This window comes from Paraburkholderia bryophila, assembly GCF_013409255.1.
Classification (GTDB): Bacteria; Pseudomonadota; Gammaproteobacteria; order Burkholderiales; family Burkholderiaceae; genus Paraburkholderia.
The window spans coordinates 461,374-519,044 of sequence record NZ_JACCAS010000001.1; the positions used below are offsets into that span (position 1 = coordinate 461,374).

Annotated in this window: 46 protein-coding genes and 5 pseudogenes (1 of these 51 running past the window's edge); 35 read left to right on the forward strand and 16 right to left on the reverse strand. The window is 62.2% G+C overall.

The features are described 5' to 3' along the window. The 5 genes and pseudogenes from GGD40_RS02010 to GGD40_RS02030 form a co-directional block, all read left to right on the forward strand. Positions 1–650 carry the final stretch of an LLM class flavin-dependent oxidoreductase gene (locus tag GGD40_RS02010; protein WP_179742654.1) on the forward strand. The gene continues 673 nt to the left of window position 1, outside the view, so 650 of the gene's 1,323 nt are visible here — the last part of the coding sequence; its start codon lies beyond the left edge, outside the window; it ends in the stop codon at positions 648–650. Between the two features lie 34 nt (positions 651–684). Continuing rightward, positions 685–2,547 (forward strand): amino acid ABC transporter permease/ATP-binding protein, encoded by a 1,863-nt coding sequence (locus GGD40_RS37195; protein WP_179742655.1) that lies wholly within the window; start codon positions 685–687, stop codon positions 2,545–2,547. 100 nt (positions 2,548–2,647) lie between these two features. Beyond that, on the forward strand, positions 2,648–3,544 hold the full coding sequence (locus tag GGD40_RS02020) for an ABC transporter substrate-binding protein (protein ID WP_179744841.1): 897 nt from the start codon (positions 2,648–2,650) through the stop codon (positions 3,542–3,544). A gap of 92 nt (positions 3,545–3,636) precedes the next feature. Then, a pseudogene (locus GGD40_RS02025) lies at positions 3,637–3,951 on the forward strand (LLM class flavin-dependent oxidoreductase); the annotation flags it as partial. Between the two features lie 113 nt (positions 3,952–4,064). Next, positions 4,065–4,592: a GNAT family N-acetyltransferase gene (locus GGD40_RS02030; RefSeq protein WP_179704452.1), complete on the forward strand. Its 528-nt coding sequence runs from the start codon at positions 4,065–4,067 to the stop codon at positions 4,590–4,592. 99 nt (positions 4,593–4,691) lie between these two features. Here the strand turns inward: GGD40_RS02030 and GGD40_RS02035 are convergent, their stop codons facing one another. The 4 genes from GGD40_RS02035 to GGD40_RS02050 all read right to left on the reverse strand — a co-directional run bounded on the left by GGD40_RS02035 (position 4,692) and on the right by GGD40_RS02050 (position 8,949). Continuing rightward, the gene (locus GGD40_RS02035; RefSeq protein WP_179742656.1) at positions 4,692–5,336 is read right to left on the reverse strand and encodes a thiol:disulfide interchange protein DsbA/DsbL; all 645 of its coding nucleotides are present in this window, start codon (positions 5,334–5,336) and stop codon (positions 4,692–4,694) included. 121 nt (positions 5,337–5,457) lie between these two features. After that, positions 5,458–6,765 (reverse strand): MFS transporter, encoded by a 1,308-nt coding sequence (locus GGD40_RS02040; RefSeq protein ID WP_257030314.1) that lies wholly within the window; start codon positions 6,763–6,765, stop codon positions 5,458–5,460. Positions 6,766–6,874: 109 nt separating this feature from the next. Beyond that, the gene (locus GGD40_RS02045; RefSeq protein WP_179742657.1) at positions 6,875–7,909 is read right to left on the reverse strand and encodes a dihydrodipicolinate synthase family protein; all 1,035 of its coding nucleotides are present in this window, start codon (positions 7,907–7,909) and stop codon (positions 6,875–6,877) included. Between the two features lie 128 nt (positions 7,910–8,037). After that, a complete protein-coding gene (locus tag GGD40_RS02050) occupies positions 8,038–8,949 on the reverse strand; it encodes a LysR family transcriptional regulator (RefSeq protein WP_179742658.1) in 912 nt (303 codons plus the stop codon). A gap of 127 nt (positions 8,950–9,076) precedes the next feature. Here GGD40_RS02050 and GGD40_RS02055 point away from each other — a divergent pair, with 127 nt between their 5' ends. Further along, positions 9,077–10,222: a mandelate racemase/muconate lactonizing enzyme family protein gene (locus GGD40_RS02055; protein WP_179742659.1), complete on the forward strand. Its 1,146-nt coding sequence runs from the start codon at positions 9,077–9,079 to the stop codon at positions 10,220–10,222. On the opposite strand, the gene GGD40_RS02060 is transcribed toward GGD40_RS02055, so the two are convergent. Further along, positions 10,216–11,349: an AraC family transcriptional regulator gene (locus GGD40_RS02060; protein ID WP_179742660.1), complete on the reverse strand. Its 1,134-nt coding sequence runs from the start codon at positions 11,347–11,349 to the stop codon at positions 10,216–10,218. The genes GGD40_RS02055 and GGD40_RS02060 overlap by 7 nt on opposite strands. 258 nt (positions 11,350–11,607) lie before the next feature. Here GGD40_RS02060 and GGD40_RS02065 point away from each other — a divergent pair, with 258 nt between their 5' ends. The 12 genes from GGD40_RS02065 (at position 11,608) to GGD40_RS02120 (ending at position 23,885) form a co-directional block, all read left to right on the forward strand. Further along, positions 11,608–13,263 carry an AMP-binding protein gene (locus GGD40_RS02065; protein WP_179744843.1) on the forward strand — a complete coding sequence of 552 codons (1,656 nt, stop codon included), beginning with the start codon at positions 11,608–11,610 and terminating at the stop codon, positions 13,261–13,263. 183 nt (positions 13,264–13,446) lie between these two features. Further along, entirely contained in the window at positions 13,447–14,322 is an 876-nt protein-coding gene (locus tag GGD40_RS02070) for an AraC family transcriptional regulator (RefSeq protein WP_179742661.1), read from the forward strand. 87 nt (positions 14,323–14,409) lie between these two features. After that, complete coding sequence (locus tag GGD40_RS02075; protein ID WP_179742662.1) at positions 14,410–15,333, forward strand: PhzF family phenazine biosynthesis protein; 924 nt, start codon at positions 14,410–14,412, stop codon at positions 15,331–15,333. Further along, on the forward strand, positions 15,330–15,833 hold the full coding sequence (locus GGD40_RS02080) for a RidA family protein (RefSeq protein WP_179742663.1): 504 nt from the start codon (positions 15,330–15,332) through the stop codon (positions 15,831–15,833). Before GGD40_RS02075 ends, GGD40_RS02080 begins: the two co-directional genes overlap by 4 nt. 80 nt (positions 15,834–15,913) lie before the next feature. Then, on the forward strand, positions 15,914–16,666 hold the full coding sequence (locus GGD40_RS02085; RefSeq protein ID WP_257030315.1) for a transporter substrate-binding domain-containing protein: 753 nt from the start codon (positions 15,914–15,916) through the stop codon (positions 16,664–16,666). Next, positions 16,663–17,319 (forward strand): glutamine ABC transporter permease GlnP, encoded by a 657-nt coding sequence (gene glnP, locus GGD40_RS02090; protein ID WP_179704470.1) that lies wholly within the window; start codon positions 16,663–16,665, stop codon positions 17,317–17,319. The genes GGD40_RS02085 and glnP overlap by 4 nt, the downstream gene beginning before the upstream one ends. After that, entirely contained in the window at positions 17,316–18,044 is a 729-nt protein-coding gene (glnQ, locus tag GGD40_RS02095) for a glutamine ABC transporter ATP-binding protein GlnQ (protein WP_306456568.1), read from the forward strand. The genes glnP and glnQ overlap by 4 nt, the downstream gene beginning before the upstream one ends. 47 nt (positions 18,045–18,091) lie before the next feature. Beyond that, positions 18,092–19,276 (forward strand): serine hydrolase domain-containing protein, encoded by a 1,185-nt coding sequence (locus tag GGD40_RS02100; protein WP_179742664.1) that lies wholly within the window; start codon positions 18,092–18,094, stop codon positions 19,274–19,276. A gap of 153 nt (positions 19,277–19,429) precedes the next feature. After that, positions 19,430–19,819, forward strand: coding sequence for a MarR family winged helix-turn-helix transcriptional regulator (locus tag GGD40_RS02105; protein ID WP_179742665.1), 390 nt, complete (start codon positions 19,430–19,432; stop codon positions 19,817–19,819). A 297-nt stretch (positions 19,820–20,116) separates the two neighbouring features. Then, positions 20,117–21,925, forward strand: coding sequence for a chloride channel protein (locus GGD40_RS02110; protein ID WP_373565247.1), 1,809 nt, complete (start codon positions 20,117–20,119; stop codon positions 21,923–21,925). Between the two features lie 55 nt (positions 21,926–21,980). Further along, positions 21,981–22,235 (forward strand): hypothetical protein, encoded by a 255-nt coding sequence (locus GGD40_RS02115; protein WP_179704477.1) that lies wholly within the window; start codon positions 21,981–21,983, stop codon positions 22,233–22,235. 249 nt (positions 22,236–22,484) lie between these two features. Beyond that, entirely contained in the window at positions 22,485–23,885 is a 1,401-nt protein-coding gene (locus tag GGD40_RS02120) for an MFS transporter (RefSeq protein ID WP_179704479.1), read from the forward strand. A gap of 23 nt (positions 23,886–23,908) precedes the next feature. On the opposite strand, the gene GGD40_RS02125 is transcribed toward GGD40_RS02120, so the two are convergent. From GGD40_RS02125 to GGD40_RS02140, 4 genes are all read right to left on the reverse strand, one after another. Further along, complete coding sequence (locus GGD40_RS02125; RefSeq protein ID WP_179742666.1) at positions 23,909–25,153, reverse strand: citrate synthase; 1,245 nt, start codon at positions 25,151–25,153, stop codon at positions 23,909–23,911. Positions 25,154–25,261: 108 nt separating this feature from the next. Further along, positions 25,262–25,654: a VOC family protein gene (locus GGD40_RS02130; RefSeq protein ID WP_179742667.1), complete on the reverse strand. Its 393-nt coding sequence runs from the start codon at positions 25,652–25,654 to the stop codon at positions 25,262–25,264. A 26-nt stretch (positions 25,655–25,680) separates the two neighbouring features. After that, positions 25,681–26,997, reverse strand: coding sequence for an MFS transporter (locus GGD40_RS02135; protein ID WP_179704485.1), 1,317 nt, complete (start codon positions 26,995–26,997; stop codon positions 25,681–25,683). A gap of 54 nt (positions 26,998–27,051) precedes the next feature. After that, complete coding sequence (locus tag GGD40_RS02140; protein WP_179742668.1) at positions 27,052–27,810, reverse strand: SDR family oxidoreductase; 759 nt, start codon at positions 27,808–27,810, stop codon at positions 27,052–27,054. A 290-nt stretch (positions 27,811–28,100) separates the two neighbouring features. Between GGD40_RS02140 and GGD40_RS02145 the strand changes: the two genes are divergently transcribed. After that, positions 28,101–29,063, forward strand: a complete 963-nt coding sequence (locus GGD40_RS02145; RefSeq protein WP_179704489.1) for a 2-hydroxyacid dehydrogenase — start codon at positions 28,101–28,103, stop codon at positions 29,061–29,063. A 103-nt stretch (positions 29,064–29,166) separates the two neighbouring features. Here GGD40_RS02145 and GGD40_RS02150 read toward each other — a convergent pair whose 3' ends face one another. Then, positions 29,167–29,556: a hypothetical protein gene (locus tag GGD40_RS02150; protein WP_179742669.1), complete on the reverse strand. Its 390-nt coding sequence runs from the start codon at positions 29,554–29,556 to the stop codon at positions 29,167–29,169. Between the two features lie 439 nt (positions 29,557–29,995). Between GGD40_RS02150 and oxlT the strand changes: the two genes are divergently transcribed. The 4 genes from oxlT to GGD40_RS02170 all read left to right on the forward strand — a co-directional run bounded on the left by oxlT (position 29,996) and on the right by GGD40_RS02170 (position 34,950). Continuing rightward, the gene (oxlT, locus tag GGD40_RS02155; protein WP_179704493.1) at positions 29,996–31,327 is read left to right on the forward strand and encodes an oxalate/formate MFS antiporter; all 1,332 of its coding nucleotides are present in this window, start codon (positions 29,996–29,998) and stop codon (positions 31,325–31,327) included. Between the two features lie 64 nt (positions 31,328–31,391). Further along, positions 31,392–33,134 carry an oxalyl-CoA decarboxylase gene (oxc, locus tag GGD40_RS02160; protein ID WP_179704495.1) on the forward strand — a complete coding sequence of 581 codons (1,743 nt, stop codon included), beginning with the start codon at positions 31,392–31,394 and terminating at the stop codon, positions 33,132–33,134. 25 nt (positions 33,135–33,159) lie between these two features. Beyond that, positions 33,160–34,410, forward strand: a complete 1,251-nt coding sequence (gene frc / locus GGD40_RS02165; protein ID WP_179742670.1) for a formyl-CoA transferase — start codon at positions 33,160–33,162, stop codon at positions 34,408–34,410. A 108-nt stretch (positions 34,411–34,518) separates the two neighbouring features. After that, entirely contained in the window at positions 34,519–34,950 is a 432-nt protein-coding gene (locus tag GGD40_RS02170) for a PAS domain S-box protein (protein WP_179742671.1), read from the forward strand. A gap of 260 nt (positions 34,951–35,210) precedes the next feature. On the opposite strand, the gene GGD40_RS02175 is transcribed toward GGD40_RS02170, so the two are convergent. Then, a complete protein-coding gene (locus GGD40_RS02175) occupies positions 35,211–35,465 on the reverse strand; it encodes a hypothetical protein (protein ID WP_179742672.1) in 255 nt (84 codons plus the stop codon). Between the two features lie 111 nt (positions 35,466–35,576). Between GGD40_RS02175 and GGD40_RS02180 the strand changes: the two genes are divergently transcribed. Beyond that, entirely contained in the window at positions 35,577–35,786 is a 210-nt protein-coding gene (locus GGD40_RS02180) for a hypothetical protein (protein ID WP_179704503.1), read from the forward strand. On the opposite strand, the gene GGD40_RS02185 is transcribed toward GGD40_RS02180, so the two are convergent. Next, complete coding sequence (locus tag GGD40_RS02185) at positions 35,783–36,586, reverse strand: EAL domain-containing protein (protein WP_179742673.1); 804 nt, start codon at positions 36,584–36,586, stop codon at positions 35,783–35,785. The two genes, GGD40_RS02180 and GGD40_RS02185, sit on opposite strands and share 4 nt — an antisense overlap. Positions 36,587–36,836: 250 nt before the next feature. Here GGD40_RS02185 and GGD40_RS02190 point away from each other — a divergent pair, with 250 nt between their 5' ends. The 9 genes and pseudogenes from GGD40_RS02190 to GGD40_RS02220 all read left to right on the forward strand — a co-directional run bounded on the left by GGD40_RS02190 (position 36,837) and on the right by GGD40_RS02220 (position 50,776). Beyond that, a complete protein-coding gene (locus GGD40_RS02190) occupies positions 36,837–37,217 on the forward strand; it encodes a hypothetical protein (RefSeq protein WP_179704507.1) in 381 nt (126 codons plus the stop codon). A 508-nt stretch (positions 37,218–37,725) separates the two neighbouring features. Further along, a pseudogene (locus GGD40_RS37480) lies at positions 37,726–37,776 on the forward strand (ESPR-type extended signal peptide-containing protein); the annotation flags it as partial. Between the two features lie 465 nt (positions 37,777–38,241). Continuing rightward, positions 38,242–44,646, forward strand: a pseudogene (locus GGD40_RS37310) (ESPR-type extended signal peptide-containing protein); the annotation flags it as partial. A 252-nt stretch (positions 44,647–44,898) separates the two neighbouring features. Next, positions 44,899–45,789, forward strand: a pseudogene (locus GGD40_RS37485) (YadA family autotransporter adhesin); the annotation flags it as partial. Positions 45,790–45,822: 33 nt separating this feature from the next. Beyond that, the gene (locus GGD40_RS02200) at positions 45,823–46,152 is read left to right on the forward strand and encodes a hypothetical protein (RefSeq protein ID WP_179704509.1); all 330 of its coding nucleotides are present in this window, start codon (positions 45,823–45,825) and stop codon (positions 46,150–46,152) included. A 39-nt stretch (positions 46,153–46,191) separates the two neighbouring features. Then, positions 46,192–47,364, forward strand: coding sequence for a DUF2827 domain-containing protein (locus GGD40_RS02205; protein WP_179742675.1), 1,173 nt, complete (start codon positions 46,192–46,194; stop codon positions 47,362–47,364). Next, positions 47,364–48,518, forward strand: a complete 1,155-nt coding sequence (locus GGD40_RS02210) for a DUF2827 domain-containing protein (RefSeq protein ID WP_179742676.1) — start codon at positions 47,364–47,366, stop codon at positions 48,516–48,518. The genes GGD40_RS02205 and GGD40_RS02210 overlap by 1 nt, the downstream gene beginning before the upstream one ends. A gap of 12 nt (positions 48,519–48,530) precedes the next feature. Further along, positions 48,531–49,658, forward strand: a complete 1,128-nt coding sequence (locus GGD40_RS02215; protein WP_179742677.1) for a DUF2827 domain-containing protein — start codon at positions 48,531–48,533, stop codon at positions 49,656–49,658. Between the two features lie 389 nt (positions 49,659–50,047). After that, complete coding sequence (locus tag GGD40_RS02220) at positions 50,048–50,776, forward strand: response regulator transcription factor (protein WP_373565310.1); 729 nt, start codon at positions 50,048–50,050, stop codon at positions 50,774–50,776. Between the two features lie 146 nt (positions 50,777–50,922). On the opposite strand, the pseudogene GGD40_RS02225 reads toward GGD40_RS02220, so the two are convergent. From GGD40_RS02225 to GGD40_RS02240, 4 genes and pseudogenes are all read right to left on the reverse strand, one after another. Beyond that, a pseudogene (locus GGD40_RS02225) lies at positions 50,923–51,523 on the reverse strand (IS6 family transposase). A 546-nt stretch (positions 51,524–52,069) separates the two neighbouring features. Next, complete coding sequence (locus GGD40_RS02230) at positions 52,070–53,788, reverse strand: OmpA family protein (RefSeq protein WP_179742678.1); 1,719 nt, start codon at positions 53,786–53,788, stop codon at positions 52,070–52,072. A gap of 836 nt (positions 53,789–54,624) precedes the next feature. Next, on the reverse strand, positions 54,625–55,056 hold the full coding sequence (locus GGD40_RS02235) for a transposase (RefSeq protein WP_179704521.1): 432 nt from the start codon (positions 55,054–55,056) through the stop codon (positions 54,625–54,627). Between the two features lie 53 nt (positions 55,057–55,109). Beyond that, positions 55,110–55,808 (reverse strand): OmpA family protein, encoded by a 699-nt coding sequence (locus tag GGD40_RS02240; RefSeq protein ID WP_179704523.1) that lies wholly within the window; start codon positions 55,806–55,808, stop codon positions 55,110–55,112. Positions 55,809–56,703: 895 nt separating this feature from the next. Between GGD40_RS02240 and GGD40_RS02245 the strand changes: the two genes are divergently transcribed. Together GGD40_RS02245 and GGD40_RS02250 are read left to right on the forward strand one after the other, a co-directional pair. Beyond that, the gene (locus GGD40_RS02245; RefSeq protein WP_179704525.1) at positions 56,704–57,138 is read left to right on the forward strand and encodes a YeeE/YedE family protein; all 435 of its coding nucleotides are present in this window, start codon (positions 56,704–56,706) and stop codon (positions 57,136–57,138) included. A 1-nt stretch (position 57,139) separates the two neighbouring features. After that, on the forward strand, positions 57,140–57,571 hold the full coding sequence (locus tag GGD40_RS02250) for a DUF6691 family protein (RefSeq protein WP_179704527.1): 432 nt from the start codon (positions 57,140–57,142) through the stop codon (positions 57,569–57,571). The last annotated feature ends 100 nt before the right edge of the window (positions 57,572–57,671 follow it).

The window sequence follows — 57,671 nt, forward strand, 5'->3', positions numbered from 1 at the left end:
CCGGTAAATACGCGGACGCGGTGTTTACGCATTCGCCGTCGCTGGAGGAAACCAAAGCTTTCGCGCAACAGGTACGGCAAAGCGCGGTCCTGCATGGCCGTGCGGCGGACGACGTGAAGATCTTTCCGGGCATCGGCCCGATCGTCGGCGCGACGGTGGAGGAGGCCGAGGCGAAGTATCGCGTGATCCGCGACCTGCTGACCGTGGACGATGCGCTCGCCTATCTGGGCCGCTTCTTCGAACACCACGACTTCACGCAATACGAGCTCGACGCGCCGTTCCCCGAACTGGGCGAACTCGGCACGAACAGTTTTCGTTCGACGACCGACCGCATCAAGACCGAAGCGAAGCGCAAGGGCTCGACGCTGCGCGAGGTCGCGCTCGAAGTCGCGACGCCGAAGTCGCAATTCATCGGCACCGGCGAGCAGATCGCCGACGAACTGATCCGCTGGTTCGACGCCGGTGCGGCCGACGGTTTCATTCTCGGCTTTCCGGTGCAGGCCGAAGGATTCGACGATTTCGTGCGCTACGTGATTCCGGCGCTGGAAGCACGCGGCCGCTACAGCCGCGCCCTGGCCGGCACGACGCTGCGCGATCACCTGGGTCTGCCGCGCCGCGAAAGCCGCTACGCAGCCGCGGAAACGGCATGAGCCACGACGGTTTGCAACGCAGGAGGGCAGCACCATGAGCGATACCACCACGCCGTTTGCCGGCTCCGTCCACTCGGGCCAGCTACCGGACACCACCGAGCGGCACGAGTACGCGCACTACCGGATCGTGCCCACGCGGCATCACGCGCGGACTGCCGGCACGGTGCTGGCCATCGTGCTGATCGGGCTCGTCCTGAACTCGGTGCTGGGCAATCCGCGCTGGGGTTGGGGCGTTTTCTCGGAGTGGTTTTTCGCGGAACCGGTGCTCTCGGGCCTCGGGCGAACGCTGGTGCTGACGGCGCTCGGCGCGCTGTTCGGTTTCGCTCTGGCGACGCCGCTCGCGCTCGCGCGTGTCTCGGGTTCGCCGTTGCTCGCCAGTTGCGCGTGGGCGTTTATCTGGCTGTTCCGCTCGATTCCGCTGATCGTGCTGCTGCTTCTGCTGAACAACCTGGGTTATCTGTACGAGACCATCTGGATCGGCGTGCCGTTCACGCATATCGCGCTGCTGAACGAATCGACCACGGATCTGATCAGTCCGTTCTTCGCGGCCGTGCTCGGACTCACGCTGAATCACGCGGCGTTCGCGGCCGAAGCGATTCGCGGCGGCCTGCTGTCGGTCGATCATGGGCAGCGTGAGGCGGCCGCCGCGCTCGGCTTGCCGGGTGGACGCCAGGTGCGGCGCATCGTGCTGCCGCAGGCCATGCGCGCGATTCTGCCGACCGCGTTCAACGATGTGATTGGTCTCGCGAAGGGCACGTCGGTTGTTTATATCCTTGCGATGCCGGACCTGTTCTACACCGTACAGATCATCTATCACCGCAATCTGGAAGTCATTCCGCTGCTGATGGTCGCCACCGTCTGGTATCTGATCATTCTGACCGTGTTGTCGGCGATTCAGGTGCATATCGAGCGGTACTTCGCGCGTGGCGCGACGCGCGAACAGGTGGCGGTGTCGCCGTTGAGCGCGCTGTTTGGGCGCTGGCTCGGTGCGCGCGTCGGAGCGCGGGCGGAACGCCTCGCTCAGACGGACGCGCAACCGCGTGCGGCCAACGTGGCCAATGTGGCAAACACGTCGAGCACGGCAAGCGCATCAAGCACGGCGGAAGTGGAAGCGGCGGGCTGGGCGCAGCGGCGAATCGGCGGCCGTGTCGGCATTCACAATCTGTCGAAGAGCTTCGGCGCGTTGAAGGTGCTCGACGACATCTCGCTGTCGTTCCCATCGGGAAGCGTCACGGTGATCCTCGGACAATCGGGCTCGGGCAAGTCGACGCTACTGCGCACGATCAACCATCTCGAACGCGTCGACGACGGGTTCATCGATATCGACGGCGAGCTCGTTGGATACCGGCGCGATGGCCGCACGCTCTACGAACTCAAGGAAAAAGACATCTTGCGACGACGTCGCGCTGACGTCGGGATGGTGTTCCAAAGCTTCAATCTGTTCCCGCATCTGAACGTGCTCGGCAACGTGATCGAAGCGCCGCTCGCGGCGGGCGTGCCGCGTGCGCAGGCCGAGGCGGAAGCGCGCGTGCTGCTCGCGCGCGTGGGACTGGCCGATAAGGCCGACGCGTGGCCGCGCCAGTTGTCCGGCGGTCAGCAGCAACGCGTGGCGATTGCCCGCGCGCTGGCGCTGAAACCGAAGGTGCTGCTGTTCGACGAGCCGACTTCTGCGCTCGATCCCGAACTCGTCAACGAGGTGCTCGACGTGATCCGCCAGCTCGCGCGCTCTGGCACGACGCTGATCATCGTCACGCACGAAATCGGCTTTGCGCGCGAGGTGGCCGACACGATCGTGTTCATGGATGGCGGACGTATCGTCGAATCCGGTCCGCCGTCGAACGTGCTGGGCGACCCGGCTCACCCGCGCACGCGCGAGTTTTTATCGAAGGTGCTCTGACCGTATGCGACGACGACAACGACAACTCGACACGCTGAATCCGAATCCATTGCACAGGCAACGTCGCGCCTTCCTGCTTGAGCTGGCCGCACTGGCCGTGATGCCGCTCGCGTGGCACGCCGGCATCGCGCAGGCCGCCGCGCAGACTTTCGACTTCAGTGCGGAGCAGAAAGGCCGCGTGCGCGCACCGAAAGACGCCGAAGCGCTACGCGCCGCCGCAAGCTACCGCTTCGTCACGCCCGGCGTGTTCACCGTGGCGGTTGCGCCAGCCGCGCCGCCCATTGCGACTTATGCGACCGATGCGCACAGCGTGGTGGGCGCCGATCCCGACTACGCGCAACTGCTGGCCGATGCGCTCGGTCTGCGGCTGCAGTTGGTGCCGGTCGCGTGGGCCGACTGGCCGCTCGGTCTGACGTCGGGCCGCTACGACGCGGTGATTTCGAACGTCGGCGTGACCGAGGGGCGCAAGAAGAAGTTCGACTTCACCACCTACCGGCTCGGGCTGCACGGCTTCTATGTGCGCAACGACAGCCCGATCAAAGCGATCCGCGAGCCGCGCGATATCGCGGGTTTGCGGATCGTCACCGGCTCGGGGACGATCCAGGAGCACATCCTGCTCGAATGGAACCGGCGCAACGTGGCACAAGGCCTGAAGGCGGCCACGCTGCAGTACTACGACGACGACCCTGCTTCGGGACGGCTCGCGTTGCTGTCGGGACGCGTGGACGCGATCTTCAATCCGGATGCGCAAATGGCCTACGAGGCCGCGACGCAAGGGCAGACCCGGCGCGTCGGCACGGTCAACGCGGGCTGGCCGCTCAAGGCCGACGTCGCGATCGCGACGCGCAAAGACAGCGGGCTTGCGCCGGCGCTGACGGCGGCGACCAATCAACTGATCCGCGGCGGCCAGTATCGCGCGGCGCTGACGCGCTGGGGCGTACAGGCGCAAGCTGTGGAGCATTCGGAAACCAATCCGCCCGGCTATCCGGATGCGTGAACCGGGGCGTGCGTTGCCCGATACCGCTCTACCGGCACCGGGCGTTTCAAGCACGGCATCGACGCAGTTTCAGAACAACAACGAGGTCCACTATGTGCGCGGTTCGCATCGATCATCTTGCTTTCCTGACGCCGGGTAATTATCCCGACGATGCGCCGCTCGCCGGTTTCGAGCGCACGCTCGACCAGTTTCGCGTCGGCGAGTCGCTCGGCTACGACAGCGCGTGGGTACGTCAGCGACATCTGGAGCGCGCGGTGTCGTCCGCCGCGACGTTTCTGGCGGCGGCGAGCCAGCGCACCACGCGTATCGGACTCGGCGCGGCGGTGATCCAGATGGGTTACGAGAATCCGTTCCGGCTGGCCGAAGATCTGGCCACCGTCGACGTGCTGTCGCACGGCCGCCTGAATTCGTCACGCGAGTCGCCCCTGAACTGGGCTGGCGGCCGGCCGACGCGCAGGGATCGCAACTCACCACACCTGCGGAACTGCCGGTTCGTTACGCGCAGGCAAGGAGATAAGGTATGTCAGCGGTGCTTCCCTCCGTCGCAACAGACGATCGGCTCGTCTACGTCTCGGTTCTCGATCCGTTGGCGCGTCCGTTGTTCGACGAACTGGCTCACGAATATGCCAGCCGTTACGTCGGCCTGGTCGACGAGCAGGAGCTTGCGCATGAAATGCAGCGCTATCCGGTCGAGGCGTTCGCCGCGCCGGAGGGCGCGTTCGTGCTGCTATTGCGCAATGGCGAGGCGATCGCGGGCGGTGCGTTCATGCGCCACACCGATCCCGGCACCGTCGAATTCAAACGCATCTGGGCAAGCAGCCGGCATCGCCGTCAGGGGCTCGCACGGCGTGTACTGGCCGAACTGGAAGCGCAGGCCGTACGGCTGGGTTACACGCGCGTGTTTCTCGGCACGGGGCCGCGTCAGCCTGAAGCGATCGCGCTTTATCGAAGCAACGGCTATACGCTGCTGTCGGCGCATGACTTCGGTGAGGATGAGCCGCCGGGGTATCTGTTCGAGAAGTATTTGCCCGCGTTGCAGGGCGAGTAGCGCAAGCGGCCGAGAGAAAGCTTTGGCCGCGGCCTAAGGTTGAACGCGGCGCACCTCCTCAGTTCGAAGGCGGTTGCCGCGGTTTCAGCACGCGCGCCCTTACATCTTTTTCGCCCGCACCGACGCCACCAGGTAATCCAATACCTGAATCGTGCCCGGCAAACTTTCCGTGCTGGCGGGGCCGGTTAAATACTTGCCCTGTACGGCTAACGTAGGCGTCGCATTGACCTGATAGTCCTTGATCAACCGTGTGTCACGCTGCAACGCGCTTTGCGTCGAGAACGAGTTATACGCCTGCAGGTATTTGGCTTTATCCACGCCCTGAGTGGCGAGGAAAGTCGCTTGCGAATCCGGCGTCAGCAAATAGTCTTTCTTCACGTAGATTTCGTTGAAGACCACCGGCGTCAGGCGCGATGCCAGGCCGAGCGCGTCGAGTGCATGAAACATCCGCGAATGCGGCACGAAATCGTCGCGGAAGGCGACCGGGACCCGCTGAAACACCACGTCCGGACCCTGCTTTTTGACCCATGCTTCCAGATACGGATCGAACTCGGCGCAGTGCGGGCAGCCGTACCACATGAACTCCGTGACGACGATTTTGCCGGGCGCATCCACCGGTTGCGGCGTGGAGAGAACGGTGTACTCCTTGCCGGCCACCGGCGCCGACGTCGATGCATGAGCAGTGGAAAGTGCGGCGGCAAACAGCGAAACGGCGACGATCGAGGCGCGGAAGAGGGTTTTCATGGTCGCAAAAGGGAGGGAACAGGCCCCGAGCAAAACATAGAAAAATTAAACGATGCTTAAGGGGGTTTTGCCGAGCGGCGGTACTGAATTCCGCACGGCAAAAAAACCGCCGTCCCAGGCCTCAGCGATTCACCAATCTTGCCGGAATAAACACCAGAATCAGCACCGCCGAGAGCGTCAGCGTACACGCCGTCAGCACCAGCCCGGACGCCAACGTATGCGTATATCCCTTGAGCCAGCCGATCACGGTCGGACTGATAAAACCCGCCAGATTGCCGGTGGAATTGATCAACGCAATGCCGGCCGCCGCGCCGCTGCCGCCGAGAAACGCAGTGGGCAGCGCCCAGAACATCGGCAGCGCGGTGACCACGCCGGAGACGGCCAGCGTGAGGCCGAGCATCGACAGCACGGAGCTATCGCCATTGGCCGCGCACAAGCTGAAACCGGACGCGGCCACCAGCGCCGGGACGACGATATGCCAGCGGCGTTCGCGCGTGCGGTCGGCATGGCGGCCTACCGTGAGCATCGAAACCAGCGCGACCGAATAAGGAATCATGGTCAGCAAGCCGATCATCAACGGATCGTCGATCCCCGTGCCGCGAATAATGGTCGGCTGCCAGAAGCCGATCGCATACGAGCCCATCACGATGCCGAACAGCACGAGACACAGCAGCCAGACCCGCGCCGAACCGAACACCGCGCGCACCGAACCGTGTGTGCGCACCACGGCGTCGGCATCGATTTCGCCTTGAATCACGCGCTTTTCCGCGTCGGTGAGCCAGGTGGCGTCGGCTACGCGATCGTCGAGACAGCGGTAGATCACCACGCCCAGCACGATGGACGGCAACGCCTCGACGATGAACAGCCACTGCCATCCTTCGAGTCCCCACGTGCCGTTGAACGCATGCATCAGGTAGCCGGACAACGGACCACCGAGCAAACCGGAGACGGGAATGCCGGCCATCAGCAGCGCGGTCATCTTGCCGCGCCGATGCGACGGAAACCAGTACGTGAGGTACAGGATCATGCCGGGGAAAAACCCGGCTTCGGCCACCCCTAGCAGAAAGCGCACGATGTAAAACATCAGCGGCGTGCTGACCCACGCGGTGACCATGGAAAGCAGCGCCCACGTCACCATGATGCGGGCGATCCAGCGTCGCGCGCCGAAGCGGTGCAGGAGCAGATTGCTCGGCACCTCGAACAGGAAATAGCCGATAAAGAAACAACCGGCGCCGAGGCCATACGCCGCTTCGCTGAAATGCAGACTGCTGAGCATCTGCAGTTTCGCGAAACCGACGTTGACGCGGTCCAGATAAGCGACCACGTAGCCGACGAACAGCAGCGGCATGAAGCGCCACGCGACGCGGCGGAATAGCTGGTCGGCGGACGTCGCGTCGAGCGCGGCGGGGTAGGACGTGTGACTGAGCAAAGCTTGTCTCCTGGCCCGCCGTACTGGTTATTTTGAGTGCGGTGGCGGGCGAACGATGTAAGAGTGTACGGGGCCGTGAGCCGTGCTTCCTGGGGCTGGCCCGCAAGGGTCAGGCGGCGCGGGTCTTCTGACGAGGCGGCTTGTGGTTTGCAAAGCCGTTCTGCTGCTGAAAACCCGCCGCAAGCCTCGCCGCGCCTTCCATTTCGAAGCCATCGCGCGTGAGCGCCTGTTGCAATTCGCGTTGCTGCGCGTCGTCGAGTTCGACAAGCGGCGCACGCATCGCGGTCCATTGCGCGTCGCCCGATTGCCAGGCGATCGCGGCCTTCATCGCGGCGATGATCGGGTAGCGCTGGAAAATCGCGCGCGTGTCGTTCAGGCGCTGTTGCCGCTCCGCCGCGTCGGCGTCGCGCCAATTCCGCGCGAGACGTACGATCGCCGCCGCGTTGACGTTGCCGGTCGCCGTAATGCAGCCGGCGCCGCCGTGTTGCAACGTGGGCAGCAAGGTCGTTTCTGTGCCGGCGAAGACGTCGAACTGTTCGCTCTGGAATGCCTCGATCAACGCGGCAGTGTGTTGCCAGTCGCCGCCGCTGTCCTTGATGCCCGCGACGACGCCCGGATACCGCTTGAGCAATCGCTCGATCAACCCAAAGCTGAGGCCCACCTGCGAAACCGGTGGGATGTGATACAGATAAAGACGCAGACGACTGTCGGCCACCGCGTCGATCACTTCGGCAAAGCCGCGAAACAATCCCTCGTCGCTCACGCCTTTGTAGAAAAACGGCGGCAGCATCAACACACCGGCGCAACCGCTGGCAACCGCATGGCGGGTCATGTCGATCGCGTCGGGCAGCGCGCAGGCGCCGGTGCCCGGCATCATGCGCTCAGGCGGCAGGTCGGCTTCCAGCAAGGCGTCAAGCAGCGCGCGCTTTTCGTCGACGGTGAGCGAGTTTGCTTCCGAGTTGGTGCCGAACACGGCGAGCCCGACGTCCTGGTCCAGCAGCCAGCGGCAGTGATTGACGAAGCGGACCGGCGAGGGCATGCCGTCCGCATTGAACGGCGTGAGGACCGGCGACAGGACGCCGCCTAAGCCACGTACGCCACGTAGGCCACGTGCGCCGGGTAAGCAGGACGAGGGCGTGCTCATGTTTTTGTCTCCTTCGGTGTTCAGAGTGGCCGCGTCCTTGAATGCCCGGTGACGGCATTCAGGCGCCGAAGCAGTATTGCGTGACCATGAACCGCGAAGAAGCGTGAGCCGCTTGCTTCAAACGTTAATTATTTTTGTGTCCCGGGTCGAAGCGGTTTCGTCGCGGGCATCGCGTCGAGCTCCTGCGCGGTCTTCAGAAACGCCTGCACCAGCCGCATACGCGCCGACGAACGGCCCCACAGCAGGCCCACCACGCGCTTCGGAAACGCATGCGGCAGCGGCCATCGGGCGAGCGCTAGCCCGGAGAAACGCGTCATCAGCCAGTCCGGTACCAGCGACACGCCCAGCCCCCGGTCCACCATCACCGCGATCGCATCGAGCCCGTCGAGTTCGCAGCGCTGATGCGGCTGGATGCCGTGTTGGCGCAAGTAACCGTCGGCAAGCTGGCCGCCGACGACATTGCGGTCGTAACGCACGAACGGTTCGCGCCGCAGCACCTCGTGCGGATCGCCGACCTGCATCGACGCGGGCGTCAGCAGCACCAGCGGTTCTTCGCGGAAGGTGTGCCAGTCGCAGCTTTTCGGCAGGTCGAAGAGCGGCTGCACCAGCATCGCCGCGTCCAGATCGCCGCTCACCACCTTGCGGTAAAGATCGACCGAATTGCCGGGCTCCAGATAGATATCGATCTGCGGATGCCGCGCGAGCAAGGCGGCCAGCACGTCCGGAATCACGCTCGTCATCATGGTCGGCGTGCCGCCCAGTCGCAGTTGACCCGCCAGCACGGACTCGTCGTTCAGATCGGCGGACAGGTCGCGAATGTCGTGCAGCACCGCGCGGGCGCGCGCCAGAATGCGCTCGCCGGCCTCGGTCGTGCCGACCGTGCGCCCGGAACGGCGCACCAGTTTCGCGCCGAGTTCCTGTTCGAGCATCTTCACCCGCTGCGCCACCGCGGCCGGCGTCAGATCGAGCCGGCGCGCGGCTTCGGCGATCGAGCCGAGTTCGACCACATAGACAAAGCTCTGCAGGTAGCGCGAGTCCATTGAATAGAATTTTTATCTTTTGAAGAAGCCAAAGGATACTGTTTTTGATGCCACGCGGCTATCACACTTCGATCTCACCGAACGCGCATCAGACGCGAACGGTCCGCAAAAATGGAGGAGTGTGGAAATGCCAAAGATTGAATCGGTGTCGGTTTGCGCGGCGGGTGTGCCGCTGGATCGTGTGACTTCGTTTGCCACGCGCACGGTGACGACACGTCACTACGGCCTGGTCAAAGTGCGTTCAACCGATGGCGTCGAAGGAATCGGTTTCTGTTATGTGGGCAGCGCGGGCGGTGAGCTGCTGCGCGTGGCCGTCGAGCAGTTGCTCGCGCCGGTGCTGATCGGCAAGGACTCGTACGCGGTGGAAGGCCTGTGGCAGGCGATGTATCAGGAAGCCTTGCTGCACGGCCGCGCCGGCACGGTAATGCGCGCGCTCAGTATTCTCGACACGGCGCTGTGGGACCTGAACGCGCGCAGCCACAACGTGCCGCTGCACAAGTATCTCGGCGCGGTGGAACTCGACACGGTGCCGGCGTATGCGAGCGGCGGCTATTACCTCGACGGGAAATCGGCGGGCATGCTCGGCGAGGAAATGGCGAGCTATGTCGAGATGGGTTTCAAGGCGGTGAAGATGAAGGGCGGCCGTCTTTCGCCGCGCGACGAAGAAGCGCGCGTGCGCGCCGCGCGCGAAGCGATCGGCCCCGACGTCGAACTGATGATCGACATCAACAACGGCTGGACCGACACGACTCAGGCGTTGCAGCATTTGCGGCGCATCGAGCAGTACGATCCGTACTTCGTCGAAGAGCCGTTCTCGCCGGACGATATCGACAATCACGCGCGTCTCGCCAAACTCACGCGCGTGCCGGTCGCCACCGGCGAGATCGGCTATGGCCGCTGGTATCACAAGGAACTGCTCGACAAGGGTGGCGCGGCGATTCTGCAAACGGACGCAGTGGTGTGCGGCGGTATCAGCGAATGGCGGCGCATTGCGGCGACCGCCGCGAGCTATGGCGTGGTGATGTGCCCGCACTGGTTTCACGACGTGCATGCACCGTTGGTTGCGGCCACACCGAATGCGCGCTATGTCGAGTACTTCTGGGACGATCAGGTGTTGAACTTCCGGCGCTTGATCGATCGGCAACTCGGCCATAAAAACGGCCGCATCGTGCTGCATCAGACGCCGGGGCTCGGCTTCAATTTCGACGAGCGGGAAGTCGCGAAAGTGGGGAAGTGGACGGTGATCGACTCTACCGGCGCCAGCAATCACTGATCGCCGCTCGGACCACTAGCCGCAGTCGTACGGTTTTGCCGAACCTCATGGGGCGTTTTACCCGTCCACCGTTTGAACGCATGCCGAAAACCCACGGCATCGCTAAACCCCAGCGTCAAAGCTATGTCTTCGGTGCCCAGCGTGGTGGTGGTCAGATAGTCGATGGCCAGCGCTTTACGCACGCTGGTCAACAGTTCGCTGTAAGACGTGCCTTCAGCGTCCAGCTTGCGACGCAGCGTGCGTGAGGTCATGCAAAGATTCCCGGCGATCTGATCGATCACCGGGAACTGGCCGGGCGTTCGAATCAGCTCCTGGTAGACGCGTCGGCTGACGCCCGCCTGCCAGCGGAAGGTTTCGAGCAAACGCGCGCACTCCGTCGACACCTGCGCGGCCGTGATGGGGTTGGCGAGTTGCGGCGCGCGCGACAACCACGCCGCCGGATAGCTGAGCGTGTTGCGCGGCTGGCCGAAGGCCAGCGGACATTCCAGCGCCTCGGCCAACGCGGCGGCGTGCGGTGGCTCCGCTTGCGTGAAGGCCGCATGCGCGGGCACACACCAGGTGCCCATCACATCTTTGGTGACCGTGGCGTGTACGGTGATTTGCAGGTCGATCAGGAAGCGATAGAGCTGATCGTCCACCTCGGGCAGCAGGACTTCTTCGCGCTGCGGAAAGAGCCACGACGCCACGCCTTCGTGCCCGACCCAGCACAGATCGAACACGCCATTGACCAGCTCGAAGTATTTGACCGCCGTGTCGAACATGTCGGCCATGGTGCCGGTGCAGAGCAGCGCGTAGCCATACATGCCGTAGCTGGACACATGCATCTGACGTCCGACCCGAACCCCCAGGTCCGACTCGCCGTACTGGCCGACCGCATTGCGCGCGGCGGTGAGAAACTGCAGCGGCGACGTCAGCGTGAAGGGATCGGCGATCGACTCGACGTCGAGACCGGTGCCGGCCAGCACCGCGCCGGCGTCCAGGCCGGCTTGCGAAGCGACCCCGATCAGCACCGCGAGCTTGGACGGCGAGAAGCGTTTTTCCCGCAGGACGACGGCCGACGACGCGTGTTTCCATCGATTGCTTTGACGTCGCGTTGCCGGCGCCGGAGTCGCCGCGCTGTGCTGCATGTGAGGCCTTATGTCCGAATCGATATCCCTTGTGGGTGTCAGATTTTGCGCTCGTCCGTGCTTCGATGCCATAGGGTTCACCCTGATTACCCCTACGGGGAAGCACTCATGTCGTCCCGCAACGAGGTTGCTCACGGCGCGCAAGGGTCGGGTTTGTCCATTTCAATCACGATTCTGGCCGCGTAGAGCATTTGCAGGTTGCGGACGGCGCGCCATAGTCGCACCATCAGCAGCTCTGCCTTTGCGCGAAAAACCAACATGAACAAGAGACACTGGCTCCAGTCGTATGGCTCGATCCCCGCCGAGATCGACGCCGACCGTTATCCGTCCGTGAATGCGCTACTGGACGGCGCGATGCGCGAGTTTGCCGGGAAACCCGCGTTCCACGCGTTTGGCCAGACACTGAGCTTCGCGGATGTCGACCGTGCCTCGCACGCGTTCGCTGCTTATCTCCAGCAAGTTGCGGGCGTCAGGAAGGCTGACCGGGTGGCCGTGATGCTGCCCAATCTGCTGGCGTTTCCAATCGCGTTCATTGCGATCGCAAAGATTGGTGCGGTCCAGGTCAACGTCAATCCGCTCTACACCGCGCGCGAACTCGAGCATCAACTCAACGACGCAGGCGCCGAAGTCGTCGTGGTGTACAACGGCTCGACACCGACGCTGGCCCAGGTGATCGGCAAGACGCGTATCAGGACCGTTATCACGGTCAGCCCAGGCGACTGGGGTAAAAGCGGTGGCAACAGCGGCGGCGCTGCGATTCCAGGACCCGCCGTCGATGCATCGTTGAGCGATGCCGTCACGTTCTCCGCCGCGATCGCTCAGGGTGAGAAGTTGCAACTGGAACCGGTGGAGGTGGGCGGCCACGACCTGCTGTTCCTGCAATACACGGGCGGCACGACCGGTCCGTCAAAGGGCGCTGCGTTGTCGCACCGCAATCTGGTCGCCAACATCGAGCAGTTCAAGGCCTTCATGCCCGACGTGCAGCGACCCGGCGAAGAGGTGGTCGTTACCGCGATTCCGCTGTATCACATCTTTGCGCTGATGGTGAATTTCCTCACCTTCTTCTCGGTCGGCGCGGCGAACTGGCTGGTGGCCAATCCACGCGACGGCGATGCCTTCATCGACGTGCTGAAGGCGGCGCGGCCGACCGTCTTCGCCGGCGTCAACACGCTCTACGCGAGCCTCGTGGCCCACCCGCGACTGACGGAGGTGGACTGGTCGCGCCTGAGGCTCGGCGCCGGCGGCGGCACCGCGGTGATCGACGTCGTCTCGGCGCGCTGGGAAAGCCTCACCGGCAGCTTTATCCGAGAGGGCTACGGCTTGTCGGAGACGTCGCCCATTGTCACGTTCAACCCACAGTCCATCGCCGCGTTCACGGGCACCGTCGGGTTCCCCGTGCCATCCACGGATGTGACGCTGCTGGACGAGCAGGACCGGGCGGTCGGCGTGGGGGAGGCCGGCGAGATCTGCGTCAAGGGGCCGCAAGTCATGCTGGGCTACTGGAATCAGCCGGAGGCGAATGCGAAGGCGTTTACCGACGAGGGTTATTTCCGCACCGGCGACATCGGCGTCTTCGACGCAGAGGGCTTCCTCAGGATTGTCGACCGCAAGAAAGACATGGTCATCGTGTCGGGCTTCAACGTGTATCCGAACGAAGTGGAAGCGGTCGCGACCGCGTTCCCCGGCATCGCCGAATGCGCCTGCATCGGCGTGCCGGACGAACGGACCGGCGAGGCGCTCAAGCTCTTCGTCGTCAAGACCTCCGAGGCCGACGTCACGGAGCAGGCGTTAATCGCCCACTGCCGCGCCAGCATGGCCGCTTATAAAGTGCCGAAGGTCGTCCGCTTCGTCGACGCGCTGCCGAAATCGCCAGTGGGCAAGATCCTGCGACGGGAGCTTCGTCAGGTGGAATGAGCGGCGTTCGGTGACACGCAGTCGACAGGGCGAAGCCCGATACCCGCCGCTATTTTGAGTTGCTATCCTGCGTCGGAACCCGTTCATCCCCGGCCGCCGCCTTGCCCAGCGGCTTGCGAATCAAGCGTCGTCCCGGCCGGCGAACGGTGTGACACCGGTTTCGTATCGCCCAGGAGTACCGCCATGCTGCGTTCGTTCGATCAACTCTGCCAGCCGGTCAACAAGGACCTGCTGGTCGCTGCCGACGACGGCCACGCAACGCTCACCGGCGGCGGCACCTATGCGATGCCGTGGCACTGGCACGACTGCCTGATGTTCATCCTGCCGAGCCACGGCGCGGTGGAGCTGCGGCATGAAGACCGTCGCGCGGGCACTTGGCTATCGCAGGACCGCTTCGCGGTGGTGCCGTCGGGCCGTGCCCATCAAACCCGCGCGGGCTGCGGCACGCACACGCACGTCGCCGTCTACGTGACCGGTGACGCGCTGCATAAGCTCGACGTCGGGGTCGGCTCGCTGGGCGAGTTCCGCCGCCGCACGCGCAACCCGATCCTCGTGCGCCGGACCGCCGCGATCCGCACCTTGCAGGAACTCTCGTTGCGCAACGACCGCGACGCCTACGGCAGCGCGGCGACCCGCCAGGCGCTCTCGTCGGCGCTATTGATGCAGTGCATCGGCGAGGTGATCGCGGGCAAAACGGAACCCGGAACCTCGCCGCGCGAGCACGGCATGGCGCTCGTGGCCGACCTCGAAGCCTTCCTGACCCGTCATGCCGACCAGGACATTCCGCTCGACACGCTGGAAGAGCGTTTCGGCATCTCGCGTCGCCACATGACGCGCCTGTTCCGCGAAAACACCGGGCGCTCCATCGGCGAATTCCAGCAACAGGTGCGTTACGAGAACGCTCGCCGTTTGCTCGCCGAAACGGACCTGCCGGTCGGCGAGGTGGCGTTCCGCGTCGGTTTCGAAAGCGGCGCAGCGCTCTCGCGCGCGATGCGTCGCATCGGCGGCCATTCGCCGTCCGAGTTGCGCGCCGGCGTGGCCCGTTCGGTCAAATCTTAGGGCCCGTTCGAACGCGCGGCGCGGCGGCGATCCCCGTAATCTGGGCGGATGGAAACACATCCCCCGGCCAGCGGGGCTCACGCCGCCATGTCTTTACGTCATACAGTCGAACTCGTTAGCGTGTTCGCCGCCGGTCCCGGCGGCGGCAACCCCGCACCGATCGTGGTCGACGCCGCCGGCCTATCCGACAGCGACATGCAGCAGGTCGCGCAGCATTACGGCCACGAAAGCGGCTTCGTGCTGCCGGCTCCGCCTGATTCCGATTGCGATTACGAGTTTCGCTTCTGGGTCCCGAACCACGAAATGCCGATGTGCGGTCACGCCACGGTCGGCGCGGTCTGGCTGCTGCATCGACACGGGCGCTTGCAGCGCGACCGGCTTACCGTCCAGACCCGCAGCGGCCGGGTCGGCGTGCGCATCACCGGCGCCACGCCGGAAGGCGCCGCAGTCGAAATCTCCCAACCCGTGGGCCGGATCGAAGCGTTGCCGCAAGCGCAACTCAGCCGCGACGAGATCCTCGACGCGCTCGGCATCAGCGCCGCGCAACTGGCGCCGCTGCCGATCCAGAACGCCTGCACCAGCCGGGTCAAAACGCTGATTCCACTGGCCAGTCCCGCCTGTCTCGACGCGCTCGCCCCGCGCTTCGAGAAAATCGAAGCCCTGTGCGAGCGCATCGGCTCCACCGGCCTCTATCCCTACGCGACCTTAGACGCCGGCCGGCAAATCTTCGACGCCCGACAGTTTCCGCGCGCCTCCGGTTATCCGGAAGACGCGGCCACGGGAATCGCGGCGTCCGCGCTGTCGTTCGGTTTGCTCGCCAATGGCATGGTGGAAGCGTCCACGCGAACCATCACGATCCGTCAGGGACGCGCGATGCAACGGCCGTCGCAGATCTCGGTGCGCTTCAGCTTCGAAGCCGGCGCCGAATCCGGCCGCCCTGACGGCTGCTGGCTCGGCGGTCCGGTTCGCCTCGAGGCACACAGCGGCGAGCCCAGCGGAGCGCCGTCATGACGATCGACATTCCAGCCCGGCTCGCGCAACTGGGCATGACGCTGCCGCCCGCGCCGGTGCCGCGCGGCGCCTATCAGGGCGTCGTGATTCACAACGGCATCGCCTATGTCAGCGGTCAGGTGAGCCGTACCGCCGACGGGATCATCGCCGGGCCGGTGGATCGCGACACGCCGTTGAGCGTCTTCCAGTACGCGGCGCAAACCTGCGTGCTGCGCGCGCTGAGCGCGCTCGTGGCCGCGCTGCCGGCGTCGAGCGCGGTCGAACGCGTCCTGTTCCTGCGCGGCTTCATCAATACCGTGCCCAGTTTCGTGAACCACAGCGCGGTGCTGGATGAAGCCTCGGCGGTGCTGCACGACGTGTTCGGCGATAACGGCCGGCATGCGAGATCGGCGCTGGGCGTCTCCAGTCTGCCGAGCTGCGGCCTGCTCGAAATCGAACTCACCGTGGCGCTGACGCACGAGCGGCATCCGCATTCCGCTGAAACGCCGCGGCAGCCGTAGCGACACCGACGCATGACACACCATCCGGCCGCGCTGAAAACGGCGCGCCGGGCACGATCACCTACCGTGGAGTAACAACCATGAATCGCCGTCAACTGCTGCAACTCGGCCTGGCTGCCGGGCCCGCCATTCTGCTGTCCCGCTCAGTGCTGGCCGCCGATGCCGAACTGGTGGTCGGTTCCAACGTGGGCGCTCCGCCGTTCGCGTTCAAGCAGGGCGACACCTATTCCGGCTTCGACGTCGAAGTCTGGGGCGAGGTCGCCAAAGGCCTGAATCGCAAATGGCGTTTGCAACCGATGGAGTTCGGTGCACTGATCCCGGCGCTGCAGACGCACAACCTCGACGTGATCGTCTCGCAGCTCTTTATCAAGCCGGAGCGCCAGCAGGTGATCGACTTCTCGACGCCGTACTACAAGAGCGGCCTGATCGCGCTGACCCGCATCGACAACACCAGCATCCATACGCCCGCCGATCTGGCCGGCAAACACATCGGCACCGAAACGGGCACGGTCGCGGTGGCCTACATCAAGGACCACGTCAAGGACGCCACGCTCGAACAACTGCCCAGCATCAACAACGCGCTGCTGGCGCTGGAAGCGGGTCGCACCGACGCGGTGGTCTACGACAAGCCGCAACTGCTGTATTACGCCAACACCGCCGGCAAGGGCAAGGTCCGGGTGGTGCAGCCGCCGCTGGAAGGACTCGATGTCGGCATGGGCTTCCAGAAAGGCAGTCCGCTGGTCGCCGCGGCCAACCTTCAGCTCGCCGCCATGCGGGCCGACGGACGGCTCCAGGCGCTCAATCGCAAATGGTTCGGCGAGGCGGCGTCATGAGCTTCGACTGGGCAGCAGTGCTTGCCGCGCTGCCGGACCTGCTGCAGGGTCTGCGGCTCACGCTCCTGATCGCGCTCGCCGGGCTCGGCGGGGGCATCGTGCTCGGCGTCCTCGCGGGCGTGGCGCTGACCTACGGCGGCCGGCTCGCCGTCATCCCGGCACAGGTCTACGTGGCCTTGATTCGCGGCACGCCGATCGTGGTGCAGGTGATGTTCGTCTACTTCGCGCTGCCGATCATGATGGATATCCGCATCAGCGCGACCAGCGCCGCGATCATCACGCTGATCGTTAATTCAGGGGCGTATAACGCGGAAATCATCCGCGGCGCGTTGGATGGTGTGCCGCTCGGACTGCGCGAGGCCGGACTCGCGATGGGCCTGCCGTTTCACAAGGTGCTGGCTCACGTCATCAGCCCGATCGCGTTTCGGCGCGCGCTGCCGGCAATGGGCAACCAGTTCGTCAATCTGGTCAAGGACACCTCGATCTTTCTCGTGATCGGCGTGGGTGAGTTGACCCGGCGCGGCCAGGAGATCATGGCCGAGAACTTTCGGGCGGTGGAAATCTGGACCGCCGTCGCAATCATCTATCTGCTCGTGATCAGCCTGCTCGCGCTGAGTCTGCGAGTGCTCGAACGGAGCGTGCGTTTGCCATGAGCATGATCGAATTCAAGCAAGTCTCGAAGCGCTTCGGCCACAACGTCGTGCTGCACCCGCTCGATCTCGCTATCGAACGCGGCGAGGTCGCCGTGATCGTCGGCCCGTCCGGCTCGGGCAAATCGACGCTGCTACGTTGCATCAACGGACTCGAAACCATCAGCGCCGGCGATCTGCGCGTGGACGACATCAGCGTGCTGGGCTCCGCGCGCGACGTCAGACGCATCCGGCTCGAAGCCGGCATGGTGTTCCAGCAGTTCAACCTGTTTCCGAACCTGACCGCGCTGCAGAACGTCATGTTCGGACCGATTCGCGCACGCGGCCAGACGAAGGCGGAAGCGCGCGAGATCGCCGGGGCGCTGTTGCACAAAGTCGGCCTGGCCGAGCGGATGCAGCACTATCCGTCGCAGCTTTCCGGCGGTCAGCAGCAACGCGTCGCGATCGCGCGAGCGCTGGCGGTCCAGCCGAAGCTGATGCTGTTCGACGAACCGACCTCGGCACTGGATCCCGAATTGCGCCAGGAAGTCCTCAAGGTCATGCAGACGCTCGCCGGCGAGGGCATGACGATGGTCGTCGTCACGCACGAAATGGGCTTCGCACAGCGCGTGGGTTCGCGCCTGCTGTTCATGGAAGCGGGCCGCGTGGTGCACGACGGCAAGCCCGCCGAGATGCTGTCGACGCCGCCTGGGGACCGCTTTCGCGAGTTCCTGCAGCACGTTCATTGATGCCCTCGCGTTTTCACGATCGACCGCCTCAGGAGACTGCAGTCAAGATGATTTCTTCAAGCTTCGAAAACGACTACGGTTTTCGCCGCGACAGTGTGCGGCATGGCAACTGGCGCGAAGCGCCCTGGAACGTCTGGGCGTTTCGCCACGTTCACGAACTGATCCCGACGGCGCGCATCGCGGCCACGCAAGGTCTTGCCGAAGAACCCAAGCTCGACGCCGACGCGCTCAACGCACACGAATTGACGCACGACGGCGAACGCCGCACGGTCGCCTCGATTCTGCGGCAGACCTCGACCGACGCGCTCACGGTAATGCGAGGCGGGCGGTTCGTCGCCGAGTTTCACGCCCCGCATTTCACGCTGCAAAGCCGCCATATTCTGTTTTCAGCCAGCAAGTCGGTGGCGGGGCTGCTCGCCGGCATGCTCGTCGGCGATGGGCTTCTGGACCCTGAAGCGCCCGTCGCGCACTACGTGCCGGAGCTCGCGCGCTCGGCGTTCGGCGATGCCCGTGTCAGGCATGTGCTGGATATGCGCACGAGCCTTGAATTCGACGAAGACTACCTCAACGCGAACGGCATCTACGCGCGTTATCGCCGCGCCGGTCTGCTGGACCCGCGGCGCGACGGTGAGCCGGCCGAGACGGTGATCGAGCTGCTCGCGTTGCTGCGCAAAGGGGCAGGGGAGCACGGTGGCCCGTTTCATTACTGCTCCCCGAACTCGGACGTGCTCGGGCTTGTGATCGAGCGCGCGTCGGGCCAGCGCTATGCGGACTTCGCGTCGGCGCGTCTGTGGCAACCGTTGGGGCTGCGCCAGGACGGTTGCGTGACGGTGGACATCGCGGGCACCGCGCGCTCGGGCGGTGGCCTGTGCATGACGGTGCGCGATCTGGCGAGGATCGGCGAGCTGGTGCGTCTCGGTGGCGTGGTCGACGGACGCCGGCTGATCGCGGCGGACTGGATGAACGACACGCTGACGGGCGGCAGCGCCGAAGCGTGGCGCCGGGGCAGCTTTTCGGACTGGCTGCCGAACGGCAAGTATCGCAACAAGTGGTATCAGGTCGGCAACGCCAGCGGCGCGTGCTTCGCGATCGGCATTCATGGCCAGTGGCTGTACGTCGATCCGTTACGCGAGACGGTGATCGCCAAGTTCTCTTCGCAGCCGGACCCGACGAACAACGAAGTCAAGCGGCTGAATCTCGCGTTGTTCGAATCGATTGCGGCGGCGCGCTGAATTCGGTCCTCTGCTGACGGACTCCCACGCCCTGCGTGGGAAAACGTCGTTTGATGGGGGGCATCGTGAGTATGATGGCGGATCAAACCGCCCATTTCGATCACGAGAGCCTAGAGCATGACGACGCGCAGGAAACCTGCAGTTCCAGTAGGCATGCCGGCCAAAGAAGACCTTGAAGCGATGTCGCTGTTTCGCTATCAGTTGCGTCGATTTCTTCGCTTCTCGGAGGAAGTGACCCATGCCGAAGGTATTACGCCGCTGCAATATCAACTGATGCTGCACGTCCGCGGTTTCTCGGGCCGTGACTGGGCAACGGTCGGGGAACTGGCGGAGCGGCTTCAGGCGGCGCCGCACGGTACCGTTGCGCTGGTGTCGCGCTGCGAGGCAAACGGCCTTGTCTCGCGCCACGCAAGCCGGGCTGACGGGCGTCAGGTCGAAGTGCACCTGACACTCAAAGGGGAGCAGTGCCTCGCGCGACTCGCGTCGAAACACAAGCTGGAAATCGAGGCGTTCGGATGGGCGTTCGACCGCACGCCGTCTTGAGCATGAGGACGGGTAAATCCCGCCTTGCCCGCCTCGGTCCGGAAAGAAATTGGGAAACCCGGCTTCCTCACACTATGATAGATCACAGGGTGACATATACCGTCATGCCGCGTTCGGCGTTTGAGTAACGCGGCGTTCGCTGCCGGAGAACGGACTCGTCGGCGGCGAATCGAGGCGCTGGAGGTCGGCGCCGGCGGTTCGGCCCGCGAACCCGCAGTGCTCTGAGGACCTCATACGATGCCGGGCGACGCCGATCGGCCTGATCAGACAGAAAGAAGCGAATCGCGCCACGTCAAGGTGGCGCCGCTCCAACCGCGCGCGGTCAGCCATCAGGACGACGATGCCGTTGAGCCCCTTGCTCTGCGTTGGCTTTGTCTGCTCGCGTTTGTCGTCGGTATCGTCACGGGGTTCGGCGCGGTCGTATTTCGCGCCTTGATTGGGCTCGTGCACAACGCGTTCTTTCTCGGCCGTCTGTCGTTCGCCTATGACGCGAGTCATTTCACCGCGGCATCCCCGTGGGGTGCGTTCGTGATTCTCGTGCCTGTGCTGGGCGGCCTCGTGGTCACATGGATCGTCAGCACGTTTGCGCCGGAGGCCAAAGGTCACGGCGTGCCCGAGGTCATGGACGCGATCTATTACAAACGTGGTGTGATTCGCCCGGTCGTGGCGGTGGTGAAGTCGATTGCGTCTGCTTTCGCGATTGGTTCCGGCGCCGCGGTGGGCCGCGAAGGGCCGATTATCCAGATCGGCTCGGCACTCGGCTCGACGCTCGGACAGGTCGTACGGATGTCCGCAGGGCAACGCATCACGCTGGTGGCGGCAGGGGCAGGAGCCGGTATCGCCGCGACTTTCAACACGCCGATCGGCGGCGTGCTGTTCGCCACCGAACTGATGATGCCGGAGATCAGCGTCAACACGTTCTTACCGGTGGCGATCGCAACCGGCACGGCGACGTTTTTGGGGCGGCTATTCTTTGGTGACGCCCCGGCGTTCTTTGTCCCGGCGCAACTCGGCGCCATTCCGAATCAGCCAGGCAGCGCGTTGACGCTGATTCTCTATGCGCTGCTCGGCACCGTGACGGGCGCTGCGGCAGCGTTGCTGATCCGTGCGTTGCATTGGGCCGAGGACGCTTTTGACCTCATACCGGGGCGTTATCAGCGGCACGCCTGCGGGATGCTGCTGGTCGGCATGACGATGTATCTGCTGTTCCGCCTTGCGGGTCACTATTACGTGGAAGGCGTGGGCTATGCCACGATTCAGGCGACGCTCTACGGTCAGCTTCAGGGCGGTGCGTTTCTATTGATGCTCGCACTGTGCAAGACGCTGGCGACATCGGTCAGTCTGGGGTCGGGCTCATCGGGCGGCGTTTTCTCCCCGTCGCTCTTTATCGGCGCCACGCTTGGTGCCGCTTTTGCATCGCTGGTCGCGATGGTCATGCCCGGCGCGCCGGTTAGCGCGCCGGCTTTTGCGATGGTGGGCATGGGCGCAATGGTCGGCGGCGGCACCGGCGCCGCGATGACCGCGGTGGCGATGATCTTCGAAATGACGCGCGACTACGACATCGTGCTGCCGATGATTCTCGCGGTGGCGTTCAGCTTAGGCGCGCGCCGGCTGTTGTCGCCGGAAAGCATCTATACGCTCAAGCTGGTACGGCGCGGCCACCCGATTCCGAATGCGATGCACGCCAACATGTTTCTCGTGCAGAACGCGGCTCAGGTGATGGAAACCGACGTCTTCGTGCTCGACGCCCAGGTGCCGTTCCGTGACTTGCTGACCCGTTCGGAGGGCCCGGCATTCCGGCACGTAGTCGTCACGCGCGAGCACGAGATCTATGGCGTCTTACGTATCAACACGGGGCTGCGCCGGGCGGTGAGCGAAAGCGAATCGGATATTTCGCTTGGCGCGCTGGCGCAACGGAATTTCATCGTCGTGCGAGAAAACGACGTAGCTTTCGGTGTGATTACGCAGTTGTGGAAACAGCACGCCATGATGGCGGTCGTGGTGGGGCGGCACGAGGGACACGGTCCCGCGCGCGTGCTTGGGATCATCGCGAAAGAGCACATCGCCGACGCCGTGGCGAGCAGCATCAGGATATTTCCCGGCTAGGCGGCAGGAGCGAATAGCATGCTGTCGCGCGGGATCTGTCGCAAAGGAGCGAACCGTGAAACTGGTACATGAGTTGGATGCGGCATGCAAACGCATAAGCAAAGCGTTGCATTTCGACGCACTGAAAAACGTCTCAACTCAGAAGCAAACAGTAGAGAAGGCGCCCGCATGCGGATGGGTGATTGTTTACCGCACGGCGCAGGGATTTTGCTGCATGTACGATGGCGCGCCGGTTGAATTCGGCGAAATGCTCGACGTTCAGATCTGGTCCGAGGAAATGGATGTGCAGACGTATTTCATTGGCTTATGAAAGTCTTACGCTCGATCAGGACGCCGCACTCAACCGACGCACGTGACGTTCGTGTCGTGTCCTGGACATCGCAGTAGCGCCTCAGTGTTCATGCGTATTGCAGAACCGGCCGATCCTATGGGAGATTGCAAAACGTGTCTTGGCTACCGATGAACGATGAAGCCACGTCGTCTTCATTCAGCCGCCAGGGCCACTGCCGAAGGCGCTCATTTCATTGCGGTCCTTTCTAACAAGAAACAAGAGGCGACTATGTCCAACCAGCAGGCCGCTGAAATTGCCGCACGTCTCGACCGGCTTCCCCCTTCGCGCACTGTCTGGATCATGGTGATCCTGATCTCGCTCGGCGGCGTGTTCGAGTTCTACGATCTGTTCTTCACCGGCTATGTCGCCCCGGGAATGGTGCAGTCCGGGCTATTCAAGCCCGAATCGCTGGGCCCGTTCGCCGCGCTCGCGCCACTCGCCGTGGCGGGGTTCGGCACCTTTGTCTTTGCCACGTTCGCGGGCCTATGGGTCGGCGCGCTGACCTTGGGTTATGTGGCGGACCGCTTCGGGCGGCGCGTGATCTTCACCTGGTCGCTGGTCTGGTACATGGTCTGCACGATCATCATGGCGTTCCAGACGACCGGGTTCGCACTCAATATCTGGCGCTTCGTCGCGGGCATCGGCATTGGTGTCGAACTGGTGACGATCGACACTTATATTTCCGAACTGATTCCGAGCCGGGAGCGCGGTCGCGCGTATTCGGTCAATCAATTCATCACGTTCTCGGTCGTGCCGGTGGTCGCGTTTCTCGCGTACGCGTTGAACGGCACCAAACCGCTCGGCCTCGACTATTGGCGCGTGGTGATCCTGATCGGGTCGGTCGGCGCCGTCGCCGTCTGGTTCTTGCGGCGCAACATTCCGGAAAGCCCACGCTGGCTCGCACGGCATAACCGCTTCGACGAAGCCGAACGGATCGTCGCCGAGATCGAGCGACGCGTCTCGCTCGAGAAAGGCATCGCGTTGCCGCCGCCGCAAGCGGTGGAACCCGAGAAAGAGGGGCGCGGCGCGTTCAGGGAAATCTTCGCCCCCGGTTATCGGCGCAGGACGATCATTCTGTCGATCTTCAATATGGCGCAGGTGATCGGCTTCTACGGCTTTGCCGCGTGGGTGCCGACGTTGTTGATCCATCGGGGCATTCACGTCACGGCAAGCCTGGGTTATGCGTTCGTTATCGCGATCGCCAATCCTTTCGGTCCGCTCATCGGGACGTTGTTCGCCGACAAACTCGAACGCAAAACCCAGATCTGCGGCGGACTCATCACGATGGCCGTGGTGATCGCGGTCTTTTCGCAAGTGTCGACGCCCTGGATCCTGACCGTACTCGGCGTGCTCTTCACGCTGGCGGCGAACATCATGTCCTATGCGTATCACGGCTACCAGGCAGAGCTTTTCCCGACCCGGATACGCGCCCGGGCAATCGGCTTTGTCTATTCATGGAGCCGGATTTCCGCCGCCTTCGCCGGCCTCGCCATCGGCATTCTGTTACACGGCTACGGCGTGCCGGGGGTTGCGGCTTTTATCGGGGTTTCCATGCTGGTCGCCATCTGCATGATCCTGCTTGGGCCCGCTACGAAGGGACTGTCGCTCGAAACCATCAACCAGCATTGAAGCCCGTGCGGTGGTGCGCCTGCTCAGCGCCCCACCGTTTTGAACACGCGATTCTTGTCGAGCGTGACCGGGTCGAGCGGCTTACCGGCATCGGCTTCGGGCGGCGCCGCGCTCGCGTCTTCCAGCGCGCGTCCGGTGTAACGTCCGCGTGGCCGGATCACCTTGCCCACCCGCAGCTGCTCGATGCAATGCGCGAGCAAACCCACGCTGCGCGCCGTGGCGAACAGTGCGAACGACGCATCGCGAGGGAGCGCAAGTTGCGCCGCCAGGCTGGCAAGCGCGACGTCGATATTCGGTTTGAGCCCGGTCAGCGCTACCACCCGCGCGATGAACGACATAATCTCTGCGGGCGGATCCAGCACGTCGAGCAGGGCGGCCGCGCGCGTATCGCCGTCCGGATACAGATGATGTCCGAAGCCCGGAATGGGAATGGCCGAGCGTAAGTGATGGGCCACCACGTTTTCCGCACCGAGTCGCTCGACGTCGTCGAACACGGCTCGCACTCGACCTGATGCGTCGCCGTGGAGCGGGCCGGAGAAGGTGGCGAGCCCCGTGAGCAGGCAGCCCGGCAACGAGGCGCCGGTGGAGGCGGTAATCCGCGCGGCGAACGCCGAACTCGTCATCTCATGGTCGGCGACCAGCACCATCGCGCGGCGGATCAACTCGGCGCCGGCGCGGTCTTGGCTCCAGCCGAGCGCGAGCTGTTCATGGGTGTGTTGCCCGGGCGTGTCGCCGCGCGCGCCGAACGCTCGCGCGATCAGCGCCACGAGCCGGCCGGCCTCGACATGCAAGGCGCTGTCGGTGCGGCCTAGCGTGGAGTGCCCGCAAGCCGCGAGCGCCGCCAGCGAGGTGAACGCACATTGCCTGCCTCGCTCCTCGCCTTGTAGCGGCAAGTCGCCGGTATCGAAGGCAATCGGTGCGCGCGCATTCCAGAGAATGGCCGCGACCTCTTCGAGCGTGGCAGTTTCCGACAGCCGGATGCTGTCGCGTCCCCGGTAATACGGGCGATCTTTCGAGAAGGTGGTAATGCCGCTGTAAATGCAGGGCTCCGCACCGAATATCGTGCCGGCGGCGAGCGCCTCGCGTTTGCGTCCCACCTGCTTCTTGCGGCACAGCGCGGCGACGTCCTCGGCACGATAGAGGCTCTTGCGCGGATCGAGCGGATCCGGCATCACCGCGATATTGCCGCGGCTGACGTAGGCGTAGACGGTCTGCGCCTGCACGCCGAGTTGTCGAGCCGCTTCGGTTAGCGTGATCCAGTTTCGCATGGGATATCGGGCGCGGTGATACGAGAGAAAAGGGCCGCACGGAACGGTCGACACGGCTCGCGGATTGCCTGCACCCACGGCCGATGCTGGGTCGATTCTGGCCTTGTTTCAGGTAAAAGTCATCTCGGCGGGACGGCGCTCCAGAATCTCGATGAGGATGTCGCCCGGCGATCGCACGAAGCAGGCTCGGACTCCAGCGCGGACCTGTTTGACCGGTTCGACGATTTCCGCATCGCAGCGCACCAGGTGGTCGAACGCGGCGTCGAGGTCGTCCACGAGCACGCCGAAATGGTCGATACCCTGGGCTTTCTCGCCCTGAAGCGGCCGGCCGCCTGGCGCGCCAGGCAGCGGCGTGATGAACAGATTGATGCTGCCTAACCGCACATCCACTCGCCCAGGCCGACGCATGATCTCGGCGTTCAGGCAGCGTGCGAACCATGCGGCGGTGGCTTCGGCGTCCGCCGAGCACAGTTGCAGATGATCCCACTTGAATTCGATCATTCAGTTTCTCCGGATAGTCGAACGCATTACAGTTCGATGCGCGAAAGCTTCCCTAGCAGCACGGAGTACGAGAGCGTCCCGACCAGGCAGATGCCGCCCATCAGGTTGAGTGCCCAGTAGAAGTGGCCGGTATGCTGGGTGATGTAGCCGATCATCAGCGGCGTGGTGACCGCCGCGATATTGGCCGCGAGGCTGGTGATGCTGCTGGTCAGGCCCACGTATTGCCGTGGCGCGATTTCGGAGACGGCGGCCCACGACATCGAGCCGACGCCTTGCGCGAAGAACGCGATCGTCAGAATGGCGATCACCCCTTCATTCGATTCGACGAAATTCACCAGCATGATCGACGCGCCGAGCAGGGTGCCGATGATGAGCGGCGCTTTGCGTGCGGTGGACAGCGAGACGCCGCGCCGGATAAAAAAGTCCGACAGCAATCCGGCGATCAGAATGCCGAGTGTCGCGCCGATAAAAGGCAGCGCCTGGAAAATCCCTACCTTGATCATCGACATGTGCCGCGCTTCGATCAGATAGGTCATGAACCACGTGGTGAAGAACACCAGCAAGGTGTTGTTGCAGAACTTGCCGATGCAGATAGCGATCACCTGCCGGTAGCTGAGCAGCTTGAGCGCCAGGCGCCAGTTGAACTTTTCGCGCGGCTTGCGCGTGGCGGTAGCGCCTTCGTTGATGTAGTTCAGTTCGGCGGCATTCACGCTTGCATGATGCTGCGGATCGCGATAAATCCGATACCAGACAAAACTGAACAGAATGCCGAAGCCGCCCGTCACGAAAAATACCGCGCGCCAACCGTACGAAGCGGAGATCCACAGCAACAGGCCGGTGAACAACGGCGTCCCAATGTATTGCCCCATCACGTAGACGCTGGTCGCGAAGCCGCGCTCGCGGGCAGGAAACCATAACGTGACGGCGCGCGCGTTCGAAGGAAAGGCCGGCGCTTCAAGCGCGCCGATGGCGAGCCGCGAGCCGAGCAGCATGTGGTAACCGGTCGCGAGACCCTGCGTCAGCGTGGCGAACGACCAGCCGACCAGCGACAGTGCGTAGGCGAGGCGCGAACCGAGCACGTCGGTCAGCACGCCGCCCGGCACCAACGCAATGGAATAGGCGAGGCCGAATCCTGCAAACAGCTCGCCCATTTCCATCCGGTTGAGCGCCAGCCCTTTAGAAAGACCCGGTGCGACGATGCCCAGCGCCGAGCGATCCACGTAATTGAGGACGGTCGCCACGAGCAGCATCGAGAGCACGACGTAGCGGACTCTCGAGCGTTTCGTGGTGTCCGCGTAAGCCGGATTGCCAGCCGGCAAGCTGTGTTCCTCTGCGACTTTCATCGGTGTCTCCAAACAGGGGCCAGCTGGTTTTTTTATATCTGGCTGAATGACGATTTATCCGCGGCCCACGAACGGCATTGCGCTCGCCATGATGGTCATGTTCAGCACATTCGCTTCGAGCGGGAGGCTGGCCATGTGCACGACCGCGTTGGCCACGTGCGTCACGTCCATTCTCGCTTCGGGCGCCATGCGTCCATCCGCTTGCAGGACGCCCTTGTTCATCCGTTCCGTGAGCGAGGTCGCTGCGTTGCCGATATCGATCTGACCGCAAGCGATATTGAACGCGCGTCCGTCCAGCGAAATCGATTTGGTGATACCCGTCACCGCATGTTTGGTCGCCGTATAAGCGATGGTATGCGGCCTCGGCGCGTGCGCGGAGATCGAGCCGTTGTTGATGATGCGCCCGCCTTGCGGCGACTGCGCTTTCATCAAACGGTACGCGGCCCGTGCGCACAGAAACACGCCGGTCAGATTGGTGGCCACCACGTCGTTCCAGAAATCGGTGTCGTAGTCTTCGAGCGGAACGGCGCCGGCGTTTCGGCCCGCGTTATTGAAGAGCACGTCGAGCCGCCCGAATGCCGCGGCGATGTGCAAAAAAGCCTGGTCGACCGAGGCGGCGTTGCTGACGTCGGCCTGAAATACCTGCGCCTCGCCACCGGCCACGCCGATGACTTCTTTCGTTTCCAGCAGCGGCTCGGCTCGGCGCCCGATCAGCGCGACGGTGAACCCGGCTTCGGCGAGCGCCACGGCGGTGGCGCGGCCAATGCCGGAACCGGCGCCCGTCACCGCGGCGAATTGTTTCGATGCAGGCATTTCATTTCCTCCTGGGCATTCCATTGAACATGGGAAACAGAGTTGCATTCGCCCTCGTCGTTGAGCAAGCTTGATTGATTGAATCAACATCCAAGGGCTTGGCGGGCGGGAATGCCCCAGGGTTTTCCTGAGGCGATCGATTGCAGGGAGAGGGGCAGGACATCGGGCGGCGCGACGTGCGCCGTACCGGCACGAAAGAGGGGGCGCAGGAGTTGATTGATCGAATCAATATTGACGTCCGAGTCGGCGGTTTCGTAGGCTCTCGACGTCACTCCCTCGAAGGAAAAATCATGTCGCAAACTCACCGCACCCGTCTGTTGATTGCGCGAAAAGTCCCCGCCGCCGTGGCGAATCGCGCCGAGGCCGACTTCCACGCGTTCGTGACCGAGTCCGATATGGACTCGGCGTCGGTCGTCGACTTCTGCAACCGGCACGACGTGCCGGCCATCCTGATCGGCAAGAAGTCCGGCTTGCAGGCCGAGCACATTGCCGCGCTGCCGTCGACAGTCAGGATCATTGCCAACGCCAGCGCGGGCTTCGATCACATGGACGTCGCCGCCGCCCGTGAACGGGGCATCGCCGTCACGAACGCGCCTGACGCGTTGACCGAATGCACCGCCGACTTCACCCTGCTGCTGGTGCTGGCGGCGTGCCGCCGCGCGTCGGAATACGAACGGATCATGCGCAACGGCTGGGGTAAGTCGTTCGGTATGACCGACATGCTGGGCACGCGCGTGAACGGCAAGACGCTCGGTATCGTCGGATTTGGGCGCATTGGCCGTGCGGTCGCGAAGCGTGCGCAAGGTTTCGGCATGCGCGTGATCTACACCGACGTGCGGCGCGCGGATGCGGCGCTGGAGAATGGCGCGACGTTTTACGCCAGCCTCGACGACATGCTGCCGCAATGCCAGGTGCTCACGCTGCATGTGCCGGGTGGCGGTGTCCCGCTAATGGCGAAAAAAGAGTTCGGCTTACTGCGCAAGGGGGCGGTATTCATCAACGCGGCGCGTGGCGGTCTGGTCGACGAAGATGCGCTGTATGACGCGCTGACATCGGGACATCTGTTCGGCGCGGGTCTCGATGTCTACCAGCACGAACCCAACGTCGACCCGCGCTTCGCGGGACTCGATAACGTGTTCCTGACACCCCACATGGCGAGTGCCACGATCGAGACGCGCGACCAGATGGGTTTCACCGCATTGGACAACGTCGCCGCCGTGCTGGATGGGCGCGCTGCGTTGAACCCGGTCTGATGCGCGCTTGCCCGGCATCTGGGCGATCGATGGGTGAGTGGCCGGGGATGTCCCGGCCACTCGCCACGCGCAATAAAAATGCTTTGAACGTGTTGCGCCGCGTCTAGATACCGGCCAGCGCGGGCAACTCCATCTCAAACGAAAGCCGCTCGCTCCGGCTGATCGCCGCTTGCCGGGGCAGCGCGCGGTTCATCTGCGGCGCGCTCGCACCCTGAATCTGCAAGCACGCCGGATAACGCAGGCGCTTTTTCTCAAGAATCGCCTCGCTCAAAAACACCGCGCTATAGGCCTTCAGCAAGTGCGCATGGTGCGCTTCGATGTAGGCCTCGATCTGCTCCCGCTCGCCGTCTATCCCGGCCAGCGACGCGAGCGTGCGCACGTCCCAACGAAAACGCAGGCCGAGTTCGTCGAACGCGGCGTTGTACGCGCATAACTGCGCCTGGATTTCCGCGTCGAGCGCGGGATCGGATGCTTCGACTGGCGAGGCGTTCATGGTCAATCTCCTCATGGCAAGTGGCATGAACGGAGAGTAGAAGGGCGAATCGATAAACAACAGTCAAAGTTTTTTCTAAAAACCATAGCTCTTCGTTTATGCGTTGGTTTACCCGAACCCCCTCCGCAATGCGATCTCACTCGTCCCGGCAGCGAACACCATTACCCATCAACCGATGGAGCGGGGCGGCGACCGGTCTATTAGGCATACCTAATACAAACCATAAAATGTTTTAATTTTTACTTATCCATCTTCACGCGCAGCATCCACTCAGACACGCTACGACCCCAACCGCCTGCTACCGGCTGGTTGCACGTACAACGAGTTCCCTCTGGCCGACCATTGGCGCTTCATTGCACTCAGACCGGCAGCGAAGCGATTCGATCACGTAAGTCCCACGCGCCGTTCGAGCGCGACGGAACATGCAGGAGACGCAGACATGGAACATTCCAACGTCCCGGAGAGCGGCCGCACCGCCTTCTGGCATCACCGCTGGGCGCAACTCGCGATCGGCGTCGTGTGCATGGGGCTCGTGGCGAACCTGCAATATGCATGGACGCTGTTCGTCGTGCCGATGGACAACGCCCACCATTGGGGCCAGGCGGCGATCCAGACCGCGTTCACGATCTTTATCGTCACCGAAACCTGGCTCGTGCCTGTCGAAGGCTGGCTCGTCGATAAGTTCGGCCCGCGTCCCGTGGTGATCGGCGGCTCGCTGTGCGCGGCGCTCGGCTGGATCATCGACGCGCATGCAAGCAGCCTCGCCGCGCTGTACGTCGCGGCCGTCATTGCCGGTGTCGGCGCGGGCTGCGTGTACGGCACCTGCGTCGGCACGGCGCTCAAATGGTTTCCGGACAAGCGCGGCCTCGCCGCCGGTTTGACCGCGGCGGGCTTCGGCGCCGGCGCGGCCGTCACGGTGATTCCGATCGCCAACATGATCCAGCGCTCGGGCTACGAGCATACGTTCATGTTCTTCGGTATTTTTCAGGGCGTTTGCATTCTGCTGCTGGCCACGATGCTGGTGCGTCCCAAGCCACCTGTCGGCGCGATCGCGGCTAAACGTGTGGTCGCCAGCAAGATCGACTACACGCCCGGCGAGATGATCCGCTCGCCGCTGTTCTGGGTGCTCTATCTGATGTTCGTGTTCGTGGCCGCTGGCGGCATTATCGCGACCGCGCAGTTGGGGCCGATTGCGAAGGAATACGGCTTCGCGAAATTGCCGGTCAGCCTGATGGGCATCACGCTGCCGCTGCTCACGATGACGCTGTCGATCGACAATCTGTGTAACGGCTTCACCCGTCCGTTGTGCGGTTTTCTATCGGACCGCATCGGCCGCGAAAACACGATGTTCATGATCTTTCTCGGCGAAGGCGTCGCGTTGCTCGGGCTGATGCAGTTCGGCCACAACCCGTACGCCTTCATGTTCTTCGCCGCTGCCGTGTTCCTGTGCTGGGGCGAGATCTTTTCGATCTTCCCGGCCACCTGCGCGGATACGTTCGGCAGCAAATACGCCGCGGCGAACGCCGGGACGCTTTATACCGCGAAGGGCACCGCGTCGATGCTGGTGCCGCTCGCCTCGCTGCTCTCGGCGAACGGCGGATGGAGCACGGTGTTTATCTCGGCAGCGGTGATCTCGATCGCCGCCGCCGTCTCCGCGAAGTTTGTCCTCGCGCCGATGAGAAAGCGTTGGATCGACAACTCGGGCGCGCCGGCCGGCGCGGCAATCGCCGAAGCCCGACTGCAACCTTTGTCCAGCGGCTCGCGTGAATGATCGATAACACGACCGCGCCGCTTGAACCACACCTCATAACGACCCGCCACCCAGGAGAGAAGTCATGGCAGAAGCCGACCAGCCCGCAGCAGACGTTACGTCGAAACAGCAGGCCACTGAGACGACCGATGGATTCCATCTCGTCATCGATGCGCTGAAACTGAACGACATCGACACACTCTTTGGCCTGGTCGGTATTCCTATCACCGACCTGGCGCGGCTCGCGCAAGCGGAAGGAATGCGTTTCATCGGCTTTCGTCATGAGCAACACGCCGGCAACGCGGCGGCCATTTCCGGCTTTATTACCAAGAAGCCGGGCATTTGCCTGACGGTATCGGCGCCGGGTTTCCTGAACGGCCTGACGGCCCTCGCCAACGCGACCACCAATTGTTTCCCGATGATTTTGATCAGCGGGTCCAGCGAACGCGAGATCGTCGACTTGCAGCAGGGCGATTACGAGGAAATGGATCAGTTGAATGCGGCGAAACCGTACGCGAAAGCAGCGTATCGCGTGTTGCATGCGGAGGACATCGGCATTGGCGTGGCGCGGGCGATTCGTGCCGCGGTGTCGGGCCGGCCCGGTGGCGTGTATCTGGATCTACCGGCCAAACTGCTCGCGCAAACACTCGACGTCGTCAAGGCGCAGCAGTCGCTGGTGAAAGTGGTCGACGCCGCACCACGTCAGTTGCCGGCGCCGGAATCGGTCGAGCGCGCGCTCAACGTATTGAAGAACGCCAAACGTCCGCTGATTTTGCTCGGCAAGGGCGCGGCCTACGCGCAGGCCGATGCGGAAATTCGCGCGTTCGTCGAGCAAAGCGGCATTCCGTATCTGCCGATGTCGATGGCCAAAGGTCTGCTGCCCGATACGCACGAGCAATCGGCGTCCGCGGCGCGCTCGTTCGTGCTGGAGAACGCCGACGTCGTCGTGCTGATCGGCGCGCGTTTGAACTGGCTGCTGTCGCACGGTAAAGGCAAGACGTGGGGCGGGGCGCCGAAGCAGTTTGTTCAGGTGGATATTTCGCCGACCGAAATCGACAGCAACGTCGCGATTGCCGCGCCGGTGATCGGCGATATCGGCTCGTGCGTGGCGGCGCTGCGCGCCGGTGTCGATTCGAGCTTCATGAAGTCGAACACCGAATGGACCGCCGCGATCGCCGAACGCAAGAATAAAAATCTCGCGAAGATGGCCGCGACGCTCGACCAGAATCCGTCGCCGATGAATTTTCACAGTGCACTGCGGGCGATTCGCGATGTGCTGAAGACGCGCCCGGACATCAATGTCGTCAACGAAGGTGCGAATACGCTCGACTACGCGCGCAGCATCATCGACATGGCCGAGCCGCGCAAACGCTTCGACTCGGGCACGTGGGGAATCATGGGCATCGGCATGGGCTTCGCGATCGGTGCGGCGGTGACGACCGGCAAACCGGTCGTTGCGATAGAAGGCGACAGCGCGTTCGGTTTCAGCGGCATGGAACTCGAAACCATCTGCCGTTACGACCTGCCGGTTTGCACCATAGTATTCAACAACAACGGCGTGTATCGCGGCACCGATGTGAACCCGACCGGCGGCAAGGACGTCGCGCCGACCGTGTTCGTGAAGGGCGCGCGTTACGACAGGATGATCGAAGCCTTTGGCGGCGTCGGCCACCACGCGACGACGCCGGAAGAACTGACGAAGGCGCTGGTCGAGGCCATCGCATCGGGCAAGCCGACGTTGATCAACGCCGTGATCGACGAAGCGGCCGGCACCGAAAGCGGCCGCCTGACCAATCTGAATCCGCAAAGCGCGGCAATGAAAAAGTAATCCGGGCAACCCAGGAGCTATCACCATGACCAAACCTCTCGACGGCATCAAGATCATCGACTTCACGCACGTCCAGGCCGGCCCTGCGTGCACGCAGTTGCTCGCCTGGTTCGGCGCGGACGTCATCAAGGTCGAACGGCCGGGTTCCGGCGACGTGACGCGCAACCAGTTGCGCGACATACCCGATGCCGACGCGCTGTACTTCACGATGCTCAACAGCAACAAGAAGTCGCTGACGCTGGACACGAAAAAACCCGAAGGCAAGGAAGTCCTCGAGAAACTGATCCGCGAATCCGACGTGCTCGTCGAGAACTTCGGTCCCGGCGCATTGGACCGCATGGGCTTTTCGTGGGAACGTCTGAACGAATTGAATCCGAAGATGATCGTCGCTTCGGTGAAGGGCTTCAGCGACGGCCATCACTACGACGACCTGAAGGTCTATGAAAACGTCGCGCAATGCGCGGGTGGCGCGGCCTCCACCACCGGCTTCTGGGACGGTCCGCCGACCATTAGCGCCGCGGCGCTCGGCGACAGCAACACCGGCATGCATCTGGCAATCGGCATTCTGACCGCGCTGCTCGGGCGCGACAAAACCGGCAAAGGCCAGAAGGTCGCGGTGTCGATGCAGGACAGCGTGCTTAACCTGTGTCGGGTGAAACTGCGCGACCAGCAGCGGCTGGAACGGGTGGGGTATCTCGAGGAATATCCGCAGTACCCGCACGGCGAATTCGGCGACGTGGTGCCGCGCGGCGGCAACGCGGGCGGAGGCGGTCAGCCGGGGTGGGTGCTCAAATGCAAGGGCTGGGAAACGGATTCGAATGCGTACATCTACTTCACGATCCAGGGCCATGCGTGGGAGCCGATCTGCAAGGCGCTCGGCAAACCCGAGTGGATCGACGATCCGGCCTACAAGACCGCGGAAGCGCGCCAGCCGCATATCTTCGAGATCTTCAAGACGATCGAAGGGTGGCTGGCCGACAAGACCAAATTCGAAGCGGTGGACATCTTGCGCAAGTTCGACATTCCGTGTGCGCCGGTGCTGACCATGAAGGAACTGGCTAACGATCCGTCGTTGCGTGCCAGTGGCACGATCGTCGAGGTACCGCACAGTAAGCGCGGTTCGTATCTGACCGTGGGCAGCCCGATCAAGTTTTCGGATATGAAGCCGGAGGTGACGGCGTCACCATTGCTGGGAGAACACACCGACGAAGTACTCGCGAGCTTGGGCTATAGCAAGCAGGACATCTTCAATCTGCGGGAAGTCAAAGCGGTTTAATACGCTCAGCGGCAGTCATGTTGTTCAGGCTCGGCTGAATAGTCGGGCCTGCAACCGTGATGCCATGTTCTCGATTCAACTCTCTACTTTCAACTTCGGGGAAGCGCCGTGCAGAGTGTCATCGACTTCAAGCAACTGGCCAATGCAATCGGCGACGCGATCGTCATTTCCGATGCGCGCGGCAACATCGAATTCTGGAACCCGGCGGCCGAACGGATGTTCGGCTTTACTCAAGAAGAGGCGATCGGCCATTCTCTCGATCTGATCATTCCGGAACGATTGCGTGGCCGTCATTGGGACGGTTATCACAAGACCATGGCGAGTGGTGAAACGCGCTACGGCAATGACGTTTTGCGCGTTCCTGCCATGCACAAGGACGGGCGGGCATTGTCGATTGCTTTTACGGTCGCGTTGCTGCATTCGCCGCAAAATGAACTCAGCGGGATCGTGGCGGTGATTCGCGATGAGACCGCACGTTTCCGGGAAGATCGTTTGATGCGCAAGCGGCTCGCGGAACTGGAAGCGTCGGCGGGGGCGTGAATCACGCTTGCGCGGACGACGCGCCGGGGTTGATATCCGCGCAAACGTGTTCACGTTGGATGTGACATTTGTTGGCAAACGCCGCCCAGGCGTCAGGTTAAATTTGGCTCGACACGATCCAGCCCGCACTCTGCGCGCGTCGAAAGAGGTTGAAGCCAACGATGAAAACACCGAATCAGGTTCAAGTGACGTTTGCCTTTCACCCGGCAGACTACAGCGCGTTTCAAACGGCCGCCAGCATTGCCGGCCTCGATGAACAGTCATTTGGTGCTCTGGCGATCCATCGCGAGGCACAACGCGTGCTCGACGAAGCGGGGCGCCGTCAGCGAGCCGCTTCGGAAAATCTCGACGTGTTCAGTTAACGCCTGAATCGAGCCGACCGTGACGAATGAATCGTTGACGAAATCAATATCAGAACTCCATTTGCAACTCGCAACGATAGAAGCGCGAATCTCATCGAAGCCTGTCATTGTCACGGGCGTGCAGGGCGTACGGATCATGCGTCTGGTTGCCATGATCTCGGGCAATGCGTTCCGATATGCGCTCGTGAGGAAGAGGCCGGCGGGGCGTTGGTGCTAGGGATAGATCTGACTGGCACACCTTCTTTCGGTCGGAACTAAAAAAACATGCGAACACAAACGACTGTTCACGCGGGGCTGCGTGATGCGAAGGCAATGACGCGTCCGACGGGCGAGGAGACCAACACGTCCCGTCTTCGGCCGCGCTGGGTGGCGCTGCTTGCCATCACGGTGATTCCCCTATCGATGTTGTTCGTGTGGGGATTTCTTCATCTCATTCTCGTGCTGGTGTTTCCGAGGCCGGTCATTGCGCATTAATGAGCAAGACCGTGCCTCGCCACGAGCTCGGCAATTCGATCATGTGCGATTGGGGCGGAGATGTAATAGCCCTGACAATCGATGTGGCCAATTGTGCTGGCCCACGCGAACTGCGCTTCCGTTTCAATACCTTCTATAACGACTCGCTTGCCGAGACGCTGCCCGAGCTGCACGAGCGCTTCAACGATGACCTTTGAATCCGCATTCTCCTGAATGTCGGCCATGAAGCTGCGATCCAGCTTCAGCGTGTCGACCCCGAGCCGATGCAGAATGACGAGCGACCAGCACCCTGAGCCGAAGTCGTCGATTGCAACACTCACACCCGATTCTCTGAGGGATTCCACCGCCGAGGCGAGTACTTCGATCGAACCCGGATCGGTGGCCTCCGTGAGTTCGATCTGCAAACGGGAGGCATCGATCGAATTCCGGCCAAGCAGGCTGGACAGTTTGCCTGGCAAGTCAGGTCGGCGTACTTCGCTGGGGGGAAGGTTGACAGCTAATGACAGTGTGTCATACCCACGAACGGTCCAATCGGACAGCGTCCTGACCGCTTCCGCGACGACGAAGTCCGTGAAACGTCCTGTCAACGGGGAGTTTTCGACAAGGTCGATAAATGAGGCTGGCGAGAGCACGCCGCGTGACGGATGCCGCCATCGCAGAAGCGATTCGAAGCCGGATAGCCGTCCTTCCTGAAGCCGCAGTTTCGGCTGGTAGACGAAGAAGAATTCCCGTCTGGCCAGGCCGCGTTCCGCCTCGGCGATTGAACAGGACTTTAGAACGTTTGCGGTGAGGTGTGTCATGGAGATCGCTAGTGCGCGCCTGTTGCCGTGTGCGTTTCTTCGCAGTCGGGAATCTCACCTATAAAGGACTTTTGTGCCGATTATGGACGGTTCTTCGATAAGACAAGCGTATCGAACTGAATGGCGAGCGTTGTGAACAATTGAAACTTTGTGATGTCAATGATCGGGGTATGCCCTGTGTTTTCCCTGAAAATCCATCAGTTCACATTTTGTGACGTGCTGATTAACCATAACAACTACTATCGGCTCGATGATGAATAGCGAGCGGCTCAATGGTTGTACGAATGAGCCGCGGAAATCAGGAAATATCGTGGAATCACCGTATTCGGTCGACAGATTTTCAGCCGGCGTTCTACTCGGCGCTCTCGTCGGATGGCTTGCTTCCGCCGGCGTGGATTACCTGAAGCTGCACCTTTCGTTTGGGAAAGGTTTCGATTCGCGACTCGCAATAGAAGTGGTCGTCTCGGCGTGTCTGCTTTTGCCCAGGCCGTTACTGATGAAGACCGTCTTACGCTCGCGACGCAACCTGTTCATGCGGGACGCCGACGTGAATGCGATGCTGAAGGGGCGCGTAATGGGTATCGCCGGCGGGATCTGGCTGGGCGCGACGGTCAACAGTGTGCTCTTTTGAGCGGTCCTGTTAGGTGGTTGGGGATATCAATGCACGGGTGTTGCATCGGCGAGGGGACCCGTTAGGTCTGCGCCTCGGATCGACATTTTTACTTATTTCGCGGCGCGTAGTCGCGAACATTTGTGAACTCTAATGATCTTTCGCGGGGAGTTTGTCGGAAAGGTCAATTCTGCGCGATTGAAACGCTAAACGCGCCAACACTGTCGGGAACCAGGGATTGCGCGACGTTTCACAAATGTTCGCAACCTGGGTTCGGGTGGTCGATATTCTTGAGCCACATCGGCTTTCTCCCGACGCAGGATCGACGCAGGAAGGATGGGGATCGAATTCCGCGCGGCCTTTTTACCCGACTCTTCTCGTGTTTCGCGTGCTCACGTTATTGAGTCGAAGTTAGAAATTTATCAGATACGCCAATTGCGCAATCGACTGCGAATTTACGAACCAACGTTTTCCATCGATATATAAAGCGCCTCGGTGATTGCAGTGCTAATAGTGAGGTTTGTTAATAATGAATAAAACATATCGAAGCATCTGGAACGAGGCGCTGGGTGCATGGGTAGCTACGTCGGAGTTGACGCACGCGCGGGGTAAAGCTTCACGCAGCGTTTGCCGGGAAGAAGGTGGGGAGCCGGTTGGTCAGAGGACTGCCGGCGCGCAAGCAATGCCGCTCATGCGGAGTGTCTCGGGACTGCTGACGGTAACGGGCGTGCTGGCGTTGGGTGCGTTGCCGATTGATGCATGGGCGGGTTCCATTGGGAATTGCAATGGAACCACGGCGACGACGGGTATCACGGGGACTAACACCGGTTGGACAACAGGTTCCTGGAGCGGGTCTGAGGGAAACTGCGGAGGCGTCGCAGGCGACACCGGCGTCATTTTGACGGAGGCCACCAATGCTAACGGCGGCGTAACGGGCAACCTCGCCTACGAGTGGATCGGGGGCACGGGAAACAATGCCGTGGGTTCGATTACGCTGTACGGCCCGACCGGGATAACGCTGAACACCAAGAACAGCGCGCTCATCACGCTGAATTCGGTGACATCGCTTGGCGGAAACAAGATCACGAATCTGGCCGCGGGGACCAATCCGACCGATGCGGTGAATTTCTCCCAATTGACGTCGTTGTCCACGTCGGCCTCGACAGGGATTAGTTCGCTGTCTACCAGTTTGAGTACGACGAACAGCAATGTGACCTCGCTGTCGACTTCGGCGTCGACGGGGATTAGTACGGCGCAGAGTGGGGTGACGTCGCTGTCGACTGGCGTGGCTTCGCTTTCGACGGGCGTGAGTTCATTGTCGACGGGGCTGAGCACGACCAATAGCAATGTGACGTCGCTGTCGACTTCGGCCTCAACGGGTGTCAGTACTGCACAAAGCGGCGTGACTTCACTTTCGACGGGCGTGAGCTCACTGTCGACGGGTCTGAGCACGGTCAATAGCAACGTGGTATCGCTCTCGACGGGCCTGAATTCACTGTCGACCTCGACATCGACGGGCATCAGCACGGCGCAAAGTGGCGTGACCTCGCTGTCGACTGGCGTGAACTCGCTGTCCACAGGTCTGAGCACGACGAACAGCAACGTGACCTCGCTCTCGACCTCGACGTCGACGGGAATTGCGAACTCGGTTCAATACGATGACGCATCGCACGCGAAGGTCACGCTCGGTGGTGCTGGTTCGACCACGCCAGTCACGCTGACCAACGTTGCAGCCGGAGCAAACCCGACCGACGCGGTCAACTTCGGACAATTGACCTCGTTGTCCACGTCGACATCGACAGGCATCAGTACCGCGCAGAGCGGGGTGACCTCGTTATCGACGGGCGTGAGTTCGCTGTCGACGGGTCTGAGCACGACCAACAGCAATGTGGCGTCGCTGTCTGCCTCGACGTCGACGGGGCTGGCCTCGTTGTCCACCTCCGCTTCGACGGGCATTAGCACGGTACAGAGCGGCGTGAGCTCGCTCTCGACCTCGACCTCGACGGGCATCAGCACGGCGCAAAGCGGCGTGAATTCGTTGTCGACAGGCATGAGTTCACTGTCAACGGGTTTGAGCACGGCCAACAGCAACGTGACTTCGCTGTCGATCTCGACCTCGACGGGCATCAGCACGGCACAAAGTGGCGTGACTTCGTTGTCGACCGGCCTCACTTCACTGTCGACTTCAACGTCGACGGGCATCAGCACGGCACAAAGCGGTGTGACTTCGTTGTCGACAGGTGTGGCTTCGCTCTCGACAGGCGTGACGTCGCTGTCCACAGGCCTGAGCACGACGAACAGCAACGTGACCTCGCTGTCGACGTCCACCTCGACCGGCATCGCCTCGCTGTCGACAGGAATTGCAAACGCGGTTCAATACGATGACGCGTCGCATACGAAGGTCACGCTCGGCGGCGCAGGTTCGAGCACGCCAGTCACGCTGACCAACGTTGCGGCCGGAGCAAATCCGACCGATGCGGTCAATTTCGGACAGTTGACCTCGTTGTCGACTTCGACGTCGACGGGCATCAGCACAGCGCAAAGTGGTGTCACCTCACTGTCCACAGGCGTGAGTTCGCTGTCGACCGGCCTGAGCACGACCAACAGCAACGTGACTTCGCTGTCGGCGTCGACGTCGACGGGTATCAGCACGGCACAGAGCGGTGTGGCTTCGTTGTCGACGGGTGTGAGTTCACTGTCGACTTCGACGTCGACGGGCATCAGCACGGCGCAAAGCGGTGTGGCTTCGTTGTCCACAGGCGTGAGTTCGCTGTCGACCGGCCTGAGCACGACGAATAGCAATGTGACCTCGCTTTCGACTTCATCGTCGACGGGCATCAGCACGGCACAGAGCGGCGTGACGTCTTTGTCGACGGGCCTCAATTCGCTTTCCACCTCGACGTCGACGGGTATCAGCACCGCGCAAAGTGGGGTGAGTTCGCTGTCGACCGGTTTGAGCACGACTAACAGCAATGTGGCGTCGCTGTCGACCTCGACGTCGACTGGGTTGACCTCGCTTTCCACGGGCCTGAGCACGACAAATAGCAACGTGACCTTGCTGTCAACGTCGACCTCGACCGGCATCAGCACGGCGCAAAGCGGCGTGACTTCGTTGTCCACAGGCCTGAATACGACGAACAGCAGCGTGACCTCGTTGTCGACTTCCACCTCGACCGGCATCTCTTCGCTGTCGACGGGAATTGCGAACTCGGTTCAGTACGATGACCCGTCGCATACGAAGGTCACGCTCGGCGGCGCAGGTTCGACCACGCCAGTCACGCTGACCAACGTTGCTGCCGGAGCAAACCCGACCGATGCGGTCAATTTCGGACAGTTGACCTCGTTGTCGACCTCGACGTCGACGGGCATCAGTACAGCGCAAAGTGGTGTCAATTCGCTGTCGACGGGTGTGGGCTCACTGTCGACAGGTCTGAGCACGACGAACAGCAGCGTGACGTCGCTCTCGACCTCCAGTTCCACTGGCATCAGCACGGCGCAGAGCGGCGTGACTTCGTTGTCCACCGGTCTGAGCACGACCAACAGCAACGTGAGCTCGCTGTCGACCTCGACGTCGACCGGCATCAGCACGGCACAAAGCGGCGTGACCTCGTTGTCCACCGGCCTGAATACAACGAACAGCAACGTGACCTCGCTGTCGACTTCCACCTCGACGGGCATCGCCTCGCTGTCGACGGGAATTGCGAACTCGGTTCAGTACGATGACCCGTCGCATACGAAGGTCACGCTCGGCGGCGCAGGTTCGACCACGCCGGTCACGCTGACCAACGTTGCTGCCGGAGTAAATCCGACCGATGCGGTCAATTTCGGACAGTTGACCTCGTTGTCGACTTCGACGTCGACGGGCATCAGCACGGCACAGAGCGGCGTGACTTCGTTGTCGACGGGCCTCAATTCGCTTTCCACCTCGACGTCAACGGGTATCAGCACCGCGCAAAGTGGCGTGACCTCGTTGTCCACCGGCCTGAGCACGACCAACAGCAATGTGACGTCGCTGTCGACCTCGACGTCGACCGGCATCAGCACGGCACAAAGTGGCGTCGCCTCACTGTCCACCGGCGTGAGCTCACTGTCCACCGGCGTGAGCTCACTGTCGACAGGTCTGAGCACGACCAACAGCAGCGTGACGTCGCTCTCGACCTCCAGTTCCACTGGCATCAGCACGGCACAGAGCGGCGTGATCTCGCTGTCGACGGGCGTGAGTTCCCTGTCCACCGGCTTGAGCACCACCAACAGCAATGTGACCTCGCTCTCAACTTCGACGTCGACGGGCATCAGCACGGCGCAAAGCGGCGTGACCTCACTGTCCACAGGCCTGAGCACCACGAACAGCAATGTGACGTCGCTGTCGACTTCGGCCTCCACTGGCATCAGCACGGCACAGAGCGGTGTGGCCTCGTTGTCGACGGGTGTGAGTTCGCTGTCGACCGGTCTGAGCACGACCAACAGCAACGCGGCGTCGCTCTCAACTTCGACCTCGACGGGCATCAGCACAGCGCAAAGCGGCGTGACCTCGCTGTCGACGGGTGTGAGTTCCCTGTCGACCGGTTTGAGCACGACCAACAGCAATGTGACGTCGCTGTCGACCTCGACTTCGACGGGCATCAGCACGGCACAGAGCGGTGTGACGTCGTTGTCGACGGGTGTGAGTTCACTGTCGACGGGTCTGAGCACCACCGACAGCAACGTGGCGTCGCTCTCAACTTCGACCTCGACGGGCATCAGCACCGCGCAAAGCGGCGTGACCTCGCTGTCCACCGGCCTGAGCACCACGAACAGCAATGTGACGTCGCTGTCGACTTCGACGTCGACCGGCATCAGCACGGCACAAAGTGGCGTCGCCTCACTGTCCACCGGCGTGAGCTCACTGTCGACAGGTCTGAGCACGACCAACAGCAGCGTGACGTCGCTCTCGACCTCGACCTCGACGGGCATCAGCACGGCGCAGAGTGGCGTGACCTCGCTGTCAACGGGGCTGAATTCACTGTCGACCTCGACGTCGACCGGCATCAGCACGGCGCAAAGTGGCGTCGCCTCACTGTCCACAGGCGTGAGTTCGCTGTCCACCGGCTTGAGCACGACGAATAGCAATGTGACCTCGCTTTCGACTTCATCGTCGACGGGCATCAGCACCGCGCAAAGTGGGGTGAGTTCGCTGTCGACCGGTTTGAGCACGACCAACAGCAACGTGGCGTCGCTCTCAACGTCGACCTCGACGGGCATCAGCACCGCGCAAAGCGGCGTGACCTCGCTGTCGACGGGTGTGAGTTCCCTGTCAACCGGTTTGAGCACGACCAACAGCAACGTGGCGTCGCTGTCGACTTCGACTTCGACCGGCATCAGCACGGCACAAAGTGGCGTCGCCTCACTGTCCACCGGCGTGAGCTCACTGTCGACAGGTCTGAGCACGACCAACAGCAGCGTGACGTCGCTCTCGACCTCGACCTCGACGGGCATCAGCACGGCGCAGAGTGGCGTGACCTCGCTGTCAACGGGGCTGAATTCACTGTCGACCTCGACGTCGACCGGCATCAGCACGGCGCAAAGTGGCGTCGCCTCACTGTCCACAGGCGTGAGTTCGCTGTCCACCGGCTTGAGCACGACGAATAGCAATGTGACCTCGCTTTCGACTTCATCGTCGACGGGCATCAGCACCGCGCAAAGTGGGGTGAGTTCGCTGTCGACCGGTTTGAGCACGACCAACAGCAACGTGGCGTCGCTCTCAACGTCGACCTCGACGGGCATCAGCACCGCGCAAAGCGGCGTGACCTCGCTGTCGACGGGTGTGAGTTCCCTGTCAACCGGTTTGAGCACGACCAACAGCAACGTGGCGTCGCTGTCGACTTCGACTTCGACCGGCATCAGCACGGCACAAAGTGGCGTCGCCTCACTGTCCACCGGCGTGAGCTCACTGTCGACAGGTCTGAGCACGACCAACAGCAACGTGGCGTCGCTCTCAACGTCGACGTCGACCGGCATCAGCACCACACAAAGCGGCGTGATCTCGCTGTCGACGGGCGTGAGTTCCCTGTCCACCGGCTTGAGCACGACCAACAGCAACGTGGCGTCGCTCTCAACGTCGACGTCGACCGGCATCAGCACGGCACAGAGCGGCGTGACTTCGTTGTCGACGGGGCTGAATTCACTGTCGACCTCGACGTCGACCGGCATCAGCACGGCACAAAGCGGTGTCGCCTCACTGTCCACCGGCGTGAGCTCACTGTCAACCGGTTTGAGCACGACCAACAGCAACGTGACGTCGCTGTCGACTTCGGCCTCGACGGGCATCAGCACCGCGCAAAGCGGTGTGACCTCGCTGTCCACAGGTCTGAGCACCACGAACAGCAACGTGACGTCGCTGTCGACTTCGGCCTCCACTGGCATCAGCACGGCACAGAGCGGTGTGACGTCGTTGTCGACGGGTGTGAGTTCGCTGTCGACCGGCTTGAGTACGACCAACAGCAACGTGGCGTCGCTGTCGACCTCGACGTCGACCGGCATCAGCACGGTGCAGAGTGGTGTGACGTCGTTGTCGACGGGCGTGAGTTCACTGTCGACAGGTTTGAGCACGACCAACAGCAACGTGGCGTCGCTGTCGACCTCGACGTCGACTGGCATCAGCACCGCGCAAAGCGGTGTGACCTCGCTGTCGACTGGTGTGAGTTCACTGTCAACGGGTCTGAGCACGACCAACAGCAACGTGACCTCGCTCTCAACCTCGACCTCGACGGGCATCAGCACGGCGCAAAGCGGCGTGACCTCACTGTCCACAGGCCTGAGCACGACCAACAGCAATGTGACGTCGCTCTCAACCTCCACGTCGACGGGCATCAGCACAGCACAGAGCGGTGTGGCCTCACTGTCGACGGGTGTGAGTTCACTGTCCACCGGTTTGAGCACGACCAACAGCAACGTGACCTCGCTCTCAACCTCCGCCTCGACGGGCATCAGCACCGCGCAAAGCGGCGTGACCTCGCTGTCGACGGGCGTGAGTTCACTGTCGACAGGCCTGAGCACAACCAACAGCAACGTAACCTCGCTCTCAACCTCCACCTCGACCGGCATCGCTTCGCTGTCGACAGGAATTGCGAACTCGGTTCAATACGACGACGCGTCGCATACGAAAGTCACGCTCGGCGGCGCAGGTTCGACCACGCCGGTCACGCTGACCAACGTTGCTGCCGGCACGAACCCGACCGACGCGGTCAATTTCGGGCAATTGACCTCGTTGTCTACCTCCACCTCGGCAGGCATCAATTCGCTGTCCACGGGCCTGAGCACCACCAACAGCAGCGTGGTATCGCTGTCGACCTCAACCTCGACGGGCCTCAGCACGGCGCAAAGCGGCATGACGTCGCTGTCCACCGGCCTCAGCACCACCAACAGCAACCTGACCTCGCTGTCCACCTCGACCTCGACGGGCATCGCCACGGTGCAGAGCGGTGTGACGTCACTGTCCACCGGCCTGAGTACCACCAACAGCAACGTCGCATCGCTGTCGACCGGCCTCACCACCGCCGCCAGCGGCGTCAGCGCGCTGTCGACCGGCATCGCCAACGGCACAGTGGGTCTCGTGCAGCAGGTAGGCGGCGCACCGGGTAACGGTGTGCTCACGGTGGGCGCCAATACAGGCGGCACCAGCGTCGACTTCGCCGGGACTGCGGGTGCGCGTCAGCTCTCCGGTGTTGCTGCGGGCACGGCGCCGACGGATGCGGTGAACGTGAGCCAGTTGCAGGCGGTGGCCTCGGTGGCGAGCGACTCGGTGCTGTACGACAACGCCGCACACACGAGCGTGACGCTCGGCGGTGTAGGCGCAGGCTCAGCTGTCGCACTCACCAATGTCGCGGCCGGTGCGATCTCCTCGACCAGCACCGATGCCGTCAACGGCAGCCAGTTGTTCGCGCTCGAAACGCAGGTAAGTGCGCTCACCGGTTACTCGATCGGCAGCGGTTTGCTCGGTAGCCAGACTGCAACGGGGACGCAAACGGCGTCGGGATCGCCGTACGTCGCGGTGAATTCGACCGGCAGCGCCGCGAGCGCGACGGGCACGGAGTCGGTGGCGATCGGCGGCAATTCGACCGCGAGTTCGGGTAACAGCGTCGCGCTGGGCTCAGGCGCGAAATCGACCGCCTCGGGTTCGACCGCGATCGGCTCGAACGCCACGGCGTCCGCACCGAACTCGGTGGCGCTCGGGGCCGGCTCGATCGCCGACCAGCCGAACTCGGTGTCGGTCGGTTCGCCGGGCAACGAGCGGACCATCACGAATGTGGCACCGGGCGTGAATCCGACCGACGCGGTCAACATGCAGCAGTTGAACTCGGTTCAGCAAGGTGTGAACGCCGTGGCACGCCAGGCGTATTCCGGCATCGCAGGTGCAACCGCCTTGACGATGATTCCGGATGTCGATCCCGGCAAGACGCTGGCAGTCGGGATTGGCTCAGGCAACTACATGGGCTACTCGGCGGTGGCGATCGGATTCTCGGCACGCATTACCGACAATCTGAAGGTCAAGGGCGGTGTCAGTACCAGCGCCTCGGGTACGGTCTACGGCGCCGGTATCGGCTATCAGTGGTAACGCGAAATGCACCCGTGCGATGAAGGAGCGGCCATGAGTGTGCTGGATTACACCGATCGTTTTGTCACCAACTTACTGGTGGGGGCACTCGTGACGTGCTGGACGATGTCGGCGGTCAACTACTTCGACTGGTTCGACAATGGCGTCGCCGGCATCGAGCCTGAAGTCGTGCAGGTGTGTCTGGTCGCGGTGCTGGTGACGACGATTCTGTTCGTCTTGCCGTGGCTGTGGCATGCGCTGGCGCGCTCCCGGTGCACGCCTTTGGGCGTGACACAAGGGCGTGCCGGGGCGTGTCCGGGTCGGGTGACGGGCATGGCGTTCGGCCTGTTCGCCGCCGTGTCGATCCTCGCGCAGATGAGGTAGGCAGGGTGCTTTTGCAGCAAATAGCCTAGAGGTTGAATCGTGCGAATCGGAATTTCCGTCGTGACCCATGCCGGCCAGAATATCTGGCAGAACGGCCTCGGTCAGAACGTCATCTTTCTTGCTGAGTTGTTTCAGCGCCTGCCGTTCGTGCACTCGGTGGTGCTGATCGACGTCGGCGATCAGGGCGTCATGCCGGCCCAGGTCGATCTGCCCGCGCGCAACCTGCGCTTGATGAGGACGCACGAGGCGACCGACCAGATCGACGTGATCGTCGAAATGGGGGGCGCGCTCGATATCGAATGGCTCGACCTGATGCGCGCGCGCGGCAAGAAAGTCGCGTTCTACTGCTGCGGCCAGCCCTATGTGGGTCTCGCCGAGCCGGCCGTGTTCTCGAAACCGGCGCATGCATCCCGGCCCGATCGTTGCGACGAAGTCTGGTATTTGCCGAAAGACGCTGCGTTCGCGCCGATGATGCGCATGGTGCACCGCTGCGAGGTACATGAAGCGCCGTTCGTCTGGCATCCGCAGTTTATCCAGCAACGCATGCAGGAGGTCGAGGCGCTCGGCATGCGCTACGGCTACGAGGCGCGCGACACACGCGACCCAGCGAACGACATGACGACCGCCGGCGCGCGCCGCGGCCTGCGCGTGGCGATTTTCGAGCCGAACATTTCGGTCGTGAAGACCTCACTCATTCCGATGCTCGTCTGCGACGAGGCTTACCGTGCCGATCCCGGCACGGTGGAGGCCATGCACGTGCTGAACACCTTGCACCTGAAAGACCATCCCACCATGCTCTATCTGGCCAACTCGCTGGATCTCGTGCGTGAGCATAAAGCCACGTTTCATGGTCGGCACGACATTGTCGGCTTCATGGTGCAGCATGCCGATGCCATCGTGTCGCATCAATGGCAAAACGATCAGAACTATAGCTACCTCGATGCGCTGTACGGCAACTATCCACTGGTTCATAACTCGCCCTGGCTCAGGGAAGCGGGCTACTACTATCACGGCTTCGATGCGCGTGATGGCGCCGCGCAATTGCAGCGCGCGGCGGTTGGCCATGCGAACGGTCTCGACGATTACCGGGCCCGTTCACAACGTCTGTTCGCTGAGGTCGATCCGTTCAGCCAGCACAATCTCGACGCCTACGCGGGCCGGCTTCTGCATCTGTGCCGCGACGCGAAATTTGCCCATCGTGCGAGCCACTAATGAACGTTAAACCAAGCCCGCAATCCCAGCCCCGCAAACTGCGCGTGGGGGTGTCGATCTTCGTGCGCAAGGGCGAGCAATCGGTATGGGAAAACGGCATTTACCAGAACTGTATTTTTCTGGTGATGCTGCTGATGCGTTCGCCGCTGGTCGAAGCGACGTATCTGGTGGCGGGCGGCGGCGATGGCCGGCCCGAGGATGCGCGAAATTTTCTGGCGGATTCGCCGGTGCCGTTGATCGATATGGACGCGGCGGCAAACACGCTCGATGTGATGATAGAGATGAGCGCGCAGTTGGCGCGCGAGTGGGTGGTGGCGTTTCGCGAGCGCGGCGGCAAGATCGTGTCGATGCGGGTAGGCAACGATTATGTGATCGATATCGAGCGCATGATTTTCGATCAGCCGCATGGATTACTGGTCACTTCAGCGCCGTATCACGAGGTCTGGACGCTGCCCGAGTACGAAAACACCTGTGTGCCGTACTACGCCAGCACCGCCCGCTGCCCTGTGCGCATGATGCCGCATCTATGGAGTCCGGTGGTGCTGGAGCGCGAAGTGGCGCATCTGCCGGATGGGCTCAGCTTCGGCTACCGGCCGTGCCGCCGCCGTTGGCGGGCCGGCATCTTCGAGCCCAACATCTGCATGGTGAAGACGAGCTTTATTCCGCTGCTGACTTGCGAAGCGGCGCATCGCGCCGATCCGGACATGCTGGAGCATGTCTGGGCGTACAACACCTTCCATATGAAAGAGCACGTAAGTTTTAACGGCTTCGCTCGCAGTCTGGATATCGTCAAGCACGGTCTGAGTTCGTTCGAAGGGCGCTTTCCGCTTTGTCGCGTGGTGGCGGAGCAGGTCGATGTGGTCGTGAGCCATCATTGGGAAAACGCGCAGAACTATGTCTACTACGAGGCGCTGTACGGCGGCTACCCGCTGGTCCACAACTCGCACCTGATCGGCGAGTGTGGATATCGCTATCACGACTTCGATTGCGAGGAGGGCGGCAGGGCATTGCAGCGCGCGTACGCCGAACATGACACGCATCTCGACGCTTACCGGCGCACGGCCAATGACTTCCTGCACGGACTCCATCCCGAGAACGAGGACAACGTACGGATATACAGCGATGCGCTTGCAGCACTCTATGACCGGGACTAGGTGGGGGGCGATATGAACGGGCTACGCATCGGCATTACCATCGGATTGCATCGTGCGGATGAAACGTTGTGGAACAACGGCATCAAACAGAACGCCGTGTTCCTCGCGGAGGCGCTGCGGCATTGTCCGCAGGTGGCCAGCGCCGCGTTGGTCAATACGACGGCGGTACCGGTTACATCGGCGTTGCCTTGGGATCTCTCCCGCTATCCCACGATGAGCTTCGACACGGCGAAAGACGCCGTGGATGTGCTGATCGAACTCGGCGGCCAGATCGACGGCGCGCAGACCGATTACCTGAAACAGCGCGGCGTGCGGCTCGTGTCCTATTGCTGCGGGTTCGAGTACGTCCACGCGATGGAGTCCGTGCTGTTTCGCCGACCGCTATGGGGCGAGCATCTGTTCGTCAACCAGCGCTACGACGACCTCTGGGTCATCCCGCAGGTCGCCAACATCAGCCAGTCCTACTTCGAGGTTTTGCGGCGTCAGACCGCTCGCGTCGTCCCGTTCGTGTGGAGCCCGATGTTTTTCGACGAGCGCGTCGCAGCACTTCCGCACGCCGGCGAATACCAGCCTCGGCCCGGCGCGAAGCGGCTAACCGTGATGGAGCCGAACCTCAATATCGTGAAGTTCTGTCTGTACCCGGCGCTGATCGCGGAATTGGCCTACCGCGAGCGGCCGGGGAGCATCGCCATGCTGCAAGTGACCAATGCGGACACGATCGCGAGAGAAAGTCTTGAGTTCATCACATTGATGAACCAGCTGGATATCGTGAAGGAGCACAAGGCCGTGTTTCTCGGCCGTCGCGACACCCCGACATTCCTGGCCGAACAGACCGATATCGTCATTTCTCACCAGCTTGAAAATCCACTCAACTACTTCTATCTGGAAGTGAGCTGGCAGGGTTTTCCATTGGTCCACAACGCACCGCTTTGCAGCGATCTCGGCTACTACTATCGCGGCAACCACGCTGAAGACGGCGCGCGCCGCGTCATCGAAATCATCGACACACACGATGCGCGGGCTTCCACATATCGAGAGCGGCAGCGTGCGCTGATCGACCGGTACTTGCCGGATAACGAACACCTGGTGGGGACGTACGCGGCGCTACTCGACGAACTGATGGCCCGGCCCATTCGCTGAAAGAGCGCGGCTGGCCGGTCCGATCAAACCGCATTTCGATGCAGCCCTTTTATAGCGCGACGGGCGTGACGTGCCGGGTTCGTGCTACGGGACGGACGCCCCCCACCCAACCAAGCGGCAGCCCCCCAACCGGGGGGCTGCTTTGCCGCGCGACAGCGTTTATCGTTATTTCACAAAAGTTCACTAGAACCATGCGGGCCGGATACACCGAGCGCGCAAACCCGATCACTGCCGAATCCGAGCCTTGCAAGTAGCGTTCTCGCTTGCCTGGCTCGGCTATTCGCAGGGTCTAAATCTCCATCGTGCATTTCTTGCGCTCAGTCTGTCGGGCGTTGGATTCGCCGGTATGCAAGCTAGAAAGAAGAAGGTGAGACGTGAATATTCTCTTGGTGGAAGACGATCCGGCGCAGGCTGACGCAGTCGAACGGGTCATGCAGCAATCGGGGCACATCATCAACAAGATCGATCGTGGCGAGAGTGCAATACGCTTTCTCAAAGCGAACGAGGTCGATCTCGTGGTGCTTGACTGGCAGTTACCGGGAATGACCGGGTTCGACGTGCTGCAATGGATTCGCCGCAACCTGGGTCCCGATCCCGCCGTGCTGTTCGTTACGAGCAGAATGCTGGAGGTCGACATCGTGCAGGCGCTGGAGGCCGGCGCGGACGACTATGTCGTCAAGCCGTTCAGGACGATTGAACTGGTGGCCCGAATCGGCGCACTGCTGCGTCGCATCTCGCGTACCGAGAAGATCGACAACACCGTGACGGTGGGTCCCTATGTTCTCGATACCGAACGGCGAAGCCTCTCGCTTCACGGTAAAACGGTCGCGCTCACGGCCAAGGAATTCGATGTGGCTGCGTACCTCTTCACCAACGTCGGGCGCGTGGTGTCCAAACATCTTTTGACGAAGCTTGCGTGGGGGCGTGAACTGGACAGTGCTTCGCGCACGGTCGATACACATATCTACCGGCTGCGGCGAAAGCTCTGCCTGCGTCCGGAGAATGGCGTGCTCCTCAGTACGGTCTATACCCACGGATGGAGGTTGAACGAGGTGGCCGCGACTAACGCGCAAGGCGATTTGCCGAGCTATCCGGCGTCGGAAGATCGCATCGTGTAGCGTGCCCGGCTGATATCGACGGTATGGCGTGATAGGGCGTCACTCAATGGTGGCTCCTCCCGCGCAATGCCGTGCCCAAGAGCGGTCTGTACCGCTCTGTCACGTTACCGACTGCATGACGAGATATCGTCAATGACAGTCGTGCCTCAGAACACGGTGGACGGAGCTTGGGCAATGCCGGTGAAAGATGCCAGGCTTCAAATCGCGCGGCGAGCTGTCTGCGATACAGCGAGGCGCACAGCAGATGCCGCTTGAGCGCGAAGTGTTGCCGGATCGGACCGAAGCACGAGAGAAAGGCCTGCGTGCGCTCAGGCAGATGGAAACCTCGCATCCGGCGCTCGCGTTCACGCGTGGGCTGGTGTCTGTTTTCAGCGCGGTTGTTCACACGCGCGCAGGCCTTGACGAACACGTGCTTCACGTTTGCGAGTTCCGGGAGAGTTCAATGCCGTGCTCATCGATGGCACGCCATAGCAGCCAGGGCTCGCCGCGCAGCGTAACGAACATCTCGTCGAGGTGCCACGTCGATCCCGGCGTGCGGCGAGCCCCCTTGATGCGATGCGCGAAGCGGGCGCCGAATTTGTCCGTCCACCGACGGATCGATTCATGGCTGACGGTCACGCCTCGCTCGAACAGCAGCTTCTCTATATCGCGAAGGCTGAGTTGGAAGCGAAAATACCATCGAACAGCGTGGCTGATGATCGACGCTGGGAACCGATGGCCATGGTAAAGCGATCTCGTCTTCTTCATGACGTCATCTTGGCGGACCGCGACGCGAACGTGACAATGCCGCTGTTGCTGCTCCGACAGCGCTTCCGTCCAGCCGGCGAGGAGTGTCGTTTTGCCGAAACCCGCGGGCGCGGTCACGACGGTTACGCTGCGGGTCCGTTGCTGTCCGCTGAGCCGATCGAGCAGTGCGAGCCGTGGCACGCAGTTCTGTGGAAGGCGAGGGGGAACCATTTTGGTCTGGATCAGCGACACGCTCCATGTGCGCCCAAAATTGTCTGTTGATGCTTCCATGCTTGTCTCCACCCGCCCCTCGAACGAACGTCCACACGTTATCCGGTGTGAACGGTATGAGTTACTCACTATCTTAATCGCTGGAATTCGCAACCGGCTGCCGGGAACCGCGCCGCATGGCACAGATTGTTGCGCGTGCAACTACGTCGAGGATGCCGCGCCCGGCCAACCGCGTTGTTCTCATCGCGCCCGGCCTCACAGCCCACGCTTGCTGCGGCCAGCGGTCCGGTCGACACCACGCAGTTCAGCGTTGGCCGGATCGATTCGACCGGCCCATTACTGCGGTTGCGCCAGAACAAACGCGATACGGCGATTTGCAAAGCGCCCACTCGCCGTCGCGTTGCTCGCGATGGGGCTGGCCGCGCCAAAGCCTCTAGCCGTCAACAAATCCGCCTTCACGCCCGTCTCGATCATGAAGTCACGCACCGAGTCGGCCCGCTTTTGGGAAAGCGCCAGATTGGCCTGCCCGTCGCCGGCGTTGTCGGAAAACGCCTCGATATTCAACGGCACGGGATGGCCGCCGTCTGAACAGGCTTTGAGAAGTTGTGCCGTTTCGGCAAGGTTTTCCCGGGCGGAGGAGGGAATGTGTCCACTGGACTCCGCGAAATCCACGACCTGCAAATTCAGAACCTTGACGACATCCGCGCTAGCGCATCCACCGCCCGCATCGAGCATTTTCGCCATCGCGCTCAGGAATGACACGGTAGCTTGATCGACGGCCTGGTCGGGTTTGAACTGACCGATCACCCACGACTGACCGAATACGGTCTGCAGACGTTGTTGCCAGCCGAGCGCCAGTTTCGCCGCCGCGCCGCTTAGCTCGATGTGCGTTCCGTCTATCGCGACCTCCGCGTGAGGTACTGCCATCAAGCGCAAGAGTTCGTCGATATGCGACATCCAGTCGGCTTGTCGTGAACTCAAATCGACCTTCAGCTCAGCAGCGAAGCGTCCCGCGCCGAATTTTCGAGTCAATGCCTCGGCGAGTACGCTCCGCTCGGCGTCGCTGCTGAGGATTGCGGTCAAGGTAGGTAAGCCGGCCTGGTTCACTCTGAAGGCGAGTTGGCCGTTCCGGATGGGCATGTTCGACACGGGATCCGACGCCGACTGCGCGGCCGAGGCCGCGGTTGGCGTCGAGGCCGGCGTTGTCGCGCCTGCTGGCGTGGCCGCCGAAGCGGCGGAAGGAACCTGCGGCGAGGATGCGCCGATGGGCGGTTGGACGGGAACCGCAAGCGCGGCGGATGCGATCGCGGGCATAGCGGGCGTAGCGGGCCTAACGGACCCCTCGCTCGAATCATGCAACGACGTTATCCGTTCTACACCCAGCGGCTTCGCGTGAAAATAACCGTACGTGAAAAGCCCGAGCAGCACGGCTGACAGCGCCGCGAACAGTAACCAGACGAACCTGCGCGAAGACCGCGTACCCGCGGCAGGCGTAGCGGTTTCGTGCAAGGGGGAGGGGACTGCACGCTGGACGACATCGTCATGGGTCAAAACCGTCGAGACAGCCGGCAATTGAGCGCCGAGGAGTGCCGGTAGTTCACTCGACGTGCCTTGTTCGAGCAGCACGTGATGCTTCAACACCCCAAACAACACGGCGCCGACCAGGGCGGTCATGACATGCGCCGCCTGCGGGGGAATGCCGGTTTGATTCGCTATCGGGTCGCTGGCTACCGCAATACGTCGGCCAGTACCGCGCGCAATAAGTGACTCGCCCGCGACTTCAAGGTCTTTAATACCCGACATGGTGCTGCACAGCTGCGCAAGCTGCTCGCCGATACGAGCATTCGAGTCGGGTGACATAACAGCGGAAAATAGCCCCGTCACACCGCTGGGTGTGACTGCGCTAGCCATCAGAGATGCGGTCAGCGCAGGGCCGGCATGCTCGACGACCTTCATGAGCAATTCCGCCGGCAGACCAATTTTCTCCGAAAGACCGGGCCAGAGTGACGCCGAAAAAGCGGCGTTCACTGATTGGGAAAGATCAATGCTCTTCATCCTTGGCCTCTTCTCATTGCAGTGCTTCGAACGTGCCGTCGGCAATTCAATTGTCGAAAGGTTGGGCGAAAGCGGCGAACGACGTGGTGAGGAGGGACGCGATCACATGGTTCGCGATCGTTTTAGATTTCATGATGGTTGCTCGAAAGAAAATAGAGGGAATGGGGTCCTTTGCTGTCGCGCCTCGATCGGGTAAATAAAAAACGGTCTACTGCGGGATAGACCGTTAACGAGGTACTGCATACAGGCAATGCCGCTCGACAATCACAACCTCTCGACTGGGACGTGGGTTCTGCGACCCCGGCGACGCATCCACTTTAAACGCCGCGAAATTGATTGAATGTGAACTTTAGTGAGTTTCAATTAAACGACATCAAATGATGTCGCATATTGATTACAGGGCTTAAAAAGCGGATTGAACTGAACCGCGGACGTGATAACTTCCGCGCTGTCTTTGGGTTGGCATGCATTGCTACTCATTGGCGCATGCAAACAATCAAGCTTAAACACCCGATATGTACAACCTCCCACCCATCGCTGGGAACGTTGCAGTCAATGCACGACGATACAGCGACCAATGCGTGAACGTCATTCCTGTCAACCAGATCTTCACGACCGGGTGGTCGATGTGAACGTACGCGATGTTCTCAAAGGGGCGCTCTGGGTTCTTGGGCTAATACTGGTCTTGCTGATTCTGGTCTGGTGCGTTCCGCCCGTGTTCTCGCAGACCACGTTCAAGTGATCTCATTTCAAGTGGGAAAAGGCGGGCGTGGTTGTCGAGTCAACGGGCAGGTTGAAGCTCAATACGACGGGATGTTGTTGCCATCGGGCGGCCGCTAGTCGAGTCTGGCGGGCTCGTCGGCACTGCGCGAACGTCGTTGGGATGGCGGGCGTCGAATCGAGCGCGCGGCCGCGTCCATGAACCGGACGTGATCGTCGAACAGTTCCCACAGTACATTGCCGAGAAGGCCGCAGCGCAACCAGACTCCGAAGTGCCGATGGCAGGTCTTCGCGTTGGGAAATCGGTCCGGCAGATCGACCCACGGCCGGCCATGAGTGAGTTTCCAGAGAATACCGTTCAGGGTCGCGCGCCGGTCGGCTGCGGGACGTCCGCGCGTTTCGGTACGGGCGTAAAACCGTTTGAACAGCGGTTCGACATGGGTCCACTGACTGTCGGTCAGATCGCCATGTTCCACGACGCGAATCATGTCCGATACGTGCAAGGCGACCCGCAACGACCATGGGTTTACCGTTTCCTGCTTCATCATGCGTAGCGTCCGAAATATCTGTCCAGGACTGACTCCGTCAGTCCGCTGCGGATTCACTGTTTATCCGGCACGATCTCCACTCGCCGGTTTTGCGCACGCCCGCTCGGGGTGTCATCTGATGCAACAGGATTCGCGTTGCCATAGCCCGTAACAAGGAATTGCCGCGCCTGCAGGCCGTGATCCTTCAGGTAACGTGCGACGCTAAGCGCACGCCGTGTCGACAGCGCCTGATTGTAGGGAGCGCTTCCGGTCGAATCCGTGTAGCCGTTCACGGCAACCGTATTGAACGTCACGCCGACTGCGGCGTTGATCAGTGCATCGAGGCGGTTGCGCGCGTCCGTCGTCAACGTGGCCTTATCCAGATCGAAACTGGCGTTGCCATTCAACGAGACTTTTCGTGGCGCCGGCGCCGTAGGGGCAACCGACGGCGCGGCCGGTTGGACGACAGGCGCGGCTTGCACGACAGGTGTCGGAATGCACTGGAACATCAGGGTGTGCACGTCACGCTGACTGCCGGCACTCGCGAGTGGCGAAATCTCGCGGAACGGGTGCACGGGTTGATTACCGCAAATTTCACGCGCCTTCGAGTAGCAGGTGTTCGAACTATCGAAGAGCCCATTGCAATTGACCTGGAATGCTTTTTCGTTATTCGGCAGGGCAATCGCGTAAGCGCTAAATGTGGGCCCCGACGCGGCGGAACATCCCGCAAGCGTACCTGCGGCCAACAGCATCAATCCGAGTTTCCATGTCATCTCAAACCTGCTCGTTGTATTCAATTTCATCGCCATTTATCGTCTCTTCGAAAAGTCGCGCACGCATGCCGCCTTGCACGCTTTCCGGAATGCAAAGCCCATGCTGCAACGCAGAGTTGATGCTAGCGATTCCACGGCCGCCGAATGTCACAGAATGTCGACTGATGCGGCCATCGGACGTGCACCGACCGAAATAAATCTCAGGTAGGACATGCAGGCAACGAAGTGACATTTGTTCGCAACGTCGCGCCTCACCGGGTCGTATGATCGTTTTTGATGATGCCGTTCCTCGGCGGCAGCCATCGCTCAGGTTGGACGAAGTACTTCCGTCACGCGCGCCGATCCCTCTCTCCGTCGGCGCGCCTTTTTTTGTGCCTCCCTCCCGTAATCCAAAGACTTCACGTATCGTGGCCGCGACGCGTGTGCGTGCCCAGTTCGACTCCGTCGAATCGCAGGTCTTCACGCGAACGGAAGATTCGAGCGTAAAGTTGTCGCGGACGACGTCGGCAACGTCAATTGTGGACGGAACGTTTTCCTTGTTCTCGATGACGCCGATCGCCTGACTGCGAAACCCGTACTTGCGGTTGTGTCTCGTCTGTTGCGCTACGCCCCCGACAACATCTCAGGTGGGCGACGCGGCCAAAGTTGCCAGCAACCTTGCCGGAAGCGGCTCCGGAATCGATCGTTACCTGGAGCACCTCAAACGGGCAGGGTCAGGAGACCGCCTGCTCGGACATCCTTCGAGACAAGCCGATTGACGTGAATCAAAACCGCCGTCCAAGTTATGCTTGCAGACCATGGCGTAGCGAACCGCGCAGGGCAGGTGAGGCGCGAACTGACCGATCGGCTTGCGAGCACATCGCAAGACCTCTGCGTCCAATGAAGAGGAGTAGGTATGTCGATTGATTTTGCGGGCTTCACGCCCGGTGGGTCGCTGACCGGTGGCCTGGTGATTGGCGCCGCGGCTGCGGTGCTGGTTCTGTTCAACGGACGCATCGCCGGTATCAGTGGCATTCTCGGCGGCCTGCTGGGCCAGCAGCGGGCCGACGCGGGATGGCGGATCGCTTTTCTTGCGGGGCTGGTCAGTGCCTCTGCGCTCGCAAGCTGGTTCGGACGACCGCTTGCAGCGGACATTCAGGCCGGTTGGAGCGAGATACTGATCGCGGGTTTTCTGGTTGGTCTCGGTACGCGCTATGCGAGTGGTTGTACAAGCGGCCATGGCGTCTGCGGGATCTCGCGTGGTTCGATCCGTTCGCTCGTCGCCACGGCGACATTCATGGCAAGTGGTTTTTTGACCGTGTTCGTGATCCGACATCTACTGGGAGCCTGAGATGGTTTGGCTTACCGCATTGATTTCGGGGCTACTGTTTGGCGTCGGGCTGATTGTCTCGGGCATGGCCAATCCGGCGAAGGTGCTGGGGTTTCTCGACATCGCCGGACAGTGGGATCCGTCGCTTGCATTCGTGATGGCCGGTGCGATAGCCGTCGGCTCGATCGCGTTCGGACTTGCGAGGCGCCGTCGGAGATCGCTGCTGGACTTACCCATGCTGATCCCACCCGCTAGTGCCGTTACGGCAAGGCTGCTGCTGGGAAGCGCGGTGTTCGGCGTGGGCTGGGGCCTTGCCGGGTTTTGTCCCGGGCCTGCGCTGGTGGCGCTGGGCGCCGGTTTCCCCAAGGCGTGGGGATTCGTCGCGGCGATGCTCGCGGGCATGGCAGCGTTCGAGTTGCTCGAAAGCTTCAAACTACGCCGCAAGCAGGGTTGAGTGCGGTTTCGTATGTTTGCTGCGGATCAAGATGCAGGTGCTCACGCCGAATCGGAAAAAGCAGGAGGCGGAGTGTGCTTGATAGCGGCGTTATTTGACA

Bases quoted from the DNA above. Each gene is read 5' to 3' on its own strand.
- GGD40_RS37195 (WP_179742655.1), top strand. From the start codon at position 685: ATGAGCGATACCACCACGCCGTTTGCCGGCTCCGTCCACTCGGGCCAG.
- GGD40_RS02020 (WP_179744841.1), top strand. From the start codon at position 2,648: ATGCCGCTCGCGTGGCACGCCGGCATCGCGCAGGCCGCCGCGCAGACT.
- GGD40_RS02030 (WP_179704452.1), top strand. From the start codon at position 4,065: ATGTCAGCGGTGCTTCCCTCCGTCGCAACAGACGATCGGCTCGTCTAC.
- GGD40_RS02035 (WP_179742656.1), bottom strand. From the start codon at position 5,336: ATGAAAACCCTCTTCCGCGCCTCGATCGTCGCCGTTTCGCTGTTTGCC.
- GGD40_RS02045 (WP_179742657.1), bottom strand. From the start codon at position 7,909: ATGAGCACGCCCTCGTCCTGCTTACCCGGCGCACGTGGCCTACGTGGC.
- GGD40_RS02050 (WP_179742658.1), bottom strand. From the start codon at position 8,949: ATGGACTCGCGCTACCTGCAGAGCTTTGTCTATGTGGTCGAACTCGGC.
- GGD40_RS02055 (WP_179742659.1), top strand. From the start codon at position 9,077: ATGCCAAAGATTGAATCGGTGTCGGTTTGCGCGGCGGGTGTGCCGCTG.
- GGD40_RS02060 (WP_179742660.1), bottom strand. From the start codon at position 11,349: ATGCAGCACAGCGCGGCGACTCCGGCGCCGGCAACGCGACGTCAAAGC.
- GGD40_RS02065 (WP_179744843.1), top strand. From the start codon at position 11,608: ATGAACAAGAGACACTGGCTCCAGTCGTATGGCTCGATCCCCGCCGAG.
- GGD40_RS02070 (WP_179742661.1), top strand. From the start codon at position 13,447: ATGCTGCGTTCGTTCGATCAACTCTGCCAGCCGGTCAACAAGGACCTG.
- GGD40_RS02075 (WP_179742662.1), top strand. From the start codon at position 14,410: ATGTCTTTACGTCATACAGTCGAACTCGTTAGCGTGTTCGCCGCCGGT.
- GGD40_RS02080 (WP_179742663.1), top strand. From the start codon at position 15,330: ATGACGATCGACATTCCAGCCCGGCTCGCGCAACTGGGCATGACGCTG.
- GGD40_RS02085 (WP_257030315.1), top strand. From the start codon at position 15,914: ATGAATCGCCGTCAACTGCTGCAACTCGGCCTGGCTGCCGGGCCCGCC.
- glnP (WP_179704470.1), top strand. From the start codon at position 16,663: ATGAGCTTCGACTGGGCAGCAGTGCTTGCCGCGCTGCCGGACCTGCTG.
- glnQ (WP_306456568.1), top strand. From the start codon at position 17,316: ATGAGCATGATCGAATTCAAGCAAGTCTCGAAGCGCTTCGGCCACAAC.
- GGD40_RS02100 (WP_179742664.1), top strand. From the start codon at position 18,092: ATGATTTCTTCAAGCTTCGAAAACGACTACGGTTTTCGCCGCGACAGT.
- GGD40_RS02105 (WP_179742665.1), top strand. From the start codon at position 19,430: ATGCCGGCCAAAGAAGACCTTGAAGCGATGTCGCTGTTTCGCTATCAG.
- GGD40_RS02120 (WP_179704479.1), top strand. From the start codon at position 22,485: ATGTCCAACCAGCAGGCCGCTGAAATTGCCGCACGTCTCGACCGGCTT.
- GGD40_RS02125 (WP_179742666.1), bottom strand. From the start codon at position 25,153: ATGCGAAACTGGATCACGCTAACCGAAGCGGCTCGACAACTCGGCGTG.
- GGD40_RS02130 (WP_179742667.1), bottom strand. From the start codon at position 25,654: ATGATCGAATTCAAGTGGGATCATCTGCAACTGTGCTCGGCGGACGCC.
- GGD40_RS02135 (WP_179704485.1), bottom strand. From the start codon at position 26,997: ATGAAAGTCGCAGAGGAACACAGCTTGCCGGCTGGCAATCCGGCTTAC.
- GGD40_RS02140 (WP_179742668.1), bottom strand. From the start codon at position 27,810: ATGCCTGCATCGAAACAATTCGCCGCGGTGACGGGCGCCGGTTCCGGC.
- GGD40_RS02145 (WP_179704489.1), top strand. From the start codon at position 28,101: ATGTCGCAAACTCACCGCACCCGTCTGTTGATTGCGCGAAAAGTCCCC.
- GGD40_RS02150 (WP_179742669.1), bottom strand. From the start codon at position 29,556: ATGAACGCCTCGCCAGTCGAAGCATCCGATCCCGCGCTCGACGCGGAA.
- oxlT (WP_179704493.1), top strand. From the start codon at position 29,996: ATGGAACATTCCAACGTCCCGGAGAGCGGCCGCACCGCCTTCTGGCAT.
- oxc (WP_179704495.1), top strand. From the start codon at position 31,392: ATGGCAGAAGCCGACCAGCCCGCAGCAGACGTTACGTCGAAACAGCAG.
- frc (WP_179742670.1), top strand. From the start codon at position 33,160: ATGACCAAACCTCTCGACGGCATCAAGATCATCGACTTCACGCACGTC.
- GGD40_RS02175 (WP_179742672.1), bottom strand. From the start codon at position 35,465: ATGGCAACCAGACGCATGATCCGTACGCCCTGCACGCCCGTGACAATG.
- GGD40_RS02180 (WP_179704503.1), top strand. From the start codon at position 35,577: ATGCGAACACAAACGACTGTTCACGCGGGGCTGCGTGATGCGAAGGCA.
- GGD40_RS02185 (WP_179742673.1), bottom strand. From the start codon at position 36,586: ATGACACACCTCACCGCAAACGTTCTAAAGTCCTGTTCAATCGCCGAG.
- GGD40_RS02190 (WP_179704507.1), top strand. From the start codon at position 36,837: ATGATGAATAGCGAGCGGCTCAATGGTTGTACGAATGAGCCGCGGAAA.
- GGD40_RS02200 (WP_179704509.1), top strand. From the start codon at position 45,823: ATGAGTGTGCTGGATTACACCGATCGTTTTGTCACCAACTTACTGGTG.
- GGD40_RS02210 (WP_179742676.1), top strand. From the start codon at position 47,364: ATGAACGTTAAACCAAGCCCGCAATCCCAGCCCCGCAAACTGCGCGTG.
- GGD40_RS02215 (WP_179742677.1), top strand. From the start codon at position 48,531: ATGAACGGGCTACGCATCGGCATTACCATCGGATTGCATCGTGCGGAT.
- GGD40_RS02230 (WP_179742678.1), bottom strand. From the start codon at position 53,788: ATGAAGAGCATTGATCTTTCCCAATCAGTGAACGCCGCTTTTTCGGCG.
- GGD40_RS02235 (WP_179704521.1), bottom strand. From the start codon at position 55,056: ATGATGAAGCAGGAAACGGTAAACCCATGGTCGTTGCGGGTCGCCTTG.
- GGD40_RS02240 (WP_179704523.1), bottom strand. From the start codon at position 55,808: ATGACATGGAAACTCGGATTGATGCTGTTGGCCGCAGGTACGCTTGCG.
- GGD40_RS02245 (WP_179704525.1), top strand. From the start codon at position 56,704: ATGTCGATTGATTTTGCGGGCTTCACGCCCGGTGGGTCGCTGACCGGT.
- GGD40_RS02250 (WP_179704527.1), top strand. From the start codon at position 57,140: ATGGTTTGGCTTACCGCATTGATTTCGGGGCTACTGTTTGGCGTCGGG.